Annotated in this window: 45 protein-coding genes (2 of these 45 cut by a window edge); 24 read left to right on the top strand and 21 right to left on the bottom strand. The window is 72.2% G+C overall.

Annotation, left to right across the window (positions count from 1 at the left end):
• Positions 1–465, top strand: the 3' portion of a protein-coding gene (locus WME76_RS03695) for a glutathione S-transferase family protein (protein WP_061616136.1). 156 nt of this gene lie to the left of the window's left edge; only the last 465 of its 621 coding nucleotides appear in the window; the start codon falls outside the window, past its left edge; it ends in the stop codon at positions 463–465.
• A 99-nt stretch (positions 466–564) separates the two neighbouring features.
• Here WME76_RS03695 and WME76_RS03690 read toward each other — a convergent pair whose 3' ends face one another.
• Entirely contained in the window at positions 565–1740 is a 1176-nt protein-coding gene (locus tag WME76_RS03690) for an acyl-CoA dehydrogenase family protein (protein ID WP_437958835.1), read from the bottom strand.
• A 7-nt stretch (positions 1741–1747) separates the two neighbouring features.
• Complete coding sequence (locus tag WME76_RS03685) at positions 1748–2620, bottom strand: isocitrate lyase/PEP mutase family protein (RefSeq protein ID WP_437958834.1); 873 nt, start codon at positions 2618–2620, stop codon at positions 1748–1750.
• A 198-nt stretch (positions 2621–2818) separates the two neighbouring features.
• On the opposite strand from WME76_RS03685, the gene WME76_RS03680 reads away from it, so the two are divergent.
• Positions 2819–3667 (top strand): alpha/beta fold hydrolase, encoded by an 849-nt coding sequence (locus tag WME76_RS03680; RefSeq protein WP_437958833.1) that lies wholly within the window; start codon positions 2819–2821, stop codon positions 3665–3667.
• Between the two features lie 4 nt (positions 3668–3671).
• Here the strand turns inward: WME76_RS03680 and WME76_RS03675 are convergent, their stop codons facing one another.
• The 3 genes from WME76_RS03675 to WME76_RS03665 form a co-directional block, all read right to left on the bottom strand.
• Positions 3672–5024, bottom strand: a complete 1353-nt coding sequence (locus WME76_RS03675) for an erythromycin esterase family protein (protein WP_437958832.1) — start codon at positions 5022–5024, stop codon at positions 3672–3674.
• Positions 5025–5326: 302 nt separating this feature from the next.
• On the bottom strand, positions 5327–5566 hold the full coding sequence (locus WME76_RS03670; protein WP_433933336.1) for a DUF378 domain-containing protein: 240 nt from the start codon (positions 5564–5566) through the stop codon (positions 5327–5329).
• A 121-nt stretch (positions 5567–5687) separates the two neighbouring features.
• Positions 5688–6506 carry an SIR2 family NAD-dependent protein deacylase gene (locus tag WME76_RS03665; protein WP_437958831.1) on the bottom strand — a complete coding sequence of 273 codons (819 nt, stop codon included), beginning with the start codon at positions 6504–6506 and terminating at the stop codon, positions 5688–5690.
• Between the two features lie 428 nt (positions 6507–6934).
• On the opposite strand from WME76_RS03665, the gene WME76_RS03660 reads away from it, so the two are divergent.
• The 4 genes from WME76_RS03660 (at position 6935) to WME76_RS03645 (ending at position 14518) form a co-directional block, all read left to right on the top strand.
• Positions 6935–8767 (top strand): vWA domain-containing protein, encoded by a 1833-nt coding sequence (locus tag WME76_RS03660; protein WP_437958830.1) that lies wholly within the window; start codon positions 6935–6937, stop codon positions 8765–8767.
• A gap of 210 nt (positions 8768–8977) precedes the next feature.
• Positions 8978–12094, top strand: a complete 3117-nt coding sequence (locus tag WME76_RS03655) for a TonB-dependent receptor (RefSeq protein WP_437958829.1) — start codon at positions 8978–8980, stop codon at positions 12092–12094.
• A gap of 45 nt (positions 12095–12139) precedes the next feature.
• Positions 12140–12895 (top strand): hypothetical protein, encoded by a 756-nt coding sequence (locus tag WME76_RS03650; RefSeq protein ID WP_437958828.1) that lies wholly within the window; start codon positions 12140–12142, stop codon positions 12893–12895.
• A 504-nt stretch (positions 12896–13399) separates the two neighbouring features.
• Positions 13400–14518: a glycosyl hydrolase family 18 protein gene (locus WME76_RS03645; protein WP_437958827.1), complete on the top strand. Its 1119-nt coding sequence runs from the start codon at positions 13400–13402 to the stop codon at positions 14516–14518.
• A gap of 41 nt (positions 14519–14559) precedes the next feature.
• Here the strand turns inward: WME76_RS03645 and WME76_RS03640 are convergent, their stop codons facing one another.
• Positions 14560–15693: a substrate-binding domain-containing protein gene (locus WME76_RS03640; protein ID WP_437958826.1), complete on the bottom strand. Its 1134-nt coding sequence runs from the start codon at positions 15691–15693 to the stop codon at positions 14560–14562.
• A gap of 483 nt (positions 15694–16176) precedes the next feature.
• Here WME76_RS03640 and WME76_RS03635 point away from each other — a divergent pair, with 483 nt between their 5' ends.
• A complete protein-coding gene (locus WME76_RS03635; RefSeq protein ID WP_437958825.1) occupies positions 16177–17046 on the top strand; it encodes a PfkB family carbohydrate kinase in 870 nt (289 codons plus the stop codon).
• Here WME76_RS03635 and WME76_RS03630 read toward each other — a convergent pair.
• Both WME76_RS03630 and WME76_RS03625 read right to left on the bottom strand, forming a co-directional pair.
• Positions 17000–17521, bottom strand: a complete 522-nt coding sequence (locus tag WME76_RS03630; protein ID WP_437958824.1) for a DUF2505 family protein — start codon at positions 17519–17521, stop codon at positions 17000–17002. The genes WME76_RS03635 and WME76_RS03630 overlap by 47 nt on opposite strands.
• Before the next feature lie 149 nt (positions 17522–17670).
• A complete protein-coding gene (locus tag WME76_RS03625; RefSeq protein ID WP_437958823.1) occupies positions 17671–20574 on the bottom strand; it encodes a VWD domain-containing protein in 2904 nt (967 codons plus the stop codon).
• 249 nt (positions 20575–20823) lie between these two features.
• On the opposite strand from WME76_RS03625, the gene WME76_RS03620 reads away from it, so the two are divergent.
• Both WME76_RS03620 and WME76_RS03615 read left to right on the top strand, forming a co-directional pair.
• A complete protein-coding gene (locus tag WME76_RS03620) occupies positions 20824–21843 on the top strand; it encodes a retropepsin-like aspartic protease (RefSeq protein WP_437958822.1) in 1020 nt (339 codons plus the stop codon).
• Between the two features lie 193 nt (positions 21844–22036).
• A complete protein-coding gene (locus WME76_RS03615; protein WP_437958821.1) occupies positions 22037–23494 on the top strand; it encodes a cyclic nucleotide-binding domain-containing protein in 1458 nt (485 codons plus the stop codon).
• A gap of 30 nt (positions 23495–23524) precedes the next feature.
• Here WME76_RS03615 and WME76_RS03610 read toward each other — a convergent pair whose 3' ends face one another.
• The 5 genes from WME76_RS03610 to WME76_RS03590 all read right to left on the bottom strand — a co-directional run bounded on the left by WME76_RS03610 (position 23525) and on the right by WME76_RS03590 (position 30655).
• Positions 23525–24094 carry a hypothetical protein gene (locus WME76_RS03610; protein WP_437958820.1) on the bottom strand — a complete coding sequence of 190 codons (570 nt, stop codon included), beginning with the start codon at positions 24092–24094 and terminating at the stop codon, positions 23525–23527.
• Positions 24095–24242: 148 nt separating this feature from the next.
• A complete protein-coding gene (locus WME76_RS03605) occupies positions 24243–26378 on the bottom strand; it encodes an ATP-binding protein (RefSeq protein ID WP_437958819.1) in 2136 nt (711 codons plus the stop codon).
• Positions 26379–26486: 108 nt separating this feature from the next.
• Complete coding sequence (locus tag WME76_RS03600) at positions 26487–27575, bottom strand: MaoC family dehydratase (RefSeq protein WP_437958818.1); 1089 nt, start codon at positions 27573–27575, stop codon at positions 26487–26489.
• Positions 27576–27661: 86 nt separating this feature from the next.
• The gene (locus tag WME76_RS03595; RefSeq protein ID WP_437288771.1) at positions 27662–29431 is read right to left on the bottom strand and encodes an acyl-CoA dehydrogenase family protein; all 1770 of its coding nucleotides are present in this window, start codon (positions 29429–29431) and stop codon (positions 27662–27664) included.
• A gap of 312 nt (positions 29432–29743) precedes the next feature.
• Positions 29744–30655, bottom strand: coding sequence for a polyprenyl synthetase family protein (locus tag WME76_RS03590; RefSeq protein WP_437958817.1), 912 nt, complete (start codon positions 30653–30655; stop codon positions 29744–29746).
• A gap of 99 nt (positions 30656–30754) precedes the next feature.
• Between WME76_RS03590 and crtD the strand changes: the two genes are divergently transcribed.
• Genes crtD through WME76_RS03575 form a run of 3 tightly spaced genes read left to right on the top strand, consistent with a single transcriptional unit; the run spans position 30755 to position 34496 of the window.
• The gene (gene crtD / locus WME76_RS03585; RefSeq protein ID WP_437958816.1) at positions 30755–32335 is read left to right on the top strand and encodes a 1-hydroxycarotenoid 3,4-desaturase CrtD; all 1581 of its coding nucleotides are present in this window, start codon (positions 30755–30757) and stop codon (positions 32333–32335) included.
• On the top strand, positions 32332–33216 hold the full coding sequence (locus WME76_RS03580) for a carotenoid 1,2-hydratase (protein WP_437958815.1): 885 nt from the start codon (positions 32332–32334) through the stop codon (positions 33214–33216). The genes crtD and WME76_RS03580 overlap by 4 nt, the downstream gene beginning before the upstream one ends.
• Entirely contained in the window at positions 33213–34496 is a 1284-nt protein-coding gene (locus tag WME76_RS03575; protein WP_437958814.1) for a glycosyltransferase, read from the top strand. Before WME76_RS03580 ends, WME76_RS03575 begins: the two co-directional genes overlap by 4 nt.
• Here WME76_RS03575 and WME76_RS03570 read toward each other — a convergent pair.
• Positions 34453–35334: a lysophospholipid acyltransferase family protein gene (locus tag WME76_RS03570; protein WP_437958813.1), complete on the bottom strand. Its 882-nt coding sequence runs from the start codon at positions 35332–35334 to the stop codon at positions 34453–34455. The two genes, WME76_RS03575 and WME76_RS03570, sit on opposite strands and share 44 nt — an antisense overlap.
• 66 nt (positions 35335–35400) lie before the next feature.
• On the opposite strand from WME76_RS03570, the gene WME76_RS03565 reads away from it, so the two are divergent.
• Positions 35401–35943, top strand: a complete 543-nt coding sequence (locus WME76_RS03565) for a beta-carotene hydroxylase (protein WP_437958812.1) — start codon at positions 35401–35403, stop codon at positions 35941–35943.
• Here the strand turns inward: WME76_RS03565 and WME76_RS03560 are convergent.
• Genes WME76_RS03560 through crtI form a run of 3 tightly spaced genes read right to left on the bottom strand, consistent with a single transcriptional unit; the run spans position 35928 to position 39950 of the window.
• Entirely contained in the window at positions 35928–37424 is a 1497-nt protein-coding gene (locus tag WME76_RS03560; RefSeq protein WP_437958811.1) for a lycopene cyclase, read from the bottom strand. The two genes, WME76_RS03565 and WME76_RS03560, sit on opposite strands and share 16 nt — an antisense overlap.
• On the bottom strand, positions 37421–38377 hold the full coding sequence (locus tag WME76_RS03555) for a phytoene/squalene synthase family protein (RefSeq protein WP_437958810.1): 957 nt from the start codon (positions 38375–38377) through the stop codon (positions 37421–37423). Before WME76_RS03555 ends, WME76_RS03560 begins: the two co-directional genes overlap by 4 nt.
• Positions 38358–39950 carry a phytoene desaturase family protein gene (gene crtI, locus WME76_RS03550; protein ID WP_437958809.1) on the bottom strand — a complete coding sequence of 531 codons (1593 nt, stop codon included), beginning with the start codon at positions 39948–39950 and terminating at the stop codon, positions 38358–38360. Before crtI ends, WME76_RS03555 begins: the two co-directional genes overlap by 20 nt.
• Before the next feature lie 148 nt (positions 39951–40098).
• Here crtI and WME76_RS03545 point away from each other — a divergent pair, with 148 nt between their 5' ends.
• Positions 40099–41013 carry a MerR family transcriptional regulator gene (locus tag WME76_RS03545; protein WP_437958808.1) on the top strand — a complete coding sequence of 305 codons (915 nt, stop codon included), beginning with the start codon at positions 40099–40101 and terminating at the stop codon, positions 41011–41013.
• 88 nt (positions 41014–41101) lie between these two features.
• On the opposite strand, the gene WME76_RS03540 is transcribed toward WME76_RS03545, so the two are convergent.
• Positions 41102–41677: a YtfJ family protein gene (locus tag WME76_RS03540; protein ID WP_437958807.1), complete on the bottom strand. Its 576-nt coding sequence runs from the start codon at positions 41675–41677 to the stop codon at positions 41102–41104.
• Between the two features lie 400 nt (positions 41678–42077).
• On the opposite strand from WME76_RS03540, the gene WME76_RS03535 reads away from it, so the two are divergent.
• The 4 genes from WME76_RS03535 to WME76_RS03520 all read left to right on the top strand — a co-directional run bounded on the left by WME76_RS03535 (position 42078) and on the right by WME76_RS03520 (position 46922).
• Positions 42078–42542 carry an Hsp20/alpha crystallin family protein gene (locus WME76_RS03535; RefSeq protein ID WP_437958806.1) on the top strand — a complete coding sequence of 155 codons (465 nt, stop codon included), beginning with the start codon at positions 42078–42080 and terminating at the stop codon, positions 42540–42542.
• Positions 42543–42642: 100 nt separating this feature from the next.
• Positions 42643–43029 carry an Hsp20/alpha crystallin family protein gene (locus WME76_RS03530; protein WP_437958805.1) on the top strand — a complete coding sequence of 129 codons (387 nt, stop codon included), beginning with the start codon at positions 42643–42645 and terminating at the stop codon, positions 43027–43029.
• A gap of 178 nt (positions 43030–43207) precedes the next feature.
• The gene (locus WME76_RS03525) at positions 43208–44866 is read left to right on the top strand and encodes a hypothetical protein (protein WP_437958804.1); all 1659 of its coding nucleotides are present in this window, start codon (positions 43208–43210) and stop codon (positions 44864–44866) included.
• Between the two features lie 400 nt (positions 44867–45266).
• On the top strand, positions 45267–46922 hold the full coding sequence (locus tag WME76_RS03520) for a hypothetical protein (RefSeq protein WP_437958803.1): 1656 nt from the start codon (positions 45267–45269) through the stop codon (positions 46920–46922).
• 162 nt (positions 46923–47084) lie between these two features.
• Here the strand turns inward: WME76_RS03520 and WME76_RS03515 are convergent, their stop codons facing one another.
• Complete coding sequence (locus WME76_RS03515; RefSeq protein WP_437958802.1) at positions 47085–47804, bottom strand: hypothetical protein; 720 nt, start codon at positions 47802–47804, stop codon at positions 47085–47087.
• 510 nt (positions 47805–48314) lie between these two features.
• Between WME76_RS03515 and WME76_RS03510 the strand changes: the two genes are divergently transcribed.
• The 3 genes from WME76_RS03510 to WME76_RS03500 all read left to right on the top strand — a co-directional run bounded on the left by WME76_RS03510 (position 48315) and on the right by WME76_RS03500 (position 53038).
• Positions 48315–49994, top strand: a complete 1680-nt coding sequence (locus WME76_RS03510; RefSeq protein ID WP_437958801.1) for an adenylate/guanylate cyclase domain-containing protein — start codon at positions 48315–48317, stop codon at positions 49992–49994.
• Positions 49995–50137: 143 nt separating this feature from the next.
• Entirely contained in the window at positions 50138–52009 is a 1872-nt protein-coding gene (locus tag WME76_RS03505) for a glutamate--tRNA ligase (protein ID WP_437958800.1), read from the top strand.
• 93 nt (positions 52010–52102) lie between these two features.
• Complete coding sequence (locus tag WME76_RS03500) at positions 52103–53038, top strand: glutamate--tRNA ligase family protein (RefSeq protein WP_437958799.1); 936 nt, start codon at positions 52103–52105, stop codon at positions 53036–53038.
• Positions 53039–53114: 76 nt separating this feature from the next.
• Here WME76_RS03500 and WME76_RS03495 read toward each other — a convergent pair whose 3' ends face one another.
• Positions 53115–53327, bottom strand: a complete 213-nt coding sequence (locus WME76_RS03495) for a hypothetical protein (RefSeq protein WP_437288752.1) — start codon at positions 53325–53327, stop codon at positions 53115–53117.
• Between the two features lie 207 nt (positions 53328–53534).
• Here WME76_RS03495 and WME76_RS03490 point away from each other — a divergent pair, with 207 nt between their 5' ends.
• From WME76_RS03490 to WME76_RS03480, 3 genes are all read left to right on the top strand, one after another.
• Entirely contained in the window at positions 53535–54818 is a 1284-nt protein-coding gene (locus WME76_RS03490) for an MFS transporter (RefSeq protein WP_437958798.1), read from the top strand.
• 330 nt (positions 54819–55148) lie between these two features.
• Positions 55149–55784 (top strand): hypothetical protein, encoded by a 636-nt coding sequence (locus WME76_RS03485; protein ID WP_437958797.1) that lies wholly within the window; start codon positions 55149–55151, stop codon positions 55782–55784.
• A 270-nt stretch (positions 55785–56054) separates the two neighbouring features.
• Positions 56055–56732, top strand: coding sequence for a glutathione S-transferase family protein (locus WME76_RS03480; protein WP_437958796.1), 678 nt, complete (start codon positions 56055–56057; stop codon positions 56730–56732).
• A gap of 99 nt (positions 56733–56831) precedes the next feature.
• Here the strand turns inward: WME76_RS03480 and WME76_RS03475 are convergent, their stop codons facing one another.
• Positions 56832–57671 carry the 3' end of a protein kinase domain-containing protein gene (locus WME76_RS03475; RefSeq protein ID WP_437958795.1) on the bottom strand. Its footprint extends 1053 nt past the window's final position, so the window shows 840 of its 1893 coding nt (coding positions 1054–1893); its start codon lies beyond the right edge, outside the window — the gene reads right to left on this strand; its stop codon occupies positions 56832–56834.

The following is a 57671-nucleotide window of genomic DNA, read 5'->3' as shown; positions in this document are numbered from 1 at the left end:
GTCCCGACGCTCGAGGACGGGCCCCTGGTGCTCTGGGAGTCGCACGCGATCGTGCGGTATCTGTTCACCCGCTACGGCTCGCCGCCCCTCCAGCCGAGCGACCTCGCGGACAGGGCGCGCGCCGACGCCTGGACAGACTGGCAGTTCGGGACGCTGTGGCCCCCGGTGCGGACGCTCCTCGTCCAGCTCCTGCGCACGCCGGAGGAGCGCCGCGATCAGGGCGCGATCGACGGCGCGCGCAAGGCGGCGCTCGCCGCCCTGGGGATCCTCGACAAGGAGCTGTCACGGCACCCGTGGACCGCAGGGGAGTACTTCACGCTCGCCGATATCCCCCTCGGGGTGGCGGCGCAGCGGTGGTACAACCTCCCGATCGAGCGGCCCGCGCTCCAGCACGTGGACGCATGGTACGGCCGCGTCAGGCGCCGGCCGGGCTTCGAGCGCTGGGTGGACCTCCCGCTGAAATGAAACGCGCGCGCTCATGACGTGAGGCGCGCGCCCGCGCGGGCTCATGACGGATGGCCGGTATTGCCGGCCGTCTCCTCCTCTCCGCTCGCGGACGGCCCTTCAAAACATCGGCAGCTCGGTGTCCAGCCCGAGGAGCACGCGGCCCTGGACCTCGCGCGTCTGCGGCGCGACGAGGGCGTGCTGCGTGACGGCGTGAACGTCGCGGAAGCAGCGCTGAAGAGGGCTCTCCGCGTAGAGCGCCGTGGCGCCGCCCGCCGTGAAGGCCAGATCGACGGCGCGGGCCGCGCCGAGCGCGGCGTTCGTCGCGGCGAGGCGGACGCGCGCCCGCTCCCGTAGCGAGATCGGCGCGCCCGCCAGCGCGGCATCCCAGACGGCGCCGACCGCCTCGACGAGGTACGCCCTGGCCGCGCCCAGCGTGGCCTCGGCCTCGGCCACGACGAGCGCCGTCGACGGCCGCGCGGCGAGCGACGTCATCGCGCCGGCCGGCCTCTTGGTCGCCGCGAGCCGGATGAGCTCATCGAGGGCTTCACGCGCGATCCCGAGCGCGGTCGACGCGACAGCGCTCGCGAGGAAGCCGAAGAGAGGGAACATGAAGCGAGGCCCCGGATGCGTCGGCGCGGTCATCGGGAGACGGATGCACCGGCGACTCGGCACGAAGACGTCCGCGACCTCGAAATCGTGGCTCCCGGTGCCGGCGAGGCCGGAGACGCGCCACGTATCCAGGATCTTGCACTCGGAGGCGCGGATCATCGGCACGACGGCCTCGGGCACGCCCGCCGGCGACATGCGCGGGGCTGCCCCGTCGAACACCACCGCGGTGCCGCCCAGCCAGTCGCAATGCTGACAGGCGCTCGCCATCGCCCACCTCCCCGTGATGCGATACCCTCCCTCGACCTCGACGGCGCGCCCGCTCGGCGCGAAGACGCCCGCGGTGACGGCATCGGGGATCGCGACCATCTCTTGACCCCCCTCCGCGGGGAGGTACGCCTCGAACGCGCCGGTCGTACCGCAGATCATCGCACACCACCCCGCCGCGCCGTCGGCGCGCGAGAGCTCCTCGATCACGCGCAGGGTCGTGAGGGGGTCGGCCTCGAGGCCGCCGAACGCGCGCGGACGACACATGCGGAAGATCCCCGACTCCCTGAACGCCCTCGCGACGGGATCGGGCAGACGGCGCTCGCGCTCTCCCTGCTGCGCGTGCTCCTTGACGAGCGGAACGAGGCTGCGCGCCACGTCGAGGAGCGACTGGGGCTCGGCGGAGGACATCGTGACCATGGTGAACTCACCCCTTCTCGGGCGGCGGCTGCGCGTACCGCGCCTCTTCCGCGTAATAGTCAGGGAAGCCGACGACCTCCTGGAGCGCCCCGAAGCTCATGCGAGGGTCCGGGTGCCGGCCGGCGCGCAAAGCCGCGAGCGCCTCGCGCATGGCGGCGGCGGCGACCGAGAGCAGGGTGAGCGGATAGGCCGCGATCTTGTAGCCGATCGCCTCGAGCTCCGCCGGCGGCAGCACCGGCGTCCTGCCGTGATCCACCATGTTCGCCATCGTCGGCGCGCGCACCTCGCGGCAGAACGCGCGCATCTCCTCCACGCTCTCGGGCGCCTCGAGGAACACGATGTCTGCCCCGAGGTCGGCGAACGCCCGGGCCCGCGCCAGCGCCTCGTCGAAGCCGTGCGTCTGCCGGGCGTCCGTGCGGGCCATGACGAGCACGCCGGCCCCCTCGTCGCGCGCGTCCACCGCGGCGCGGACGCGGGTGAACGCCTCGTCGCGGGGCACCACCTGCTTGCCGCGCGTGTGGCCGCAGCGCTTCGGGGCCACCTGGTCCTCGATCATCACGCAGGCGAGCCCGGCCTTCGCATAGCCGCGCACCGTGCGCTTCACGTTCATCGCGTTGCCGTAGCCTGTGTCGCCGTCGCCGATCACCGGGATCGACACAGCGCCGCAGATCGCGCGCGCCTGGTCGACCATCTCTCCGTACGAGATGAGCCCCGTGTCCGGGGCGCCGAGGCGCGCGGCGGAGACCGCGAAGCCGCTCATGAACGTCAGCGCGAAGCCGGCCTGCTCGATGAGGCGCGCCGACAGCGCGTCGAAGCAGCAAGGCATCACCAGGAGGCCGGGCGTCGCGAGGAGCTCTCGGAGCTGCTGAGCAGAGGACACGGCCGCGACGATAGCCCGACCGGCCGCCCTCCGCGCAAGCGGAAGACGCGCAGCGCGGCGTTCGTCGCGGGCGCTCCCGCGGCCTTCCATCGGCGCGCCGGGAGGCCCCGGCAGCGCGGCGCTCCCTGGGTTTCTGTTGCCGGGTCCGGCGCTCGAGAGGCAGGATGCGGCCGCGATGGATCCGCACAGGAGAGACGCATGAGCACGGTTTCATTGAGGGAAATCGCGATCGACGGCCAGCCCGCCAGCGTCCACGTCGGCGGCCGTGGAGAGCCGCTGCTGCTGGTGCACGGCGCCTGGGGCGGCGCGTCGATGTACTGGTCGTCCGTCTGGGAGCAATTCGCGGAGCGCTTCCAGGTGATCGCGCCCGACCTGCCGGGCGTGGGCCGCACGGACACCCCGGCGCTCGGCTCGATCGGCGCCTACGCGCGCTGGCTCGAGCGGCTCCTCGACGACCTCGGCGTCGCCAGCGCGTGGTGCGTCGGCAACTCCTTCGGCGCAGGGGTGGCGTCGTGCTTCGCGGCGCAGCACGCGGCCCGCTGCCGGGGGCTCGTGCTGGTCAACGGCACGCCCGTCCCCGCGCTGCCGCGGGCCGTCGGCTGGCTGCTGGCGCGGCCGCTGCCCCGGCAGATGCTGCGCGCGCTCGCGCTGAAGCACGGCTACAACCCGTCGATCCTGACCCGCGCCTTCGCCGACCCCGGCCGCGCCCCCGCCGCGCTGCGGGACGACCTGGAGCGCGGCAGCTCGCCGCAGATGGATGCGGTGCTCGACGCCGTGCTCCAAGGGGGCCCCAGGGCGCCGCTCGGCGTGACCCCGCTGATCGTCTGGGGCGAGGCGGACCGGCTCGCGGGCAGCTCCGCGCGCGCCGCGATGAAGCTCCACGCCTCGCTGCCGGGCTCGCAGCTCACGCTCATCCCGGCGACAGGGCACATGCCGCAGCTCGAGAACCCCGAGGCGTTCGTCGACGCGGTGTCGCGCTTCATCGAGGCGCGCTCGGCCGCCGCCCGCCCCCGCGGCCTCGGCGGGCGGGTCGACGCCGGCGCGTAGGCGCTCACACCCCCGTCGGGTACGTCTCCGCCTCTGGCTCGCGCCGCTCGGCCGTCCACTCCAGCGGCCTCACCGCGCTCGTCTCGTCGATGTGGATGACCGCGTCGAACTGCTCGCTGAGCCGCGCGTGGAAGTAGTGGCTCGCCCGCTCGGTCTCCGGCAGGTAGAGGACGCCGATGGCGCGCTCGAGGGAGCGCTCGCGCAGCGCCTCCACGAGCTCGCGCCGCGCGCCCGCCTCCGGCCGCAGGTCGAGCCAGAAGCGCGGCAGCTCCGTGTCGTGGAAGAGCCGCTCGTAGCTGTTCGGCAGCGACGGCCGGACGCGCTTGATCTCGGCGGGAGCGCCCCACGCCGAGGCGGCCATCACCGTCCCTGTGTGCGTGGAGAAGCCGACGAGGAACGTGTCGTCGCCGAAGCGCTCGCGCAGGAGCTGGCCGACGTTCCACTCGCCGCCCTCGCCCATCTGCGTCGCGCGCGCGTCGCCCAGGTGCGAGTTGTGGGCCCAGAGGACGGCCCTCGTCGGCGCGTGGAGCCGGTCGAGGTGCGCGACCAGCGCCGCGACGGTGTCGACCATGTACCGGTCGCGGAGGTTCCACGACGACACAGCGCCGCGGAACATCGTGCGGTAGTACTCCTCGGCGCTCTGCACGAGCCGCGCGTTCTGCTCGACCTGGAAGTACTCGTCCTCGGCGACGCGCCCGTCGCGCTTCGCGTACTCGGCCTGCTTCTTCATCAGCTCCATGAGCTGCTCGACGACCTCGCGCTCGCACGACCCGCTCAGCTCGAAGCCGGCCGCATAGCCGTACACCTGCGGATCGTCGCTGAACCGGTCGAAGCACCCGTAGCGGCGCCGCGCCCGCCGGGCGGCCTCCGGATCGACGCGGTCGAGGTAGGCGAGGACCGCCTCCATCGAGGCATGCAAGCTGTACAGATCCATGCCGTAGAAGCCCGCCTTCGGGCGCCCGCGCGCGACGCCGGCGTTGTGCTCGCGGAGCCACCGGACGAGCCCGAGGACGTCCTGGTTGCGCCACATCCACTGCGGGAACCGCTTGAAGCCGCCGAGCGCCTCGTCGGCGCTGCCGTCGTCGTCCGTCCCACGGACATAGCGGTTCACGCGGTACGCGTCCGGCCAGTCGGCCTCGACGATGACGGCGGTGAAGCCCTTCTCGGCGATGAGCCGCCGCGTGATCTGGGCGCGGGCCTCGTAGAACTCGTGCGTGCCGTGCGTGGCCTCTCCGAGCAGGACGAACCGGCGGTCGCCGATGGCGTCGAGCAGGGCGTCGTGGTCGCGCGCGGCGCCCCGCAGCGGGCGGGCGGCGTCGCGGACGAGGGCTATCGCGGGTTCTCGAGAGCTCGGCATGGTGTCACTCCTTGCGGCCGTCGCGGCTGCGGCCTCATCCACGGTATTGCCACCGTGACTGGACACGTCGCGTCCGCCGGAGATCGACGCCTCTGGCGAACGGCGAACACCCTCGTTGGCCGCTGAGCTCGCTGTTCCATGGTTCCGGATCGGGTCTCTGGACAGGCGCCAGGAGTTGCAAGACCCGCGCCGGAATACACCACGACCTCGGGAGCTGCCCTGTTCTCAGGGGCTCCGGATCGCGTGCTCCGGATCGCCTCGGCGCGCGCCGGGCGCCACGTCGAGCGATGTCGGGCACGGCATCACGGCATCGTGGTGACCCGCGTGCGCTTGCTGAGCTGGGCCGTTGCGTAGAGGAGATAGAGCCCGGCGAGCCCGACGAGCACGTAGACGATGCGGCTGATCGCGCTGTCGCGGCCGAAGATGGCGGCGACCACGTTGAACTCGAACAGCCCAACGAGCCCCCAGTTGATGGCGCCGATCACGACGAGCGCGATCGCGGCCCACGTTAGCCCTGAAATCCCACGGTTGACCTGTTCCATACCCCCCGCGGAAGCACGCGCCGCGCCGCGCGATGCGTGCACCGCGCGCCCGCTGCGGCGCGCCGCCGACGCCGCCGGCCCGCGCCGGAAGAGGCCGCTCGACGGCGCGCGCTCTCTCTTTCTACGGCGCCGGTTCCGGCGCGACGTCGAGCAGCGACGGCAAGATCTCCCCCGCGCCGCCGGTGAACACGACGTCGCAGAGGCCGGTGATCGCGCTGGGCTCGACGTTGACCTCGGCGATGAGGGCGCCGTGGCGCCTGGCCATCGGGACGAAGCCCGCGGCCGGGTACACCACGGCCGAGGTGCCGACCACGAGCAGGAGATCGCAGCCGTCGACGCCGGCGGCCGCCGCGGCGAGATCGCGCTCCTGGAGCGCCTCGCCGAACCAGACCACGTGCGGGCGCTGCACGCCGCCGCAGCGGCAGTGAGGCAGCTCTGCGGCCGTGAAGCGCCGGGCGCGGGTGTCCGGATCGGGGGAGCCGCTGCCCGCGAACGCGGGCGTGATGGGCACGTCGCGGTTCTCTGTCACGCTCCCGCACGAGAGGCAGCGCACCTGCCACAGCGAGCCGTGGAGCCGCACCGGATCCCGGGAGCCGGCCTGCTCGTGCAGCCCGTCGATGTTCTGGGTGATGAGGGTGAACGTGCGGCCGGCGCCCCGCCACCGCGCCTCCAGCTGCGCCAGCGCGCGATGGCCCGGGTTCGGCGCGCAGCCGAGGGCGCGCTCGCGGCGGTGGTTGTAGAACTCCCACACGAGGCCGGGGTCGCGCTGCCACGCCTCGGGCGAGGCGAGGCTCGTCGCCTCGTAGCGCCGCCACAGCCCGCCGGCGCCGCGGAAGGTGGGGATCCCCGACTCCGCCGAGACGCCGGCGCCGGTCAGGACGGCGATCTTCCTGGCGCGGCATAGACTGGACTGGAACCGCTCGCGGCTGGCTGCGCTCATCGCGGACCTCCTGAGGAGAGAGGGAGCAGACGGCGGGAGAGCGGAGGACGGTCGTCCCTGCGCCGTCGTCCCCACCTCCTGCGCAACGTAGCGCACCGCGCAGGGCGGCGCCTGCAGCAGGCGCCGCGCGGTCCCCCATTTCGGGTGTAAGCCCGCCGCGGCGACCACGTTTCCCTGACACCTGGACGCGCCGAGCCCGCCACCGCGGGCCCCGGCCGCGAGCGTCCCATCGCCTGCTCGCCGGAGGACCGGCGACATGCGGCCTTCGATCCGCGAGCGCGGCGAGGGGACGTGTCCTGTCCTGGAGATGCCCTTTGGGGCCGCGCGTGCGGCCCTCCCGAAGACCTGCACGGGGCCCGGCGATCAGGGCCCCTCGACAACGCACTGCGGGGATCCGCGCTCGCGATCCCCTTCAAGGAGGACACCTCATGCGCACCCTGCCGTTCGCCGTCGTCGCCCCGTCTCTCGTCGCTGCGTTGCTCCTCGGCTGCGGCGCGTCGGGCCCTGCCCCGGCCGCGCCGCAGCCGTCGATGGGCGCCGCGGCCGCGCAGCCCATGCAGCCGGAGTACGACGCGCCGGAAGGCAAAGGCCGCGCGTCGGCCGCGCACGAGAAAGCCGAGGACGCCGCGCCAGGGGCCTCGCCCGCCGCGCCCGAGGCGGCTGCCCCTGCCCCGCCCGCGCCCGCCGCGCCCCCGCCGGCGGTCGCGGTCGCGGCCCCGTCGTCCAGGGCCGCGCTGACGAGCAAGCCGGAAGCGCGCCGCGCCCAGGCGGGCGCCGCGCCCAAGAAAGCGCCCCCCCAGCCGGTGGCCGCGGCGCCGCGCCCCGCGCCCGCGCCGGTCGCCGTCGCCGCGCCCGAGCCCCAGGGCAGCGAGACGTACCGCGACTACGGCGTGAACCCGGTGGAGGACCCCGCGAAGGACCGGCTCTCCACGTTCGCGATCGACGTCGACACGGCCTCTTACGCCATCGCGCGCCGCAAGATCCTCGAGGGCGCGCTGCCGCCGTATCAGGCCGTCCGCGCCGAGGAGTTCCTCAACTACTTCGACTATGGCTATGCGCCCCCCGCGACGGGCCCGTTCGCCGTGCACCTCGCGGCCGCGCCCTCGCCGTTCACGGTGGGCCACCACCTCGTCCGCGTCGCCGTCCAGGGCAAGCGCGTGCCGGTCAAGGACCGGACGCCGGTGCACCTCGTGTACCTCGTCGACACGAGCGGTTCCATGCAGTCGCCCGACAAGATCGAGCTCGCGAAGAAGAGCCTCCGGATGCTCACCGAGTCGCTCAAGCCCGGGGACACCGTCGCCCTCTGCACCTACGCGGGCAGCGTGCGCGAGGTGCTCGCGCCGACCGGCGTCGAGAGCAAGGGGAAGATCCTCGCCGCCATCGCGGACCTCGCCGCGGGCGGCTCCACCGCCATGGCGAGCGGGATCGACCTCGCCTACGACCTGGCCGAGCGGACGCTCGTGAAGGGGCACGTCAACCGCGTCGTCGTGCTCTCCGACGGCGACGCGAACGTCGGCCCGACCTCCCACGACGAGATCCTGAAGACGATCAAGCGCGCGAGGGACAAGGGCATCACGCTGTCCACCATCGGGTTCGGCCAGGGCAACTACAAGGATCTGATGATGGAGCAGCTCGCCAACCAGGGCGACGGGAACTACGCCTACATCGACAGCGAGGCGCAGGCGCGGCGCGTCTTCTCCGAGCAGGTCGGCGGGATGCTCCAGGTCATCGCCCGCGACGTGAAGATCCAGGTCGAGTTCGATCCGGAGCTCGTCAAGACCTACCGGCTCATCGGCTACGAGAACCGCAATGTCGCCGACCGGGACTTCCGGAACGACAAGGTCGACGCCGGCGAGATCGGCGCGGGGCACAGCGTGACGGCCCTCTACGACGTCGAGCTCAAGCCCGCCGCGCTGCGGGGCGGCGGCGCGACGCCGGTCGTCGTGCGCCTCCGCCACAAGGCGCCGCTCGGCTCGAACGCGGCCGAAGAGACGGTGGTCCGGATGGCCCCGGGCGCCATCGCGCCCACCTTCGACGCGGCGCCGGCCGACCTCCGCTTCGCGTCCGCCGTGGCCGGCTTCTCCGAGATCCTGCGCCACAGCCCGCACGCGCGCTCGTGGAGGCTCTCCGACGTCGAGAAGATCGCGCGGGGCGCCGCGTCCAGCAAGGGCGATCAGCAGGAGTTCATCGGCGTCGTCCGCCGCGCCGGCGCGCTCGCCGGCGGCAGGACAGACGCCGTGGTCGCGAAGGCCGCCGACTGACCCGCGCGCGCCCCGGCGCGGGCCCCAGGGTCTCCGTCGCGCGCACCGATCCGCACACGCCGGCTCCGGCGCGCGCGGAGCGGACGACGCCAGCGCGGCGCCCCTGTCCACGTCGACGCGCTCCAAGTCGATCCGAGATCCGCGGGACCGTGTATAAGCTCTCTCACGGCAGGTCGTCATGGACAGCCTTCGAGGAGCCACGTCAATCCCATGCACATGAAGCGCGGCCGCTGGGCCGCTTCGCTGCTCGCGCTCTCCGGCGCGCTCGCGTCCACCCCGGCGTTCGCGGCCGGCTCCGCCGTCCTCACGGGGACGGTCATCGACGCGGCGACGAACAAGCCGGCTCCGGACGTCGTGGTCACCGTCACGTCCCCCGCCCTCCAGGGGGAGCAGATCGTGGTGACCGATGCCGCCGGTCAATACCGCATCCCGAACCTCCCGCCAGGCACGTACACCCTGCGGCTCGACAAGGAGGCCTACAGGCCTTATTCGCGCGGCGGCGTCGAGCTGCGGCTCGACAGCACGATCCGGGTGAACACCCAGCTCCTCCCCGAGGCCCTCCAGGCCCAGGAGATCGTCGTCGTCGGCGCCCCGCCGACGGTCGATGTCGGCTCGAGCGCGACGGGCGTCAACGTGAGCTCCGAGTTCGTGAGCCGCGTCCCGCTCAACCGACCGAGCGCGAAGGGGGCGGCCACCCGATCGTTCGAGTCCCTCGCCGAGGTCGCGCCGGGCGCGTTCGCCGACCGGTACGGCGTCTCGATCAGCGGGACGACCTCGCCGGAGAACCAGTTCGTGATCGACGGCCTCTCGGTGAACAACCCGGGGTTCGGCATCCTCGGGACGCCGCTCTCGGTCGAGTTCGTCGACGAGCTCAACGTGATCACCGGCGGCTACATGCCGGAATACGGCCGCTCGACGGGCGGCTACTACAACGTCGCCACCAAGTCCGGATCCAACGAGTACCACGGCTCGGTCTTCTTCAGCATCACGCCCGGCCTCTTCGAGGGGTCGCGCGCCGCCGTTGTCACGCAGGAGAGCGCGATCGCCACCGACGTCACGCTGTCCTCGCTGCGCGACTTCGGCGCCGAGATCGGCGGCCCGATCCTGAAGGACAGGCTGTGGTTCTACGCCGGCCTCTCGCCCTCGTTCGCGACCTACCGCCTGGAGCGCAACCTGAACATCCTCCAGCCGGGCGACCAGCCCGGCGGCGTCGCGCGGAGCCGCCTGCCGGGGTCGACGGACGTCTACTACGCCACGCAGCAGAGCCTCCAGTACCTCGGCAAGCTGACGCTGCTCATCGATCCGGACAACACCCTGGCGCTCTCCGTCCACGGCACCCCGACCCTGTCGGGCGGAGACGGCGCCTTCGGGTTGAACCCGCGCGACGGCAGGATCGAGTTCGACAACCCCTACAACGGCGGGATCATCAACGGCAGCTACGGCGCGATCGCGCACCAGTACGTGACCACCGCGACCGACGCCTCGCTGAAGTGGTCCTCTGCGTTCCAGAACAAGACCCACCTGCTCGACGTGACGCTCGGCATCCACCACGAGCTCAACGCCATCCGCGCCTCGGACGGCGAGAAGATCGGGAGCGGAAAGGGGCTGTCCGACGTCGTCCAGGTGCTCTGGCAGAGGTCCCCGCCGCGCTCCATCGGCGAGTTCGAGCCGGGGGACGCCACGCGGCGGTGCGCGGAGGAGGACGCCGCGGGCGGCGAGCCGTGCCCGGTGCCCGGCTACTACTACACGGGCGGCCCCGGGGTGCTGAGCGAGTCGGTCTTCGACCGCTACCAGGGCAAGGCCATGCTGACGAGCCTGTTCTCGGCCCTGGGCCATCACGTCGTCAAGGCCGGCGTCGACGTCGAGGTGATGCGCTACAGCAGCCAGCGCGGCGAGTCGGGCGGCACGATCCTGACCGAGTTCCCCGACGGATCGGTGGTCTACGATTACCGCCGCCACGGGTTCCTGAGCGGCCCCGACGACCCGGTTCATCTCACGAACTACGAGGCGGTGTCGACGTCGCTCACGCTCGGCGGCTTCGTGCAGGACAGCTGGAGCATCGCCGACCGCGTCACCCTGAACGCCGGCGTGCGCTACGACGCGCAGCTCCTCTACGGCTACGACGGCGCGCTCGGCCTGAGCCTGCCGAACCAGTGGTCGCCGCGCGCCGGCGTCATCTACGACATCACGCAGTCCGGCAGGTCCAAGCTCTACGCGAACTATGGCCGGTACTACGAGAGCGTCCCGCTCAACATCGCCGATCGCCTGCTCCCCGGCGAGCGCATGCTCTACTCCTTCCGCGACCCGTCGACGTGCGACCCGAGGAACGAGGAGGACACCCAGGGCGCGTGCGAGGACGACGACGGGCGCCTCACGGCCGACGGCCCCCACGCGCCGAACCAGAAATGGGGCGTCATCGGGAGCGACAAGACGCCCGTCGATCCGGACCTCGAGCCGCAGTCGTCCGACGAGATCGTCCTCGGCGGCGAGTACGAGATCGCGCCCAAGGTGCGGGTCGGCGCCGAGTACACGAAGCGCTGGCAGAACCGGATCATCGAGGACCTGAGCCGCGACGAGGCGAAGTCCTATTTCATCGCCAACCCCGGCTACGGCGCGGCCAGGGACTTCACGAAGGCGAAGCGCGATTACGACGCGTTCACCGTGTATGCAGAGAAGGTGTTCGCGGGCGGCTGGCTCGCGCAGGCGAGCTACCGCATCGCGTACCTGCGCGGCAACTGGTCCGGGCTGTTCAAGCCGGAGACGACGCAGATCGATCCCAACATGAACACGGACTTCGATCTGCAGTCGCTGCTCCCGAACCGGGAAGGCGCCTTGCCGGGGGACCACCGGCACCAGATCAAGCTCTACGGCGCGAAGGATTTCGTCTTCAAGAACGGGCTCGTGGTGAACCTCGGCGGCGCCTACCGCGCCCGCTCCGGCGCGGCGACGTCGTACCTCGGGGCCCACCTCCTCTACGGCCCCGACGAGGTCTTCATCCTGCCGCGCGGGAGCGGCGAGCGCCTGCCCTGGGTGCACGACGTCGACGTCCACGTCGGCGTCGGCGTGCAGCTCGCGAAGGACAGCGCGCTGCTCGTGGCGGTCGACTCGTTCAACCTCTTCAACTTCCAGGCCGTGACCGCGGTCGACGAGCGGTACACGTCGGCGCAGGTGCTGCCCATCTCCGGGGGCACGGAGGCGAGCCTCGCCGGGCTGCAGAACGCCGACGGGAGCGCGTTCGACCCGGTGAACAAGAACCCGAACTTCGGCAATCCGGTGGCGTACCAGGCGCCGCGCACGTTCCGGATCAGCGCCAAGGTGACCTTCTAGGGCTGCGCCGCGCGCGGCAGAGACGCCATGAAACGAACCCACGGAATGCAAGCCGGTCTGATGGTCGTCCTCGCATCGCTGGTCGCCTCCTGCGAGCAGCCGAGGATGCAGTGCATGACCGGTCACGGCGGCTTCGCCGCGACCTACACGCTGAAGCCCGGCTCGAAGCAGGGCGAAGGCGACTGCGACGCGCTGCGGGGCGAGACCATCGGCCTCGAGAAGTACAACCCCTCCCGGCCGGACAACGAGAAAGAGCAGGATCTGTCGAGGGCGCTGCTCGCCATCCGCGCGACCGAGCTCGGCGCGCTCGCCGCCGAGGCCGAGGGCGCCGGTGTCTCGATCGACGGCGGCGCGGTCACCTCGATGGGCGAGTTCGCCTCGGCGGAGCCGGACGAGAGCGACGTCTGCACGGTCGCGTCGCTCAGCGTCGCGGAGCTGGATCTCCCCGCCTTCGGCGAGCGCCCCGCGACGCGGCTCCGCTACGAGTGGAGCAACGTCCGTGTCCATGTCACACCGACGTTCCCTGGAACGCTGATGACGGCGGATCTGACCTACACGAAGGACGGTTGCACCGCGTCCTACAGCGTCGTGGGCCTGTGGCCGTCGGTCTCGTGCGCCGCGCCGGCCATGGAAGGCTCGGAGGAGATCGCGACGGACCCGGGCCTCTGCGACCCGCAGGCAGACATCGCGGCCGGCAGGCTCACCGGGTCCGGGATCAACCCCGATCTCGAGGAGCAGGTCACCTGCGATCCCGAGCTCGCGCTCTGCGTGCTCAAGGAGCCGCCGCAAGCGCTTCGCTGAGGCCGCTCAGCGGCACGCCACCCCGGCGACCGCCGCGCTTCGTACGTCCAGCGTCAACACCGCGTCACCCAGCTGGATCCCTGGTTCCACGACCACGGATGATTTCGCCGCGGCAGGAAACACCACGCCTCGGTGCATGGATGACCCGTTCGTGACCGCATCATCACGCGGCGGACGAGCGAACGGGCGAAACAGCTCCTGATCAAATAATCTGAAGGGCTGGTCCCCGTCGCGCCATCAAGTCCATGAGCTGCCCGGATCCGGGAGGCGAGCTGTCACGTGCGCTCTTAACCGATGTGCGAAAAGGGTCCTACCATGCTTTATAATTCTATCTTCACTGCCACCAGGACGTCGTTTCTCCTTGTCGCCATCGCCGCGGGCGGAACCGGATGCCTCGATTCCGGTGCGTCGCAGGGCGAGGCCGATATCGGTCACAACGAATCTGCCGCGTGCGCCGGCGCTCCGGAATGGCAGGAAGGCCAATGGTACGGCGAGGGTACCATCGTGAACTACCAGGGATCGGCCTACATCGCCGAGCACGACAATCCCGGCTACATCCCGACCGTCAGCACCTACTTCTGGGAGCCTTACTCCGCCTGCGCCGACACCCCTGCTCCCCCCGTGGACGAGTGCAGTTATCCGCCGTGGCAGGAGGGCCAGTGGTACAACGAGGGCGCCGTCGTGATCTACGAGGGGTCGGCCTACGTCGCCGAGCACGACAATCCCGGCTACATCCCGACGGTCAGCACGTACTACTGGGACCCGCACCCCGGCTGCACCGACACCCCCGACCCCGAGCCCGGCCCGGTCGGCGCGCTCCCCGCGAAGGTCGTCGCCGGCTACTACCCCAACTGGACGCCGTCGCCCGTCCGCATCCGCGACATCGACAGCAATTACAACCTCATCTACCTCTTCGCCGCGCATCCCGTGGGCGGGCCGCCCGGCACCACCGGCGCGGTCACCTGGACGCCGCCGGGCGACGGCAGGGGAGCAGCGACGCACCTCAGGGAAGACATCCAGTACGCCCGGACGACCCAGGATCGCAGGATCATCCTCTCCATCGGCGGCGCCGGCCAGGGCATGAGCTTCCCGGACCGCGGGAAGTCGCAGACGTTCGTCGACAGCGTTGTCGACATCTACAACGACCTCGGCGGGTTCGACGGCATCGACTGGAACACCTTCGAGGCCAACCAGAACCCCGACACCGAGGAGATGATCTGGATCAGCCTCGAGCTGAAGCGGCGCTTCCCCGGCTTCATCATCACCGCGCCCCCGGCGCCCTGGAACCCGCGCGACAAGAACTTCTGCAAGGCGATGGTGGACGCCGGCGCCATGGACTACGCCGCCCCGCAGTACTACGATGGCCCCGACCTCGACCAGCAGTCCTACATCGTGAACAACGTGGGTCAGTGGGTCGACCTGCTCGGTCCCACGCACGTCGTCGTGGGCTTCGGGATCGCGGACGATCAGTACTACATGTCGATCGACGAGGCGATCCCCACGTGGAACGAGGTCGAGGGCAACCACCCGGCGCTCCGCGGGGTGTTCGACTGGCAGATCCACAACGACGAGAGCCAGGGGTGGCCGTTCGCCGACCGCATCGGGCCGCTGGTCACGGACTGAAGCGACGCCGCGCGGCCCTCCCCCGGGGGGCCGCGGCGCCGCTACTGGATCGAGCCGATCGATACGAGGAAGTCGTTGTAGGCGTCGATCTTGTCCGACGGGACCACGTCGATGCCGATGTTGATCTTGCTCACGTCGTCCTCGATCAGCGGGGTGAGGATCTCCCGGGTCGCGTCGAGGCCGATGCTCTTCATGCCGTAGAGGATGTACGGCACGAGGTACCCCTCGTAATACTGCCGCTGGGTGTGCGTGGCCTTGATGCGCCCCTGGCGCATGAAGTCGACGGTCCTCGGATCGAAGTCGAACGCGACGATGGGGAGTTCCGGCATGCCCGCGGCGTCCGCGGCCAGCACCAACCGATACGAGATGTTGAACAGGCCGAGCATCCCCGCGATGGGCGGGTCCGCGGCCACCATCTGGCTTCGCATCCACTCGACGTCGAAGGCCTCGTTGGTGTCGCCGAACACGGCCTGGCTCACCAGGGGCGTGTAGCCGGCGTCCGCGAGCGCCTCCTGGGCGCCCAGCGTTCGATCGTATCCGTCGGCCCAATCTGCTGTGACGTTGCCGTGGATCAGCACCGTACCTGGCGGCGGCGGCAGCATCGCGATCAGGGTCTTCGCCGACGTGGCGCCGGCAGGCTTGTTGAGCGCTCCGACGTAGAGCGAGCGCTTCGAGTCTGGCAGGTCGCTGTCGAGCGTCACCACGGGGACCCCGTTCGCGACGGCATCGTCGACGGCGGCGGCGTTGGCGATGTCGAACGGCGAGACGCCGATCCCGTCGGCGCCGTCCGCGACCGCCTGCGCGATCTGTTCATTCTGCAGATCCTGCGATGAGGGGCCATCGGTCGTCACGACGTTTGGCCCGATCACGTTGCCGATGACCCCGAGCTCGCCCATGGCGCGGTTCGCGCCCGTGGCGATCGGGGCGAAGAAGTCGTCGAGGTTCTTCAGCAGAACCACCATCTGCGCCTCATCGAGCGGACTCTCGTTCATCACGGCGACGAGGGCGTCGACCGTCGCCTCGAGCTGCAGGGGAGTGAACTCGTTCTGTGGGGTCTCCGCTCGCTTGATGGGCGTGACCTGCTCGCCCGACTCGGAGGTCTCGCTCGAGCCGCAGGCCGCCGTCATCAGCGCGAGCCCGAAGACCGTCATCCGATATCGCCTCATCATCGTCATGAGACACCTCCTCGTCCGTGGTCAGCTCGGTCACGCGCCGTACGCGGTAAACGAACCGCGCGGCGGTTCCACGGGAGCAACGCGCAGCGGCAAGCTTCAAACAGGTCCATGCTCGATCTTCCACGCTACGCGGCCGGAGATCGCGCTGTCAAGCAGCGTTGAGGCGAACAGTGATAACTGAAATGGGGGGCCCTGGTGAAGCTCACGCCGCGGTCTGCAATGCAGTGTACAGCAGCAGCGGCTGTTGTTCGTCCGCGTCGTCCGCTTCGTCCGCGTCGTCCGCTTCGTCCGCCGATCTCTGGTCTCGCTGTTCTCGCTCTCGTTGCCGCATACCAGGATCGGTGTCCGTGGATCGAGGTCTTCAGGCCGAGATGTGGGTATCACCGCGAGAGTGGAGATAGCCCTGCCCGGGGAGCCGCGCCGCCGCCTCATCCCCGGGCGCCCGCGCGACCGCCGCGGCGCCGCCCGTGGTATGCGGCGGACATGGGGTTGCTCGCGATCTGCGGCTCGATCACCGCCGATCTCATCGGCTATGGCCCGCGGCTGCCGCGCCCGGGCGAGTCGGTGCTGGGCCGCGCCTTCCTCGTCGCGCCGGGCGGCAAGGGCGCGAACCAGGCGGTCGCCGCGGCGCGCGCCGGCGCGCGCGTGCGGCTCGCTGGCGCGCGCGGCGACGACGCCCACGGCGAGCTCTGCGCCGCGGTGCTCGCCGCCGACGGGGTGGAGCTCTCCGCCGTGGTGGTCCACCGCGGCGCGACGACGGGCGTCGCCCTGATCTGCGTCGACGCCTCCGGAGAGAACCAGATCCTCGCGATCCCCGGCGCCAACGCGCTCGTCGCGCCGCCCGCGCCGTGCGGGGCCGCGGTCTGGCTCTGTCAGGGCGAGATCCCGACCGAGGCGATCGACGGCGTGCTCTCGGCCGCGCGGGCCGACGGCGCGCTGGCGATCTGCAATCCATCGCCCGTCAACGCCATCGATCCTGCGCTCGTCGGCCGGTTCGATCTGGCGGTCGTCAACGAGCTCGAGCACGAGGCGCTGCGCGGCCACCTGCCGGAGCGCGTTGTGCTCACGCGGGGCGCGCGCGGCGCCGTCCTGCTGCCCTCGGGCGAGGAGCTCCCCGCCCTGCCCGCGCGCGCCGTCGACACGACGGGCGCGGGGGACGCCCTCGCCGGCGTGCTCGCCGGGGGCCTCGCCTCCGGGATGGCGATCGAGGACGCGCTCCGGCTCGCGATCGCGGCGGCGGGCATCTCGGTCGAGCGCGAGGGGTGTCAGCCCTCGTATCCGACGCGCGCCGAGATCGAGCGCCGCCTCAGCTCGCCGCCGCCGGCGCCGGATGCTCCGCGATCCATCGGTTGAGGAACGCCGCGCTGTCGTCCCACCCCGCGCGCATCTCCTTCTCCATCATGCCCTCGAGCATCTTGCCGAAGCCGAAGATCCTCACCTCGATCGTCGCGCTGGCCACCCGCGTCACCTGCCCCGGGCCCGACGGCTCGACCCGCAGCGCCCCCGCGTTGCGCAGCCGGTCGCCGAGCAGGCTCGGCGCCATCGTGAAGCTCCATCGCCGCGTCGTCTTGTCGAAGACGCTGTCCTCGATGTAACCGAAGTTCGGGCCGAGCATCGACTGGATGGCGCCGGGGAGCGCGTGGATGCGGGGTTGAACGGACGCCTTGCGCACCATGGTGCGCTCGTCCTCTCGCTGCTCCAGCACCTCGAACGAGGGGAACTTGAGGACGTCGCGGTAGATCTGCTCGTTGACCTCGGGGCTGAAGAAGAGCGCCCAGAAGGTGTCCTCGTCGCAGTGAATCAGGTGCCTCGCCTCGATCTGAATCATGCGCTCGCCTTCTCCTGCGCGAACCTTGCAGCCGGACGCGCCGCCTGACAACCGTCGAGGGGGGCGCGGCGGTCGGATCCGCTCCGTCGCTGCTGGAGATCGGCTGCCGGGCTGAGCCGTTGTGGGCCCGCGCCCGGCGCGGAGGACGTCTATTGCGCGACGACGTCCAGGTTGTCGATTCCCCAGCTCTCGTCGCCGATCCACTGGAGCCCGCTGCCGGAGAAGCGGAGCTCGATGTCGGAGGTGCTGTGAGGGAGCTCGTAGGAGAGCCGGTAGACCGCGTCGCCGTAGAAGTCGTATCCGAGCGAGTTCGACTCGGCCGCGCCGGTGCGCGGCGGGTGGCTGCCCGCGCCGCGCAGGTCGGGGAACGACTGGGGCGCCCAGGTCGTGTTCGTGAACGTCATCTGGAGCGTGCGCGGGCTCCCCGACGCGCCGAGCGAGAAGACGTCCCCATCTTCGCCGTCCCACGAGCGGATCACGTAGAGATCGAACGAGACCTTCACCCGGGAGTGGGGCGCGAGCCCGGCGAGCCGGAGCGTCACCGTCTCGTTGTTGAACTCGCCCAGGAACCGCCGCCCGCCGATCGGGGTCACGCTCGTCGTGCTCGACGACCACTCGGGGCCGACCGGCCCTTCGAAGTCGCTCCGGTAGAGCTCGCGCAGGCCTTCTGCCGGCGGCACGGCGCCCGCGGCGGAGTCGGCGAACGCCGGATCGCCCGAGTGGCCGACGTCGAGGACGCACGCCTCGAGGAGGAAAGGATCGGTGACCCCGGCCGCGGCGCACGCCGCGGAGGCCGCCGCGCGCGCTGCCTCGGAGAGATCCGAGACCGACGCCGATCGCGCGGGGAAGCCGGGGACGGTGAACGTGTCGACGCTCTCTCCGGGCGCGTAGTCGAAGAGCGACTCGGCGGCGGAGATCCGGTAGCTGTCGCCGAAGACGTCGTAGAGCGCGTCCCGCGAGAGCGGCGGCGCGAGGGCGACGCCCGCGCGCGGGGTGAAGTCGTCGTCCGTCGCGCCGTTGCCGTTCCCGAGCAGCCCGCGGAGCAGCCCCGCGCGCCCGGGCGCCGGATAGACGAGCACGTCCACGTGCGCGGCGCGCACGGCCACCTCCACGTGATCGCCCGCCGCCGAGGTGATCACATAGCGGCCCTCCGCGGAAGGCGCGTGGTAGACGGCGTGCCCGCCTGGCAGATCGAGCTTGCCCGCGACCTCGACCGGCGCCCCGTCGACGCGCAAGGCGGGCGAGGCGCCCGCGTAGAACGCGAGCCGCGAGGCGCCGACGCGCACCGCCACCGCGGTGTTCACCGCGATCGCGTCGCTCGCGCCGAGCGGCTGCTCGCGCACCTGGACGGCGAAGTCGCTCCCGCCGTCCACGAGCACGTACTCGCCCGCGCCCTGGAAGTCGTAGAAGACGCCGTCGAACGTCCGGAGGTGCGGATCGCCGTGCGATCCCCCGGGCGGCGTCCCCGGCGGGGCCGGCGGCGCGGCGGCGCGGCAATCGAGGCGCACCGGGAGGCTCCTCTCGCGGACACGGTAACGGTCCTTGAACGAGATCGTGAGGGCGCCCGTGGCCGTCGACGGCTCGGCGCCGCACCTGGCGCGCACCGCGAGCGCGACCGACTCGCTCGGCGCGAGCGCCCCCTCCGCGCCCGACTCGATCGTGAGCCACGGGACGCTCGACGCGATCGCGTAGCTGATCTCGCTGCCGCGGTTGATCAGCTTGATCGCGCGCAGCACGTCCTCGCCCGCCTGCCCGCCGAGCTCCGCGCCTTCCAGCGCCGGATCGCCCGGCGGGGCCCTCGTCACCGCGAGGCAGTTCGCGCCGTACTCCTGGTAGAGCGCGGTGTCCCGGAGGTCATCGAACGCCTGCTTCAGATTGCACGGCTGCGGCTGCGGCTCGGGCTCCCCGGGGAGGGGCACTCTTCCGTCTCTCGGCGGCGCCATGCACTCCCAGTCGGTCAGGTTGAGACCTGCGAACGTCGGGTTCTGGTAAGCGAACCAGATCAGCGACTGGATCCGGCAGTTGTTGTTGTCGTTGTACGCCGCGACGTCCTGGTAGGCCTTCTGGATGAAGCCGCTCTGGTACGGCTGCTCCGCGTAATGCTCTCCCTCGTGCTCGTAGAGGTCTCCGGCGTGATTGAACTCGGTGATGTGGATCGGCAGCGCCGCCCCGCCGGCGGCGTCGACGATGTCGAGCTGCAGCTTGTAGTTCTGGAAGCCGTCACGCCGGTCGTCGCTGCGCGGATCGGGGTCCCCGCCGCGCCCTCCGTAGGCGTGGAGCGCGAGGCCGTCGGCGTGGTCCTTCGTCTCGCGGACCAGGCAGTGCTGGTACTTCTTGTAGTCCATGTCGTAGGCCTCGGCGCCCGGGCAGCTCGCGGTCGTGTCGGCGTTGAGCGGGCCGACGGCGCCGACGAGCAGCTTGGCCGACACGCCCTCTTCCTTCATCAGGCGGCGGACGTCGCGGAAGCAGCTCGCGTACTGCGCGACCGTGATCCCGCCCTTCCCCTCCGGGTCCTCGCGGTTCTCGAAGGCCGCGTTCATCTCGTTGCCGAGGATGAACGTCGTGGAGCAAGGGCCCTTGCAGACCTCGTTGTCGACGATCCGCTTCATCGTGTCGACCACCTCCCCGGGCCAGGCGGGGTCGCAGGCGTCGCTGCTCGCCGGAGGGAGGGTCTGACCGTAGTTGTAGTCGAACCGCACGATCGGGCTGAACCCGGCGTCGATCATGCGCTTGTACCGCTGGTAGTCGATCTCGCCGCGGCTCGGCTTCGTGTAGTGGACGAAGACGGTCCAGCTGCTCCGCGCCGAGCCCTCGGGTGGCGTGATGAGGTTCGCGGCCGCCCGCTCGTCCGTCCTGTCCTCGATGCTGTGGACGCCGAAGAGGTAGCTGGCCTCGACCTGCACGGTCGCATCTTCCGCCGGCGGCAGCCGTGGTATCCGCATCGCGAGGTCCGCCGCCGAGGTCTCGTCCGGCGCCGGCGCGTCGGCGCCGCACCGCGGGAGAGCGAGGAGCGTCATGAGGAGGACCGAGCCGTTCACGAGTCGAGATCTCAAGGGGACTCCTTTTGCCTGAGGACCCCCGCGCTCACGCAACCGGCGTGCCCTCGCGCCGCGCCGCGATGTCGCGCGTCGCCTCGCCGGCGGCCGCGGCGAACGCGGGTATCCAGGGCGCGCCGTCCGGGCCCGGCAAAGCAACGATTGCCGACCCGGCAAAAGCTGCCTTCACGGGCGGGGCGGGTACGCAACCGTTGCTCGACCGTCGCGCTGCTTGACCGACGTTGCCCGCCAGCCAATGATGGCCCGGTGAAGCTTCTTCACGGGATCGCGGCCGTCGCGCTCGCGGCGACCGGCTGCGCCGAGCCCGCCGCGGTCCGCCCCGCGCCGGCCTCGCCGCGCGCGGCGCCGGCCGTCGCCGCCCTCGACGCGCCCTCGCCCGCCGGGATCGCGGGCGCGGGCCCGGCGGGTCCCGCGAAGCCCGCCGAGCGCCGGGCAAGCCTCCAGTTCCACGTCGGCGACCGGCCGTTCCCCTCGCCGCTCCTCGACGCCGTCGTCGCGGGCCAGCCCACCGTGCTGCTCGTCGACACCGGCGCCTCTCACCACGTCCTCGCCCGCTGGCTCGCCGACGAGCTCGCGCTCCCCCTGTCGACGGCCGGCGACGTCGCCGTCGACCACGCGGGCAGGCCGCTGCCGGTCTCCCGGATCGAGGACGCGAGCCTCGCGCTCTCCGGGTGGGGCCGCGTCGAGGCCCCCGCGCTGCTCGTCGTCCCCGTGCCCGACGTCCTCCAGCGCCTCGGCATCGGCGGCGTCATCGCGCCGCAGGCGCTCGCGGCGCCGGGCCGCGCCGTCGTGCTCGACCTGCGCGACGGCCGGATGACCGAGGCGCCCAGCGGCGAGGCCGCCCGCGCGCTCCGGGCGCGGTTCGGCGACGCCGCCGTCGCGGAGCTCGCCCGCTGCGGCGGACCGAACCAGGGCAGCGAGCTCACCGCGAAGGCGACCGTCGAGGGCATCGCCGTCACGCTGAAGATCGACTCGGGTGCGTCGCAGAGCTCGCTCTTCGCCGTCTCCCCCGCGGGCAAGCGGCTGTCGCGCCGGGCGACCGGCGACAGGAGCGCCTACGCCGCCTCAGGCAAGCACACCGTTCCCGTCCTTTCCGGCGCTCGCCTCCGGCTGGCGGGGTTCGACGCCGCCGCCGATATCGATTTCCTTCCCGGCGCGCGGCGGGCGGCCTGTCCGTCGGACGGATTTGCCGGCATGGATGTGCTCCGCACCTGTGTGCTGGTGCTCTCCGAGGACGGCGGCCTCGCCGGCTGCGCTCCGCGGTGACGCCGTCGACGCGCCGCGCGCCGCCGCGCTGAGCGGCGCGGCGCGCGGCACCGCCGGGCGGAGCGCCATGCGCCAGCGGGGGCGCGAGGCGTCGTGGTAGAAGGGGCGCACGCGTGGACGTCCCCGTCGCCGCGCCGGGGGAGGGACCCGGTTCCCCGCGACGTCGACGCGCCCGCGTGGGGTCGGAGGCATCATGACGACAGGTTTCGAGTTCTTGACCCAGGATGACGAGCGCTTGCTGCTGGAGAAGTCGACCTGCGTCACCTACCGGCCAGGCGAGCAGATCCTCGAGGAGGGCTCGCGCCGGCAGGGCATCTTCATCGTGCGCAGCGGCCTGGTCGGCGTCGAGGTCGCCCACCTCGGGCGCGGCGTCGCGCTCCGCCAGCTCGGCCCCGGCGCCATCTTCGGCGAGATGTCGTTCCTCGAGAGCGCCGCCGCGAGCGCCTCCGTCGTCGCCCGCGAGGAGTGCACGCTCGACGTCATCGAGGGCCCCTATGTGCACTCCCTCCTTGCCTCCGTCCCCGGCCTCGCCGCGCGCTTCTACCAGTCGCTCGCGATCATGCTCGCCCAGCGCCTGCGCGAGAACACCGCGATGCTCCCGCCGCTGCTCGTCGAGGACGTGCCGCAGGTCAACCGCTTTCACGCGGCGAGGACGGGTCAGGCCGGCACCAACAACATCCCTCCCAAGCTCATCGACACCGTCGAACAGTTCAAGTTCGAGATGATGATCGCCGACAGGATGGTGAAGGAGGGCAAGCACCCCGAGGCGGAGATCCAGGAGAAGGTGAGCGCCGCGTGCCAGACCATCGTGTCCGCGCTCCGCGAGCACATCGAGCGCGAGCGCCACCTCGAGAAGGGCATCGGCGCCTACGTGTTCCGCGAGACCTTCTCGCTCTTCATGCTGAGCCGCACCGTCGACCGCTGCTACACGAAGCCGCGCGGCTACGCGGGCGATTTCTACACCATCGAGATGATGTACAACGACGAGCCCGCGGGCGACGGCCGACTCGGCCGCTTCATCGACCAGTGGGGGCTCGCGCTCGAGGCCTGCCGCGCCGTCAAGAACCGGAGAGGCGTGCTGAGCCGCGCCATCCGCGACGCCTGCCGCGCGCACTCGTCCGGCCAGGTCCTCATCACGAGCCTCGCGAGCGGCCCCGCCCGGGAGCTCTTCGACCTGTTCGCGGACGGGAGCGAGCCGCCCGACGTCAAGGCGACGTGCATCGATATCGACAACCAGGCCCTCGCCTACGCCGCCGGCATCGCCGATCAGCTCGGCGTCATGGACCGATTCAGCTTCGCCCAGGACAACGTCGTGCGGCTCGCCCACGGCCGCGGCAGGACGGTGCTCAAGCCCCAGCACATGATCTACAGCATCGGGCTCACCGACTACCTGCGCGACGACCTCGTCGTGAGCCTCCTCAACTGCATGTACGACAAGCTCCTCCCCGGGGGCATCGGGCTCATCGGGAATTTCGGGGCGAACAACCCGAGCAAGGCCTTCATGGACCACGTGCTCGAGTGGGAGTTGATCCACCGCAGCGCCGACGATCTCAGGACCCTGTTCGCCCGCTCCAAGTTCGGGAACACCCCCGTGGAGGTGCGCGCCGAGGAGGCCCAGGTCAACCTGTTCGCGTTCTGCACCAGGTCGTGACGCGCGCGCGCGACGCGGCCGCCGCCGGGGTCAGCGGAGCCAGCGCACCTCGTACTCGCACGTGGGGTGTCCCTCGAAGCGGCACCTCGTGTGCAAGCTCTGCCCGCCGCGCGCGCCCGAGAGCCGGAGCGCGTTCTCCTGCCAGGCCGGCACCGCGTCCCTGCAGGTCTGGCGCCCCGGGTCGGCCTGCGGGTCGACGCCGAGATAGAGTATCAGGCGGAAGAACCGCTCGCCCTCCGCCAGGGGGGCGAGCCGGCCTCCGTTGAAATACATGCCCCACATCACGCCGGCCTGCCGCATGACGAGCGCGGGCGTGCCGAGCTTGAGGAGCACCTTGTGCGCGAGCGTCAGATCCTGCTCGGCCACGTAGGCCGCGAGATCGCGGATGACCCCCGACTTGTTGGGCCAGCGCGAGATCTCGTCCGCGATCGCGTTCCAGATCGAGACGGGATACCAGCTATGCGCCACGAGATCGGGCGACGAGAAGACCGCGCGGACGCTGGCCGGCAGCTTCGCGTCGAGGACCGAGATCGCCTGGCTCCCCCACCGCGTCAGCAGGTAGGCCCTCGTGTGCATGAGCGCTGAGCCCCGGATCTTCATCGCGAAAGCCGCTCGTCCAGGATAGAGGCTCCCCCGCCGCCGGGGCCAGCGTCGCGCGCGGCGGCCGACCGCGGCCGCCGCGCAGTCCGAGCGCTCACCCCGGCGCCGCCGCTGCCACGCGCGCGCCGTCGACCCCACACGAGCGCGCTCACTGCAGGCGCTCGGCGGCCTCGGCCGGCGGGGGCGCGTCGCCGGAGCCCTGCGCCCGCCGCGCCTGCGTCGACGCGTCGAGCACGGCGCGCACCGCCTGCGCGAGCTGCGTCGGCGTGTACGGCTTCGCGAGGAAGTGCACGGCGCCCTCGACGAGCTCGCCCGGCACGGCGGAGTCCTCGATGTAGCCGGAGGTGTAGAGGACGGGCAGCGCGGCGCGCGCGCGGGCGAGCGCCGCCACGACCTCGGGGCCGCGCGCGTCCGGGAGCACCATGTCGCTCACGAGCAGGTGGATGGCGCCGGGGTAGGCGGCCGCGAGCGCGACCGCCTCCTTGCCGCTGCGCGCCGCGAGGACCGAGTACCCGAACGAGCGCAGCGCCGCGACGCAGAGCTCGCGCACCTGCGCCTCGTCCTCCATCACGAGCACCGTCTCCGCGCCGCCGACCACGGCGGAGGTCGCGCGCGCGGGCTGCTCGCACGGCGCGCCGCGCACGCGCGGGAACCAGATCGTGAAGCGCGTCCCCTGGCCGGAGGCGCTGGAGAACCAGATGTGGCCGCCGTGCTGCTTGACGATGCCGTGGCACGTCGCGAGCCCGAGCCCCGACCCCTTGCCGGGCTCCTTCGTCGTGAAGAACGGCTCGAACACGTACTGCTGGATCGCGTCCTCCATGCCCTGCCCGGTGTCGGTGACCGTCAGCGCCACGTAGTCGCCGGGCTCGATCTCGGGCCTCTGCTCCGCGTCGTCCGGGCTGACGTGCGTGTTCGCCGTCTCGATCGTCAGCCGCCCCCCGCCGGGCATCGCGTCGCGCGCGTTCACGGCGAGGTTCATGAGGAGCTGCTCGAACTGCCCCCGATCGATGCGGATGGGCCAGATCTGGCTGCCCGGCAGCACGTCGAGCTCCACGTCCTCGCCGACGAGCGGGCGCAGGAGCGACTCCACCCCGAGGATGAGCGCGTTCGGATCGACGACGGTCGGCTGGATGATCTGCTTGCGCGCGAAGGCGAGGAGCTGCCGCGTGAGCGCCGCGGCGCGCTCCGCGGCGGTGCCGATCTGCGCGAGGTGCTCGACGACGGGCGACGGCGGCGGCGACTTGCGCGCCGCGAGCTCCTTGTGGCCGAAGATCGCGGTGAGCATGTTGTTGAAGTCGTGCGCGACGCCGCCGGCGAGGCGGCCGATCGCCTCGAGCTTCTGGCTGTGCAGGAGCGCCTCCTCGAGGCGCCGGCGCTCGGTGATGTCGAGGCTCGTGCCGACCAGCCCGGTGATCGCCCCGGACTCGTCGGTGAGGAGCTGCGCCGCCATCTGCACGTGGCGCAGCTCGCCGGTCGACGGGCGCACGACGCGGCACTCGACGGGGCCCGCGATGCCGAGCGGCGACGCGCTCTCCGCGCCGCCGAAGACCCGGTGGCGGTCCTCGGGGTGGATGACGCTCGCGAGGAGCTCGAACGTCGGGCGCGTCGACGGGGCGACGCCGAGGATCTGGTAGAGCTGCTCGGACCAGCGGACGGCGCGCGACGCGAGATCGTAGGACCAGCTCCCCACGTGCGCGATGCGCTGCGCCTCGTTCAGCATGCGCTCGCTGCGGCGGAGCTCCTGCTCGGCGCGGCGCCGCTCGGTGAGATCGACGACCACGCCGAAGAAGCGCGACGGCGGGCCCGCCCCGTCGACGATGGGCAGGCTGCTCAGCAGGCACTCCCGCACCGCGCCGTCCCGGCGGAGCACGCGGAACGCCATCGCGCCCGATCCCTCCCGGGTCTCGATCGCCCGCTGCAGGAGGGTCGTCATCCGCTCCCGGTCGTCGGGGTGGACGGCCGCGAGGAAGACCTCCGTCGACGCCGTGTCCTTCGCGGGATCGCAGCCCAGGATCCGGAAGAGCTGCCGCGACCAGGTGAGGTGGCTCTGGTCGCGGTCCCAGATCCAGTTGCCCATCTGGGCCACCTCCTCGGCCTCGTCGAGCTGCGCCTCCCATCCGGCGGTGCCGGACGTCAGCGCCGTGCCACCCGGGGCGGAGGCCGGCGCGCCCGGGCTCTGCGTGGAGGCGGGCTGCCCCGACGCGCAGACGCGGGCCAGCTCCCGCTCCAGCTCGGCGACGCGCGCGCGCAGGGCGTCCAGCTCACGGCTCGCCGCCGCGCTCATGGCCGTCCTGCTCCTCGACGTCGCGCGGCGGTGCTCATGGGGGCGCATTGTATGCTGCGGCGGGCCCCGCGGGGGGCTCCTCTTCTGCGGCGCCGGCCGCGGTCGCGCCTAGCCCCGCCGGCGCACGAGCAGCGTTCGCGTGATCTCCACGACCTTTTCCTTGACCCTGCCGTCGGTCTTGCCGAGCTCCGGGGTGAACAGGTCGGCCCCCTGATCGAGCAGCGCGCGCGGCGGGGTGTTCTTCACGCCGACGACGCGGAAGGTGACGCTCCCCGCGCCCGCGCCTGCCTCCTCGCGGGCGATCACCCTCGACGCCGCGAAGAGCGTGTCGCCCGCGAGCACGCCGCTCGGGTGCGCCCCGTCGTCGAGGCCGAGGTCCCAGACGGCGCACCCGGCCGTGTCCCTGCTCGAGAGCGCGAGCACCCAGGACAGCACGAGCCCCCCGTGGACGACGCGCGTCTTCGCGAAGGAGCTCGACCGGGAGTACTGCTCGTCGAGGTGGAGCGGGTGGGAGTTGCGCAGCAGGGTCGAGAGCTGCATGTGCTCGCTGTTGCCGACGGTCCTGCCGACCTCGTGGGTGATCACGTCGCCCACCTCGAAGTCGTCCCAGAAGCAGGAGAAGCCGCCGTGGCGCGGCGCCGCCGGCAGCGGCCCCTCGAGCTCCTTCGGCAGGCGCGCCGGCGGCGCGGCGGGCTGCACGACCGCGTGCGGCGCGTCCGCGGAGCGCTCCGCGACGCTGCCGCAGGGCACGAGCGCCTTGCGCTCGAACGAGCAGACGAGGAGCCCGTCCTGGTTCACCACCTGCGTCCGGACGTGCACGACGCCCTTGTCGCCCGTGGAGACGGGCTTCTTGCCGATCACCATCGAGCTCGCGCGCAGCGTGTCGCCCGGATAGCACGCGTCAGGGAACCGCACGTCGATGTACGCGAGGTGCGCGATCGCCTGCTCGCTGACGTCGTGGACGCTGAACGAGATCCCGAGGTTGAGGAGCAGCAGCGGGCTCACCGGCCTGTCCTTGAGCCCCGCCGATCGGGCCGCGACGCGGCTCGCGTACGTCGGGATCGCGTCCTGGAAGGAGGCCGCGAAGAGCGCGAGCATCCCCTCGTCGACGGTGACGTCCCAGGGGTGCGCGTACACCGCGCCGACCGTGAAATCATCGAGCTTGCGGCCGTAGCGAGGGGAGCGGACGCGGACCATCGGTCCGCGCGATCATGTCACAGGCGCGCTCCGCTGACGACAGCGCCCGGCGGCAGCGCCGCCCGCGCTCGCCCGCCCGCGAGCGCTCAGGGGAGCGCCCCCTCGAGCAGGGCGCGCGCGACGCCCTGCGCCAGCACCTCGCGCGTGCCCAGGTGGAAGGAGAGGCTGCGGGCGTCGAGCAGGAGCCTCGCCGGGACCGACCCCTCGGCGTAGCCGTTCGCCCCGTGGATCTGCACGCAGGCGTCGGCGGCGTCCCAGGCCGCGCGGCTCGCGAACAGCATCGCCATCGCCGAGGTGACCTCGCACGGCTTGCCGCTGTCGGCCGCCTGCGCGGCGGCGCGCGCGAGCTGGCGCGCGGCCGCGACGCGGGTGATGAGCCCGCCGATCCGGTGCGCCACGCGCGGGAAGGAGAGGAGCTGCGACCCGAACTGCACGCGCGTCTTCGCCCGCTCGAGCGCGAGTTCCAGGGCGGCCTGGGCCACCCCGACGCTGCACGCGGCCGCGTAGATGCGGCCGACCACGAGCGCCCGGTGGATCTGGCTGATCCCCTCGCCCTCGCGCTCGCCGAGGAGCGCCTCGCGGCCGACGTGGAGCCCCTCGATCCGGAGCTCGTAGTGCCCCATGCCCCGCTGTCCGAGCGCCCGCACCTCGGCCCCGGCGATCCCCGCGTCCGGGAAGTCGGCGCCCGGCGCGCCGCGCCGCTTCGCGATCGCGAACAGGCTCGGCCCGAGCGGCTGCTGCCCCTGTCCGCCCGGCGTCGTGGTCCTCGCCAGCGTGAGCACGAGGTCGGCGCGCGACGCGCCGGTGACCCACGCCTTCTTGCCGGTGATGACGTAGCTCCCGTCGGTCTGGCGCTCGGCGCGCGTGGCGATGCGGGCCAGGTCCGAGCCGTAGGCGGGCTCCGAGAGCGCGAGGGCGCAGCGCGCCTCGCCGGCGGCGATGCGCGGCAGCCAGGTCCGTCGCTGCGGCTCGGTGCCGGATCGGGCGAGGAGGTCTGCGGCGATCGAGGCGGTCGTGGTGAGCACGCCGAACCCGAGCGAGCCGCGCGCGAGCTCCTCGATCGCGGCGACCATGGCGGCCACGCCGAGCCCGTCGCCCCCGTTCTCGGGCGCGATGGCCAGCCGGAACACCCCGAACTCCCCCATGCGGCGGATGATCGACTCCGGGATGAGCCCGTTGCGCCGGTGGATCTCCGGCGCGAGCGGCTCGACGAGCCGCTCGACGAAGTCGCGCATGTTGTGCCGTATCCACCCGACGCGCTCGTCCTCTGCGCCCCCGACGCCCTGGATCCCCTGCTCCGCCGCCGCGCGCGCGAGCGACGCGACGGCCGCGCCCGATCCCGCGTCGCGCGCCCACGCCGCCACGGCGGGGTGCCCGATCGCCTTCGCGACCTCGTCCTCGCGGAGCTCGAGCTCCCCGAGCGGCGCGACCTCTCCGCCGCCCAGGTCGACGCCCCCGCGCAGCGCGAGCAGCAGCGCCCCCGTGTGCGCCTCCGCGACGGCCCTCGCCTCTCCGCCGCCCACCTCGCACGCCCACCCGGCGAGCGCGCGGCACGCCTCGATCTCCGCGTAGAGGTGGGCGAGCGCGTGGGCCGCGATCTGGTGTCGATCGAGCAGCATCCGCGACACGTGCAGCGGCACGGCGCTGCTCGCCCGGGCGAGGCTCGCGCTCCTCGGCGCGCTCCGGAGCCCCGTCGTCGCCGGCCCTCCCACGTCCACGACGCGGTCCCGCAACCGTCCTCGCGCCACCCGCGCGAGCTGCTCGACGGAGCTCAACGCCTCGCGCATCCCCCCCGGGCTATCGGCCTCGAGCTTGCGAGATACGATGGTGGAGTGCTGCTCCCGTATCGCCCTCATCCCCAGTCCCCCCGATCGGACGAAAAGCCATTCTGGCGGATGCAGGGCATAGCACCTCTGCGCTCCACGGCATCGCGCCCGCAGGCGCATCAAGCCCCGCCGAGGATGTCACCCTGAAGTGCGTTCGTCGAGCCAGGGCGCAGCCCCGCTGCCCCCGATTGACGCGCTTTTAAGGCCCTTCCCGAACCCTCATCACCGTTCCGTCCGACGACACATCAACCAGCGTGTCCCCCCGGGAAATCCCGAGTCTCGGACGGACGCTCGAGCCGTTGCCAGCAACTCACCCCCACCCGTTCACCGCAGGCCCCCGGGCTACGCGGAGCTGACCGCCGCGACCCCCGCCCCGCGCCCCCTGCAAGCCCGGAGCAGCCGCTCCCCCAGCTCGACGGCCCACGCCCGCACGTCGTCGGCCCGCGGGCATTGCGGCACCGCGTCGATCGCGTCCTGGATGAGCCGCTGCAGCAGCCGGGTCGTCCCCGAGAGCCCGAGCTCCAGCGCCGTGTTGGGTCGCCCGAGCGTCCCGTCGCGCCCCGCCGGCTTGCCCATGTCCTCCGGCTGGCCGATCAGGTCGAGCACGTCGTCCGCGACCTGGTACGCCTCGCCGATGCGCTGCCCGAGGTCGCCCCAGGCGGCCCCGTCCTGCCCCGCCGAGAGCGCGCCGAGCGCCGCCGCCGCCTCGAACAGCGCGCCCGTCTTCGCGCGCCGGTAGGTCGACAGCGGCACCTTCCCTTCCGACTCCCACGCCTGCCCGGCGATGATCCCCTGCGGCATCCCGACGCCGGCCGCGAGCACCTCGAAGAACCGCACCCCCCGCCTGGCGTCGGTCACGCCGCTCGCCACCGCGTGGAACGCGCCGCGCGCCAGCGCCTCGAACGCGAGCACGATGAGCTGGTCGCCGGTGAGCACCGCGACCGGCTCGCCGAAGGCCCGGTGGACCGACGGCTGGCCGCGCCGGATCGGCGCGTCGTCGAAGCAGGGGAGGTCGTCGTGGACCAGCGAGGCGCAGTGGATGAGCTCCACCGCCGCCGCCGCCGCGTCGGCGACCTCCGGCGCAGGATCGCCGTACGCGGAGGCGACCGCCAGGCAGAGCCGCGGCCTCACGCGGGCGCCCCCGGGGAAGACGGCGTGGTGCGTCGCGGCCAGGAGCCCGGGCGGCGACGCGGAAGAAGAGAGCGACTCGATCGCAACGAGGAGGACCCGCTCGATCCGGCGGTCGAAATCCATGGAGGGCAGTTTTGAGGACGTCCGAGGGATTGTCAATGGTTTGCACAACACTTCAACAAAGCATAGACAAAGCAGGCGCGACGAGTACACTCCGGAGCCATGGCGGACACGAGAGATCGCGTCGTGGTGATCGGCGGGGGCATCGGCGGGCTGACCGCGGCGGCGCTCCTTGCATCGAGCGGGCTCGAGGTCGTGTTACTCGAGCGGGCGGCGCGCGTCGGCGGAAAGATGCGCGAGGTGGTCATCGAGGGCCGCCGCGTCGACGTGGGCCCCACGGTGCTCACGATGCGGTGGGTCTTCGACGAGATCTTCGCGTCGGTCGGGCTCCGCTTCGAGGACCACGTGCGGCTCCGCCCGGCCGAGACGCTCGCGCGCCACGCGTGGCCGGGCGGCGCGACGCTCGACCTCTTCGCCGACGTCGAGCGCACCGCCGACGCCATCGGCGCGCTCGCGGGGCCGCGGGAGGCGGACGGGTACCGCCGGTTCTGCCGGTACGCGCGCGAGATCTTCGACGTGGTGGAGGCGCCCTTCCTGCGCGCGGAGCGGCCCACCCTGAGGACGATCCTCAGCACGGCGGGCAGCCTGGGCGTCGGCGGGCTCATGAAGATCGACGGGCACCGCACCCTCTACCGCGCGCTCTCCGACTTCTTCGCGGACGAGCGGCTGCGGCAGCTCTTCGGGCGCTACGCCACCTACTGCGGCTCGTCCCCGTACCACGCGCCGGCGACGCTGAGCGTGATCGCGCACGTGGAGCGCGAGGGCGTGTGGTTCCCCGAGGGCGGGATGTACCAGGTGGCCGAGGCGCTCGCCGCGGCCGCGACCCGCGCCGGCGCCACCCTGCGCTGCGGCGCGCACGTCGCCGCCATCGAGGACGGCCGCGGCCGCGCCCGGGGGGTGGTGCTCGAGGGGGGCGAGCGCATCGAGGCCGACGCGGTCGTGATGAACGCCGACCCGGCGGCGCTGCGGAGCGGCCTCTTCGGCCAGCGCGCCGCCCGCAAGGCGCCCGCGAGCGCGCCGCGGTCGCTCTCGGCGGTCACCTGGGCGCTCGTGGCCGAGGCGAGCGGCTTCCCGCTCCTCCGGCACAACGTCTTCTTCTCCGGCGACTACGAGGCCGAGTTCCGCGACCTCTTCGAGCGCGGCGCCCTCCCGCGCGACGCCACCGTCTACGTCTGCGCCGAGGACCGCTGGAACGCGCCCTCGCCCGAGCTCGGCGGCGCCGGGCCCGGCGCGCCCCCGGAGGCGCCCGTGCCCGTCGGCGAGCGCCTGTTCTTCATCGTCAACGCCCCTGCCACCGGTGATACCCACCCCCCCTCATCCTCGGAGATCCACGCATGCGAGCAGCGCGTCTTCCATCAACTGCAGCGGTTCGGGCTCTCGCTGAAGAGCCTCGGTCCCTCTCCGGTGGTGACCACGCCGGCGGACTTCGAGCGCCTGTTCCCGGCGACCGGGGGGGCGCTCTACGGGCCGGCGTCTCACGGATGGAACTCCCCCTTCGCGCGGGCGGCCTCGCGCTCGAAGCTCCGGGGCCTGTACTTCGCGGGCGGGAGCGTGCACCCGGGGGCGGGCGTGCCGATGGCGGCGCTGAGCGGCCGGCTCGCGGCGCAGAGCGTGATGGAGGACCTCGCTTCGACCTCGAGATCCCGCACGGCGGCTATGCCTGGTGGTACCTGGATGCGGTGAGCGACGATCGCCGGTGCGCGATCACGATCATCGCGCTGCTCGGCAGCGTCTTCTCGCCGTACTACGCCCGGGCGCGCGCGCGCGGCGCCGCGGACCCGCTCATGCACTGCTCGATGAACGTCGCGCTGTACGGGCCGCGCGCCGATCGCTGGGCCCTGACCGAGCGGCCGCGGGACGCCGTGTTCCGGTCGCCGCGCTCGCTCGCCATCGGCCCGAGCCTGATGGAGTGGTCCGGGGGCGAGCTCCGCGTCGCGTTCGACGAGATCACCGCGCCGATCCCCTCGCGGCTCTCCGGGACGGTGCGCCTCCGCCCGGCCGCGCCGGCGCCGGGCGCGCGCGGCGCGCGGGACGGGGTCGCGCTCGACCGGTCGGGGCGGCACCGGTGGGCGCCGATCGCGCCGATCGCGCGCGCCGAGGTCGAGCTCGAGCACCCGTCGCTGCGCTTCACCGGCAGCGCCTACCTCGACACGAACTCCGGCGACGAGCCGCTCGACCGCGCCTTCGAGCGCTGGACCTGGTCGCGCGCGCTCGGGGCGGACGGGGTCGCCCTCACCTACGACGTCCAGCGCCGCGACGGCACGCGGCTGCTCGTCGGGCGGGCGTTCGACGCGGCCGGCGGCGCGCGCGAGCTCCCGCCGCTCTTCCCGCGGCCGCTCGGCGGCACGCGCTGGGGCATGGATCGGAGCATCGCGGCCGACCTGGGCTCGTCGCCGCGGCTCCTGCGCACCTACGAGGACACGCCGTTCTACGCGCGCTCGCTCGCGGCGGCGACGTTCGCCGGCAAGCCGGCGACTGTCGTCCACGAGGCGCTCTCGCTCGATCGGTTCGTCAGCCCCTGGGTGCAGTTCCTCCTGCCCTTCCGCATGCGGAGGGAGGCGTGAGCGCGCTGCTCCACGCGGCCGCCTGCCTGCCCCTCGCCTGGGCGTTCGCGGTCGCGAGCGTCTCCGCCGAGGCGATCCGGCGCGCCGCGCGGCGGCGCGCGCCGGCCGCGTTGCCCTCCGGCGAGGCGCGCGCGGCTGCGTCGCCCTCCGGCGAGGCGACCGCGGCTGCGTCGCCCTCCGGCGAGGCGCCCGCGGCCGCGGCGATCGACCCGCGCGCGCCGCGCGTCCTCGTCGTGCGCCCCTGCGCCGGCCCGGAGCCGCACCTTGAACGAACCCTCGGCTCGCTCGCCGGCGCGCGCCTGTCCGCGGCGGCGCGCTGCGTCTTCGCGGTGGCGGACGCGGGCGACGGCGCGTTCCCCGTGGCGTCGGCCGCGGCCGCGGCGCTCCGCGCGGCCGGGATCCCCGCCGAGGTCGCGCTCACCGCGGCCGCCGGCCCGAACCGGAAGGCGGCCCAGCTCGCCGCGGTCGTCGCCCGGGAGACCGCCCCGTTCGACGTCGTCCTCGTCGCGGACAGCGACGTCGACCTCGCCGGCGTCGACCTCGACGCCCTCGTTCATCCCCTCCGCGACGGCGCGCGCCCCGCGCCGCTCGACGCGGTGTGGGCGCCCCCCGTCGAGGTCGCGCCGGCGGCCTCGCTCGGCGACCGCGCCTCGGCCGCGGTCCTCGGCGGGTCGCTCCACGCCTTCCCGCTGCTCGCGGGGCTCGATCCGCGCGGGCTCGTCGGCAAGCTCTTCGCCGTCCGCGCCCCCTCGCTCGCCGCCGCGGGCGGGTTCGCGGCGCTCACCGCGCACCTCGGCGAGGACATGGAGCTCTCGCGCCGCCTCCTCGCGCGGCGCGGCGCGCGCGGGTCGATCGCCGCGGCGCCGTTCGTCGCCCCCTCGCTCGCCGCGGGCCGGGCGCTCCGCGACGTCATCGCCCGCTACGCGCGCTGGATCACCGTCATCCGCGCGCAGCGCCCCGCGCTCCTCGCGAGCTACCCGGCGCTCTTCTTCGCCACGCCGCTCATCGCCGCGCTCGCCCTGCTCGCCGCCCCGATCGCGCCGGCGCCGGCGGCGGCCGCGATCGCGATCGCCGTCGCGAGCCGCGTCGCGGTCGCCGCGTTCGCCGCGCGGATGGCCGGCCGGCGCGCGTCGCTCCTCGCCGCGGCCGCCGACGCGTGCCTCGCCGACCTCGTCCTCGGCGCCGCGTTCCTCCGGGCGCTGTCGACCCGCACCGTCGTCTGGCGGAGCGGCCGGTTCACGATCGATCGCCGCGGCCTCCTCCGGGAAGCCGAGGCGTGAGCGGCTCGCGGGGGCGCGTCCAGTGAGCGAGCAGCCGCTCCGCCGCCTGCCCGACGACCGAGGGCTTCGCCCGGTGGATGTACTGGAAGCCGTCGACGTCGAGGGGCAGGTCCTTCGCCCCGGCCACCTTGCGGATCGCCCGCTGGATGCGGTCGAGCTCCGCGGTGACGGCGACCTCCTGGGCCGCGCTCGCCGCCTCGGTGTCGCGCGCCCCGCGCCCCGCCTCCGGCTCCCGCGGCCCGGGCCCCGCCTCGCCCGGCCCCCGCTCCGCCTCGCCCGGCCCGAGCGGCGCGGCCACGGGCTCGCCGATCGCCAGGTAGAGCCGCGGCCGCTCCTCGCCGGCGAACTCGTACCGCAGCGCCACGGGCAGCACCCTGGCCCGCCGCGCGACGCGCGCGATCTGGGCCGCGCCGGCGCGGAACCCGAGCGGCCGCTCGTCCGAGGGCCGCTCCCGCCCCTGGGCGAAGATCCACACGGCGCGGCCGGGGCGATCGAGGAGCCGGGCCGCGTACCGGATCGCGGCCGTGCCGTCCGAGGGCAGGTCGAGGTCGACCCCGAACGCCCCGACCAGCGCGAAGAACGGCAGCCGGCGGAGGTTGTCCGCGTCCATCATCGCGTGGCCGTCGACGCCGAGCAGGTGCTGCGACGCGTGCAGGACGACCAGCGGATCCCACCACGAGCAGTGGTTCACGACGAGCAGGAGCGGCGCCTCGGCCGCGAGGGCGCGCGCCGCGTCGACCCCCCGCGCGAGGACCGCGCCGAACGTGCCGTGGATCCGCGCGCGCGCGTGCGCCGCGAACCAGGCGTTGAACCACCGATGTTTGCGCGCTGGAATCATCCGGGCTCCCGGCGCGGAGCCTACACCGCCCCTGCCCGCGCTTTCGCTTCTTGAGGAGACCGCGCGATGACGCTTTCGCTCGCCATCTGGATCGTCACGGCCCTCGCCGCCTTCGCTGCCATGGAGGGGTGGGCCGCTTTCCTCCACGGCAAGGTCTGGCACCACGCCCTCTGGAGCGTCCACCGCTCCCACCACGCGAAGCGGCGCGGCCTGTTCGAGCGGAACGACGCGCTCTCGTTCCTCCACGCCCCGGTCGCCACCGGGCTCATCCTGTACGGCTGCATGGGCGCGCCGGGCCCGCTGCGCGAGGCCGCCTTCGGCTTCGGCCTCGGCATGACCGCCTTCGGCGTCGCCTACGTCCTCGTCCACGACGGGCTCGTCCACCGGCGGCTCCCGGTCTCCGGCCTCGCGCGCATCCCCTACCTCGCGCGCGTCCGCGACGCGCACCGCGTCCACCACAGCACCGGCGGCCCGCCGTACGGCCTGTTCCTCGGGCCCCTCGTCCTCGCGCGCCGCGCGGCCGGCGCGGAGCCCGCCGCCTCGCTCGACGCCGCGCCCGCCTCGCCCGCCCGCGCGGCGACCGCCGCGGCCCGTCAGCGGGCCCGGTAGAGCTCCCGCGCGAGCCCCGCTCCCCAGCGGCCGATGGCCCGGAGCGGCAGCGCGCTCACGACCTCGCGGTACACCTCGGGCCGCCGCGCCGCCGTCTCCCTCAGGAACCTCACGAAATCGGCCGGCTGCATCTCGTCGCGCAGCAGCGCCGCGTAGGCGTCGTTGCCCATCGCGTGGAGCACGGCGAACGCCGTGTTGAGCAGCGCGTTCATCTCCCCTGCCCTCGCCCCGCCCGCGGGCCTCGCCATGAGCGCCGCGAGCGCGCCCGTGCCCGAGTGCACCGGCGCGTCGTGCGCCGCGCTCGGCGCGCCCGGGTCCTCGACCGCCCGCGCCAGGTCCGCGGCCGTCGCCGCGAGCTCGCGCACGTTCGCGCCGAAGCCGCAGAACGTCAGCGGCGAGTGCCGCGCCGCCGCGTCCCCCACGAGCCGCACCCGCCGCCCCGGCGCGCGCGGCGCCGCCGACAGCCGCGACCAGCCCGGGATGAACCCGAACGTCGGCCGGACGAGCCGCGCGTCGCCGTCCTTGTACCGCGAGAGCAGCCGGAAGAACCGCGCGTAGAGCGACAGGAGCGCGCCCGGCCCGACGTCCCCGGAGCGCGCGTAATAGAAGAGGTAGACCGTCGTCTCGCCCCGCCGCCCCGGGAACGCCTCCCAGAGGTGCTGCCTGCCCTCCTCGACGTCCTCCGTTGTCGCGAGGATCTCGCCGACGTCCGGCCGGATCTGCCGCTCGCCGTCGCCCTCCTCGAGCCCCGTGAGCACGCCGCCGACCGTGGGGCAGACGAGGTCCGCTGTCGCGTACGGGCTCGCCGCGCCCCGCGCGTCGACGAGGATCCGCGCGGACAGCGCGCGCGGCGCGGCGCCCGGCCGCGCCTCGGCCACGGCGAGCCCGACAGCGTCCGGCCCCTCCGCGTGCCCGACGAGCGCGTGCCCGTCGAGCAGCGCGACCCCGAGCGCCTCGGCCCGGGCCCGCGCCGCCGCGAGCAGCGCGCCCGCGTCGATCGCGTGATCGAGCACGCCGCGCACCGGGTACGTCCCGCCGCCGTGCCAGCGGCACAGCCCCTCGGTGTAGCGGGCGACGACGAGCCGCTCGACCTCGTCCCGCGCGAAGAGCCCCGACGCCGACAGCGCGTCCACCTCGGCCGTCCCGGCGTTCCACTCGCGGTGCGCCGCGCCGATCCGCGCCCGGTCGAGCACCGCGACCCGCAGCCCCGTCGACGCGAGCAGCGGCGCGAGCAGCAGCGACAGCCCGCCGCCCGCGATCACCACGTCGTGGTCGACGGCCGCTCCACGATCGGGCGCATCGGGCGCCCGCACCGCCGCGCCCTGCGGCGGCGCGCTCGGCCCGAGCGGCGCGGCCCGCGCCGCGTCGAGGTGCTCCAGCCGCGCGAGCAGCGCCTCGCCGCCCGCCTCGCGCACGCGCGCGCGCGCCGCGTCGAGCTCCCGCGCCGAGGCGGCCTGCGGGCTGACGGCCCCGGCCCTCATCGCGCCGCCTCCAGGAGGAAGCGGACCTCGTCGAGCGGCGGCGCCGCGCCGTGCTCGCGCTCCTCCGCCGGCGCCGCGGGCCTGCCGATGAGCGCCCGCAGCACGAGCCACGCCTTGCGGCCGGGCGACACCACCGCGCGCGTCGACACGGAGTCGAAGCCGCGGCGCGCGATCACGCGCCCGATGTCCGCGTAGATGAGCCGCGCCGCCTGGATCGCGGCGCGGCAGTCGCGCGGCAGCATCGGGATGCCGGCGCCCGCGCGGCGGTAGAGCACCTCCGCCTCGGCGAGCAGCCGCGCCACGATCCGCCCCAGCCGGTCGTCGAACACCGGCCGCTCGAGCCAGCGGTCCGGATCGATCCCCGCCTCGCGCATCCACGCGAGCGGCAGGTAGACCCGCCCGCGCCGCGCGTCCTCCCCGATGTCGCGCGCGATGTTCGTGAGCTGCATGGCGACGCCCAGGTCGCACGCCCGCGCGAGCGCCTCGGGCCCCCGCGCGCCCATGAGCGCCGACATCGTCGCGCCGACGGCGCCCGCGACGCGCGCCGCGTAGGCGTTCAGCTCCGGGAGCGTCTCGTAGCGGCGCCCCTCCGCGTCCCACGCGAACCCCTCGAGCAGCGCCTCGATGAACGCGCGCGGCAGCGCGTGCTCCGCCATGACGTGCGCGAGCGCCCGGTCGACGGGGCTGTCGTCCGGGGTGCCCGCCGCCGCGCGCGCGAGCCGCTCGCGCAGCGCCGCGACCGCCGCCTCGGCCGCGGCCGGCGGGGCGTGCTCGCCGAGCTCGTCGACAGCGTCGTCGGCGACCCGGCAGAACGCGTAGAACGCCGACGCCGGCTCCCGCACGCGCGCCGGCAAGAGGAGCGCCGCGGCGGCGAAGCTCTTCGACCCCTTGCGCAGGAGGGCCTTGCACGCGGCGATGTCCGCCGCCGACACCTCAGAGGAACTTCGATGCATCCGGGACCACCTGATCCAGCACGCGGGCCGACGAGAGCACGCCGGGCAGACCGGCCCCCGGGTGCGTCCCGGCCCCCACGAGGTAGAGGTGCTCGACGTCCTCGCTCGCGTTGTGCGGCCGGAAGAAGGCGCTCTGCGTGAGCACCGGCTCCGGCCCGAACGCCGCGCCGCGGAACGACAGCAGCCGGTCCTGGAAGTCCTGCGGCGTGAGCAGCCGCGAGCTCGCCAGCGCGCCCTCGAGCCCCGGCAGGAGCGTCGCCTCGAGCAGCGCCGAGATCGAGCGCCGGTAGCGCTCCTGGGTCGCGGGCCAGTCCGTGCCGCTGAGGAGGTTCGGCACCGGCGACAGCACGTAGAACGCGTCGCAGCCGGGCGGCGCGAGGGCCGGATCGGTCGCGGTCGGGCGGTGCAGGTACAGGCTGAAGTCGTCCGCGAGCACGTGCCTCTGGAAGATGTCCTCGAGCAGCGCCTTGTACCGCGGGCCGAGGAGGATCGTGTGGTGCGCGACGTCCGGGTACTGCCGGCGCGTCCCGAAGTACCACACGAAGAGGCTCATCGAGTAGCGCTGCCGCTCGATGCGCCTGTCGGTCCAGCGCTTGCGCGCCTCCGGCGGCACGAGGTGCCGGTACGTCCACGCCGAGTCCGCGTTCGACACGACGACGTCCGCCGCGAGCCGCTCCCCCGACGCGAGCTCCACGCCGCGGGCGCGGCCGCCCTCGACGGCGATGCGCCGCACCTCGGCGCCGCACCGGACCGATCCGCCGAGCCCCTCGATGAGCGACACCAGCCCGCGCACAAGGGCGCCCGTGCCGCCGATCGGGAAGTGCACGCCCCAGTTGCGCTCGAGGAACGCGATCAGGCTGTAGATCGAGGTGGTCGAGAACGGGTTCCCGCCCACGAGCAGCGGGTGGAAGCTCAGCACCTGGCGCAGGCGGTCGTCTTTCACGTGCTTCGCGACGAGCCCGTACACGGTCCGGTAGCTCTCGAGCCGCACCATGTCCGGCACGATGCGCGCCATGTCCGTCCACGACCCGAACGGCACGTGCGCGAGCTCCTCGAACCCCACGCGGAAGATCGCCTCGCTCGTCTTGACGAAGCGCTCGTAGCCCTCGACGTCGCCGGGTGACAGGCGCGCGACCTCGGCGCGCATCGCGGCGGCGTCCCCCGTGTAGTCGAAGGTCGCGCCGTCGTGGAAGCGGATCCGGTAGAACGGCGTCACCGGCCGCAGGTCGACGTCGTCGGCCAGGCTGCGCCCGCAGAGCTGCCAGAGCTCCTCGAAGAGGAACGGCGCCGTGATCACGGTCGGCCCCGCGTCGAAGGTGAAGCCGTCCTGGCGGTGCACGTACGCGCGCCCGCCCGGCTCATCGAGCTTCTCGACGACGGTGACCTCGTAGCCCCGCACCCCGAGCCGCACGGCCGCCGCGAGCCCCCCGAAGCCGCTGCCGATCACGACGGCGCGCGGCCTCCCCTGGCGACCGCCCGCCGCCCGCCGCGCGGGCAGGGAAGCGGCCCCGTCGCCTCCCGCCGGAGATCCGGGCCGCTCTGGATGCGCCGAAGAAGCGCTGGTGTTCTGCATGGCGCCGAGTATAATGTTTGTCCCAGCCTTTGACAAAGGCGAAAATGTCGTCCCAAGCTGGTCTACCTGGGCCTCGCTGCCCGTCGGTTCGGCGCTTCGATCCGGCGGGGTCGGCTGGGGCTCGGCGACCTCTACCAAGGTTGTCCAGTTGAGCCGCTACAGAATCCATGCCGTCTCGAAGATGTGTGGCGTCTCGTCGGCGACGCTGCGCGCCTGGGAGCGCCGTTACGGCGTGCCGTCTCCGGCGCGCACGGCGTCGGCGTACCGCCTCTACAGCGAGGAGGACGTCGCGCTGATCAAGAAGATGCGCGACTACGTGAACGGCGGCATGGCGGCCGCCGAGGCGGCGCGCATGGTGATCGAGACGGCGGCGCCTCAGCCGCCGGTGTACACGAACGGCGGCGACGCCTTCGCGGGCGCGAGCGAGCGCATCGTCGACGCCGCGCTCCGGTTCGATCCGGACGGCCTCGAGGCCGAGGTGAACCGCGCGCTCTCGCTGGGCCCTGCGGTGACGATCTTCGAGCGCACGCTCGGCCCGGCGCTCGAGCGCATCGGCGATCTCTGGCACGAGGGGAAGATCACGGTCGCGCAGGAGCACCTCGCGTCGCAGGTGCTCGGCGCCACGCTGCTGCACCTGCTGCGGCTGGCGCAGCCGGGCGAGAGCGGGCGGCGCGTCCTGCTCGCCGCCTTCGCCGACGAGGACCACGTGCTCGGGCTGTTCGGCATCGGCCTGCGCTTCTGCGCGTGGGGTTTCCGCTCGGTCGTGCTCGGCCCGCGGACCCCGCCGGCGGCGATCGCGCGCGCGGTCGAGTCGCTGTCGCCGGACATCGTCGCGTTGACGGTGGCGATCCCGCCGCCGCCGCCGACCGCGCGCGAGCTGGTCGACGCGTACGCGGACGCGTGCCGGGACGCCGCGTGGATCGTGGGCGGCGCGGGCGCGGAGGCGCTCCGGCCGTTCATCGAGGCGCGCGGCGGCCTGGTGGCGTCCACCGACGTCTCCGAGGTGCGCGCGCAGGTCGAGTCCGCGCTGCTCTCGCGCCGGCGCCGCAAGGACGCGAGCTGAGCGCGGGCGCGCGCGGCGCCGACCGCGCGTGGCGCCGACCGCGCGCCGGGGGAGCGCGCCCGGCGCCGTCAGGCCGCGGGCGTGGCGGTCAGCCCTCGACTTCCTTGCGGAGCAGCTCGAGCACCCGGCTCTGCGCCTCGGGCTTGAGCTTGCCCTCGGCCGCGAAGAGCACCTGGCCGTTCTTGCCGACGAGGATGATGTTGCTGATGCCGCGGCGGAGCCGGTAGGCCTGGCGGAAGGCGCCGTCCCAGTCGCAGTAGATGGTCGCGCCGACCTTCCTCGACTCCTCGCGGATGGCGTCCTTCACGAACCCCTTCACCGGCCAGAAGTCGTACGAGCTCACGTCGGCGACCGCCGCGAGGGCGATGGTCTTGCGGTAGCGGTCGCCCTTCGCGAGCTTGGCGAGCGCGTCCTTGAACGCCTGGTTCTGCGTCGCCGAGTCCTTGTCCTCGTACACGATGAGGATCGGCTTGCCCCGGAGGGCCTTGAGCTGGAGCTCGCGGCCGTCGGCGTCCTCGAGGCGCGCGTTCGGCGCCCGGTCGCCCTCGGACGGCAGCGCCAGCGCGGCCCCCGAGATCAGCGCCACGGACAGCGCTGCGGCGGAGGCGGCCGAGAGGAGGCGGGCGGGCCACGAGCGGCGGGAGACGGACGGACGGTTCTGCATGTCCATGGTTTGTACCATATTTAAGAAAATCATCCCAGGGTTGTTCAACGTGGATCGTACCATCCGGCGGGCGCGGCTGTAGAGCTCGTTGGGCGCTCCTGTGGCGGGGGTGTCCCTGGGAGCTCTCGGGGTGTCGTCGGGGGCTCTCCGGATGAGGTCGCCGGGGCTGCCTTGGCGGCACACCCGGGGGGGTGTTTCCGGCCGGTCTGCCGCGTGGGGAGGCGGCTGGCCCGGCTCTTGACACCCCGGGCGCCGTGCAAAGATTGGGCGGTGCGAAGAGACCGGCTCCCGGAGCCAAGGTCCCGTAACGCTACAACAAATCGGCCGTCGCGAGCAGGTTGACGGCGCCGTGGGCGAGGCCCCGGCGCGCGCCGCGCGCGGGGGTCACGGAGGAGTCGCCATGCTGAACCGTTACACGGATTTCGATCGCACGTTCGCCATGATGGATGAGCTTCGCCGGCGCATGGACCGGGTGTTCGAGGACTACGACGCCCCGCGCGCGTCGCTCCGCGGCGAGTTCGACCAGTCGCCCCGGTACACGCCTGGCCCGCGGATTCACCTGTACGACACGGGCAGCGCCCTTGTCATCAAGGCCGATCTCCCTGGCCTGACGGAGAAGGATGTCCAGATCTCGCTCAACCAGGACGTCCTGACGGTGAGCGGCGAGCGCAGGTCGGACGCGCCGGAGGGTTACCTCGTTCACCGCAAGGAGCGGGGCGCGGTGCGCTTCAGCCGGAGCTTCACGTTGCCGAGCAAGGTCGACCCCGAGAAGACCTCTGCGGTGCTCAAGAATGGCGTGCTGACGCTCACGCTGAGCAAGGCCGCCGAGGCGCAGCCGCGGCAGATCACGGTAAGTGCTCGCTGAGGGGTCGAGGGTTCGACGGAGTCCTGAGGAGAAGAGAAGCGTAGCGATACCGCGAGAAGCGGATCTGGAATGTACCGAGGAACGTACCGAGGAAGGAGCGATGAAGATGAGCACCGATCGCAACTTGACCAACCGTGCAGAGAGCAACCCTGAGAAGATCCAGCAGCGCCCTGCGGTGCCCCCGGCGGTCGACATCTACGAGAACGCCGAGGAGCTCCTGGTCGTGGCGGATCTCCCGGGTGTGACGCAGGATCGCCTGGCGATCCGGCTGGAGAAGGGTGAGCTGAGCTTCGAGGGCCGGCGCACCGACGCGGCCGAGCGCGAGCAGGGCGCGGACAACCTGCCTGACTTTCGTCGGAGCTTCGTGGTCCCGCAGGGCATCGACTCGGACAAGATCTCCGCGGAGCTCCAGGCTGGCGTCCTGCGGATCCACCTGCCGAAGAGCGCCTCGCTCAAGCCCCGTCAGATCCCGATCAGCGCGGGCTGATGTGGCGGGCCAGAGACCGAGGCACCGCGTCGCGGGCGACCGACGGCCCTCCGCCCGGCGCAGCGCGCGGTGCCTGACGCGTGATCGACGAGCCCTCTGGGCTCGAGGGGCCGGCTTCGGCTACCGTTGCTGCGTGCCTCTCCTGCGTCGTCCTCTCCCCTCCATCCCATCCATCGCCATGACCGCGCTGCTCGTCTCCGGGTGCGGCACGCTGCTCGGCCTCGACGAGTTCACCGATGCCCCGCCCACGGGCTCCGGGGAGGCCGGGGGCGGCGACGCGGCGCCTTGCGAGCGGGGCGACACGCGGCCGTGCTACGAGGGCGAGAGCGAGACCGAGGGCGTAGGCCTCTGCGCGCCCGGCACGCAGACCTGCGACGCGGATGGGAGCTGGGGGGCCTGCGAGAAGCAGGTGCTCCCGGGCGAGGAGGACTGCAACCAGCGGGGCGACGAGGACTGCGACGGCGTGGGGTGCAGCGACGTCCTGTGGGCGCGGATCTTCGGCGGGGGGTCCTTCCAGATGGCCATGTCGGTGGCGATCAGCCCGAGGGGCGATCGCATCGCGATGGCCGGCGTTTATCGAGGCGAGCTCAACTTCGGCCCGGATGCGATGACGGCCCTGCCCGAACAGCCTCGTGGCGGCGCCTTCCTCGCCGTGTTCGATGGCGAAGGCAACCATGTGTACAGTCGCGGGGTGCCGACCGGAGGGGACAGCGCTGCCATGGTGGCGCTGGATGCGGAGAGCAATGTGCTGTTCGCGACCAGGTACGCGGGCACCGTGAACCTCGGCGGCGACGATCTCCCGGCCGAGGGTACGAGTGACATGCTGATCGCCAAGCTCGACGCGGACGGCAGGCACGTTTGGAGCAGGCAGTTCGGCGACCCGGAGGGCTCCATAACACCGGTCGACGTGACCGTGACACCGGACGGCGACGCCGTGATTGCCGGGATCTTCCGCGGCGCCGTGACCTTCGGCGGCACGACGCTCGAGACCGCCGAGGACCCGGATATGGATGGCTTTCTGGTGCGATTGAGCCGTGAGGACGGCGACCCTGTATACAGCATTCGTATCGGGGACCGCGCGGGCGATCCTCCAGGCCAACAGTGGTGTAAAGGTGTGGGGGTTGATGCGATGGGTCGTGTGGTGGTCGCCGGCACATTCGTGAGCTCGGTCGACTTCGGCGCTGGCCATGCCCATGAGTCGTCCAGCTTGGGACCGTCCGGCTGGGTGGCCCAGTACGACGCGGAGGGAGCATTGGTCTGGAACACGGCCTTCATCCACGGTGATGACGGTACGGTCGAGATCGGTGGCGTCGACGTGGATCCTTCTGGCAATGCCGGTGTTGTCGGACTCTTCTCCGGCACGGTCCGATTCCTGGGCGCGAACGGCTCAGTGGATGTGACGCGCGCGACGACCCGCGCTGACGATATCGATCTGTTCGTCGTCCGCCTGACAGCAACCGGTGCCCACTCGTGGTCGAAACAGCTCGGAGACGCCACCGATCAGAGCTGGAATATGCCGTTTCATGGCATCGCGCTCGACACCGAGGGCGAGATCGTCTTCGCCGGTGGTTTCCGCGGCAAGGTGGATTTCGGCGGCGGGGAGCTGACCGCCAACGACACCGACTGGTTCGTCGCGAAGTTCGATGCATCGGGAACTCACCGGTGGAGTCACCGTTACGGAAGCGGTGCAGCGTTCCAAGGGGCGATGTCCGCGGCGATCCATCCGAAAACGCGCGAGATCGTCGTCGCAGGCACGAGCGACGGCGCGATCGACATGGTGGACCCCCCACTGATGGCCGACCGTACCAGCGTGGTATTGGCGCGGATGTCCCCCTGAGCGTCGCCCGGACGCCGATGGGATTCCAGCAGCGCGCCGATCCGTCCAAGAGCAGCCCCGGGCAGATCATTGTTGGCATTTCCGCCGCAGTTCCGCGGTCCTGCAGGGCATCGGCTTGGACGAGAGCGCTGCGGAGCTCCAGGCTGGCGTCCTGCGGATCCACCTGCCGAAGAGCGCCTCGCTCAAGCCCCGTCAGATTCCGATCAGCGGGGGCTGATGTGGCGGGCCGGCGACCGAGGCACCGCGTCGCGGGCGACCGACGGCCCCTCCGAAGGGGCTCGGTGCGGCGCGCGGCCAGACGCGTGATCGACGAGCCCTCTGGGCTGGAGGGGCCGGCATCGGTTACCGTTGCCGCGTGCCTCTCCTGCGTCATCCTCTCCCCTCCATCCCATCCATCGCCATGGCCGCGCTGCTCGTCTCCGGCTGCGGCGCGCTGCTCGGCCTCGACGAGTTCACCGACGCCCGGCCGACGGGCTCCGGGGGGACCGGGGGCGACGACGCGGCGCCTTGCGAGCGGGGCGAGACGCGACCGTGTTACGAGGGCGAGAGCGAGACCGAGGGCGTCGGCGTCTGCGCCCCCGGCACGCAGACCTGCGACGCGGATGGGACGTGGGGCGCGTGCGAGAAGCAGGTGCTCCCGAGCGAGGAGGACTGCAACCAGCGGGGCGACGAGGACTGCGACGGCGTGGGGTGCAGCGACGTCCTGTGGGCGAGGATGTCCAGCGCTGGGGCCGATCGGTTTGCATCGTCGGTGGCGATCAGCCCGAAGGGAGATCGCATCGCGATGGCGGGCATCTACCGAGGCGAGATCAACTTCGGCCCGGATGCCATGACAGTCTTGCCGGAGCATCCTCACGGTGGCGCTTTCCTCGCCGTGTTCGACGGCGAGGGCAACCATGTGTACAGCCGGGCAGTGCCGCTCCCGGGGGAGAGCCATGCCGTGGTGGCGCTTGACGCCGAGAGCAACGTGCTGTTCGCGGCGAAGTACGCCGGGACCGTGAACCTCGGCGGCGACGATCTCCCGGCCAGCGGTAGCAGCGACCTGCTGGTCGCCAAGCTCGACGCGGACGGCGGGTACGTGTGGAGCAAGCGGTTCGGCGGCTTGGAGAGCGAGATCACGCCGTGGGACATGGCCGTGGCGCCGGACGGCGACGCCGTCATTACAGGGAGCTTCAACCAGGCGGTGGACTTCGGCGGCTCGACGCTCGAGACCTCAGAGACGTCGGACAGGGACGGCTTTCTGGTGCGCTTACGCGGAGAGGACGGCGGCCACGTCTACAGCGTCCAGATCGGGGATAGCGAGGGCTCCACCCCGGGCGACCAATACGGGAAAGGTGTCGGGGTGGATGCGATGGGACGTGCCGTCGTCGCCGGCACGTTCGTGACCTCGGTCGACTTCGGTGCTGGCCATACCCGTCATTCCGACAGCATGGAGAAGTCTGGCTGGGTGGCTCAGTACGATCCGGAGGGAGCGCTGCTCTGGAATACGTATTTCCACCATCGAGACGGCAGCACGTTCGAGATCGGCGGCGTCGGCGTCGACGCTGCGGGCAATGCTGGCATTGTCGGGCTCTTCTCCGGCAGGGTCACGTTCCACGGCACGAGCTCGGTGGACGTGATACGCGAGACGACCGGCGCAGACGATGACGACCTGTTCGTGGTCCGCCTCTCCGCGACCGGTACCCACTCGTGGTCGAAGCAGCTCGGAGACGCGAACAAGCAGAACTGGATCTTACCGGTTCAGGGCGTGGCGCTCGACAACGAGGGTGAGCTCGTCTTCACCGGCAGCTTTCTCGGGAAGGTCGATTTCGGCGGCGGGGAGCTGATCGCAAATGACGCCGATTGGTTCGTCGCCAAGTTCGACGCTGCGGGGACACATCGGTGGAGTCATCGCTACGGCAGCGGCGCGGCCGCCCAGGCGGCGACCGCCGCGGCAATTCATCCGGAGACGCGCGAGATCGTCGTGGCGGGCGTGAGCGACGGCGCGCTGGACCTGGTGGACCCGCCGCTGATGATGGACAACTTCAGCGTGATAATGGCACGGATGTCGCCCTGAGCGCGGCGTAGCGACATCGAGGAGCGTTTCGTTTGTGGCGCACCGGCTCGGACAAGCTCTTTGCGGAGCTCCAGAACAGCATGCTGCGTCTACACCTCACGACGAGCTCGTAGCTCAAGTCCATCGGACACCAAGGGGGCGGGCTGCCATGGCAACGGCTGTTCAGTCGACATTGCCCTTAACCTCCAGCTCCCATCTCGCATCCTCGCCGCACATGGTGCCATCGACGTGCCGCACCTCGATCACGAACCAGAGGTCGTCAGACGGCCCCCCCCGGTCATCCCAGATGGCCGTGAACGACTCAGGCGTGCCTTGCCCCCTCACACCGGACCGGAAGCAGTCGGGCGCATTAATTTCGAGATCTCCTTGATAGACGATCAGATCGAAGTTCATCCCCGGCGGGGAGGTGAGCGTGGCCCTGAAGCTCTCGGTGCTGGTAAACAAGAACTGTTCGTCGTCGACGACATACACTTTGAACCACTCCGACGTGGTTCCCGTCACCGTCCACGAATCGGCGCCCTCGTCGCCCGATACCGAACCGAGATCCTCCGCGCCAGCGCAGGTGTTCGGCGCTGCATAGTCGCATTCGGCCACCGCTCCCCCGCCGCCGCCCTCGCCGCCAAGGCCTTCGCCGCTCCCGTCCTCGCCACCCTCGCCCCCGGCCCCGGACGAGCTCGCGCTCGAGCTGGAACTCGAGCTCGCGCTGGAGCTCGAGCTCGCCGACGCGTCCCTCCCTCCGGCGCCGCCCTCTCCCCCACCGGCGCTTCCGCCTCCGCCGGCCTGCTCCTCGTACCCGGGCAGCAGATCGTCGGTGCCGTTGGCGCACGCAGCGAGCGTGAGCAGGAGCGCGGGAACGAGAAGGTGCCGTCCGGGCGTGTGCATTGACAGGATTCTATCTGGTCTCGCGAGAGCGGTCCAAGGAAGCCACGTGGGCTGCGTGCGATGTCGTGGCGATCTACATCACGACCACGTAATGCCCAGGCCAGCCGAGTTTTGCCCATTACGATAAGCCTGGATTTCCGAAGAGGCGACCGGACACAGCGCTGCCCAGCGCGACCGACGGCAACGTCATCGACACACGTCTGGAACTCGGTGCCTCCCGCTCCCGGCGATCGACATGCCGTCTCGCCTCCAGGCTCACGTCAGCCCGCCCGGCGAGCACCGGCTTCCCGCGGCCCATCCTGCACCGCGTCGCCGCCCCCTCCCCCTGCCCCGCGCGCCGCCTCGCCCGCCGCACCAGCCCGCTCCGGCGCTTCCGCGCCGTGCCGCATTCCGATAGGCTCGCCGTCGCTGACGCTCAAGCCCGCCCTCGACGCCCTGCTCTCGCTGCGCGCGAAGACGCTGCTGGCGATCGCCGCCACGCTGCTCGGGCTCAGCTTTGCCCTGTACGGCGTGTCCTCGCGAGCGCTCCTCGCCAACTCGATGGCCGCCGAGGCCCAGGACACGCGCCGCACCGCGCAGGTCGCGCTCAACCTCTTCCACCAGGCCAGCCGCGACTTCAACGCCCGCTGGACCGACTGGAGCCAGTGGGACGACGCGTACGCGTTCGTGCAGGACGGTAATCAGGACTTCGTCCGCTCGAACCTCGTCGCCGAGCTCTTCGATATCACCCGCATCGACCTCGCCATCTTCGCGGACGCGGACGGAACGCCCGTGTACAGCACGGGGTACGATCACGCCCAGAAGCGCTGGGCGCCGGTCCCGCGGGGCGTCGCGGAGCGCCTCCGCATCGGCGATCTCCTGTTCGCGCGGGACGCGCCGGCCAGCGCCGTCCGCGGCGGCATCGTCCTCCTGCCGGACGGGCCGATGCTCCTCTGCTCCCAGCCGAGCGTCGGCAGCGCCGGGCGCGGCCCGGTCGCCGGGACGGTCACGTTCGGTCGCTTCCTCACCGACGCCGAGATCCAGCGGCTCGCCGAGCCGGCCGGCCTCTCGCTCGCCGTGCGCCGCCTCGACGACCCCGACCTGCCCGCCGACTTCCGCGAGGCGCGCGCCGCCCTGTCCGGCAGCGACCCCACGGTCGTCCGGCCCCTCAGCGAGGACCGGATCGCCGGCTACACCCTCCTTGGCGATCTCGACGGCCAACCGGCGCTGATCGTGCGCGTCGACAACGACCGGGCGATCCTCAGGATGGGCAACGACACGCTGCGCTATCTCGTCCTCGTGACGGTGCTCGTCGGCCTTGTCTTCGGCGGCGTCACGCTGCTGCTCCTCGAGAAGCTGGTCCTCTACCGGCTCGCCCGCCTCAGCAGGGAGGTCACGGCGATCGGCGGGGTCGGCGACCTCTCCGCGCGGGTCGCCATGCCGGGGAACGACGAGCTGTCGCGCCTCACCGGGTCGATCAACGGCATGCTCACTGCGCTCGAGGTGAACGCCCGTCGGCAGAGCCAGCAGAAGGCGGCGCTCGAGCAGGCGAAGGCGGCGGCGGAGCAGGCCCACGAGCGCTCGGACCGGCTCCTCCTCAACATCCTGCCGAGATCGATCGCCGAGCAGCTCAAGGAGCACGAGCGGCTCATCGCCGAGCACTTCGAGGAGGTGACCATCCTCTTCGCGGACATCGCGAACTTCACCCCGCTCGCCGCGCGGCTCAACCCGACGGAGCTCGTCGGCCTGCTCAACCGGATGTTCTCGTCGTTCGATCAGCTCGCGGAGCAGCACGGCCTCGAGAAGATCAAGACCATCGGAGACGCCTACATGGTCGTCGGCGGGCTGCCGGTGCAGCGCGCCGACCACGCGCGGGCGATCGCGCAGATGGCCCTCGCGATGACGGACACCGTGCGCCGGTTCCTGGCCGACGACGGCGCGCCTTTCCGGCTCAGGATCGGCATCAACACCGGGCCTGTCATCGCCGGCGTGATCGGCAAGAAGAAGTTCAGCTACGATCTCTGGGGCGACGCGGTGAACGTGGCGAGCCGCATGGAGTCGAGCGGAGAGCCGGGGCGCATCCAGGTGAGCGAGGCGAGCTATGCCCTGCTCGAGCGGGACTTCGTCCTCGAGGAGCGAGGCCTCGTGGCGATCAAGGGCAAGGGCGCGATGAAGACCTATTGGCTCATCGGCGAGAAGACACCGCAGTAGCGCGGCCCGGCGCGGCGTCAGCGCGGCGCGGCGTCAGCGCGGCTAGGCGCCCGGCCCGCGCCCGAGGCCATGATTGACAAGGCCAGGCGGGCGTGCAATGGCTGCGCCCCCGCCCGATGTCAGACCAGGAGCGACGCGCCCTCATGGACAAGCAGGCCTCGACCGAGACGACGCTTCTTCCCGTCACCGTCCGCGAACCGGGGCCCGGAGAGGACCGCGACGAGCTCGTGCGCCTCCTGTTCGGCGACGCCGCCGCGTCGGCCAGGCGGCCCGAGGAGTACGAGGCGCGCTATCCCCGGCGCGCGCTGCCCAAGGGCGCGATGGTCACCCGGTTCGCGCCGAGCCCCACCGGGTTCATGCACATCGGCGGCGTCTTCGTGTCGCTCATCAACAAGCGGCTCGCCGTCCAGAGCGAGGGCGTCTTCTTCCTCCGCCTCGAGGACACCGACGTGAAGCGCGCCATCCCCGGCGCCATCGACACCATCGTCGACTCGCTCGCTCGCTACGACCTCTCCCCGCACGAGGGCGTGCTCCGCGCACCGGCGAAGGGTGGAGAGCGCGGAGACGGGTCGCGGGGCGAGTTCGTGCAGCAGGGCGACTACGGCCCTTATATCCAGACGGAGCGGGTCGCCATCTACCGGGATTACGCGATCGACCTCATCCGCCGCGGCTTCGCCTACCCCTGCTTCTGCACGGTCGAGGAGCTCGACGCCATCCGGCAGGAGCAGGAAGCGCTCCAGAAGAAGGCCGTCCAGGAGCAGAAGGCGCTCCAGGAGAAGGGCGTACAGGACCAGAGGGCAGTCGCGATCAAGACCGGTTACTACGGCCGCTGGGCGAAGTGGCGCGACGCGCCGCTCGCCCGGGTGAAGGAGGCGCTCGCGGGCGGCACCCCGTTCGTGCTCCGCCTGCGCGCCCCGGACGACGTCTCCGGCCGGGTCGAGTGGAAGGACGGCGTGAAGGGCGTCATCTCGATGCCCGTCAACGATCTCGACACCATCCTCCTCAAGTCGGACGGCATCCCGACCTACCACTTCGCCCACGCCGTCGACGATCACCTGATGCGGACGACGCACGTCATCCGCGGCGACGAGTGGATCTCGTCGATGCCCCTCCACCTGCAGCTCTTCCGCGTGCTCGGCTTCAGGCCGGTCGAGTACGCCCACGTCCCGCCGATCCAGAAGCTCGATCGCGTGGAGGAGGCGGACCCGGAGACGGGCGAGACGAAGGTCTCGGACGCGCGGCGCAAGCTGAGCAAGCGCAAGGACCCCGAGGCGAACATCGAGTATTACCGGGAGATCGGCGTCCCGGAGACGGCCACGATCGAGTACCTGCTCAACATCGCCAACTCCGCGTTCGAGGACTGGCGCAAGGCGAACCCCGACAAGCCCTATACCGCCTTCCCCCTCAAGCTGAACAAGCTCGCCCCCGGGGGCGCCCTGAGCGACCTGGTCAAGCTGAAGAGCGTCAGCCAGGCGGTCGTGAGCCGGATGAGCGCCGAGGACGTCTACGCCCAGGGCCTCGAGTGGGCGAGGGCGTACGACGCCGAGCTCGCCGCGCTGATGGAGCGAGATCCGGAGTACACGAAGCGCGCGCTCGGCATCGAGCGGGGCGGCAAGAAGTCGAACAAGCGCATCGTCACGTGGCCCGACCTGCGCCCCCAGCTCTTCTTCTTCTTCGACGAGCTCTATGGCCACGTCGAGACGTTCGATTTCCCCGAGAACGTCCCGGAGGGCGACCGCAAGCCGCTGCTCCGGCAGATGCTCGACACCTTCGATCCGGCCGACGCGAAGGAGGCGTGGTTCGAGAAGATCCGGCAGGTCGCCGTGGCCTCCGGCTACGCCGGCGAGGTGAAGCAGTACAAGGCGTCTCCCGAGGCCTTCAAGGGCCATGTCGGCGACGTCTCGATGCTGCTCCGGGTCGCTGTCTGCGGGACGCGCAACAGCCCCGATCTGACCGAGGTCATGGCGGTGCTCGGTGAACCGCGCGTGCGGGCGCGCATCGCGCGCTTCCTCTGAGCCGGGGCGCGGCGTGACGGGCCCGGAGGCCGCGCGCCCAGGGCGCTGGCCGCGGCGGCTCCCCGGCCCGCGGCGACGGCGGCAGGAGGCGCGATGACCGAGGTGTGCCGGTTCGCGCCCTCGACGACGGGGCCTGCCCACCTCGGCACGCTCGCCGCGGCGCTGCTCTGCTGGCTCGACGCGCGGTCGCGCGGCGCGCGGCTCGTCCTGCGGCTGGAGGACCTCGACCCCGACCGTTGCCGGCCCGAGTTCGCGCGCGCCATCGAGGAGGATCTCGCGTGGCTGGGGCTCGATTTCGACGAGCGCGTCGAGCAGCACGCCCGGCGGGCGCACCACGAGGCGGCCATGGACCGGCTGGAGGCGCTCGGCGCGCTGTACCCCTGCGCCGCGACGCGCGAGGAGGTGCGCGCGATCGGCCGGCGCGCGCCCGACGGCGGCTGGGCGTACGACAACCGCGGCCGCGGCCGCGCGCTGCCGCCCGGCGGGTGGCGCGCGAGCGTCGAGCCGATCCGGGCGCGGCTGCCCGGCGGCGTGTTCCGGCCCGTGGACGAGGGCGGGCTCGACCTCTCGCAGGATCCGGCGCTCGCGATGGGCGACCCCGTGGTGCGCCGGCGCGACGGGGCGTTCTCGTACCAGCTCGCGGTCGTGGTCGACGACGGCGCGGCCGGCGTCACGCGCGTCGTCCGGGGGCGCGACATCGCGCCGAGCACCGCGACGCAGGCGGCGCTCCAGGCGCTGCTCGGGCTGCCTGCGCCGGTCTACCGGCACCACCTGCTCCTCCTGGAAGAGCGCGGCGGCAAGCTCGCAAAGACGCACGGGTCGGCGCGCGGGGCGGCGCTCGCCCGGAGCGCGGAGGCGCTCTGCGGGGCGCTCGCGTGCTGCGTCGGCCTGCGGGATCGGCCGGAGCCGTGCACGCCGGCGGAGCTGCTCCGGGAGTTCGGGTGGGCGAAGGTCGCGACGGCGGACCGGGTCGTGCGATGGGACGTGCAACGGAGCGACGGGGCGCTCGCGGTGACGCCGGTCCCCTGAGACGAGGAACCGAAGAGGAATCGAAGAGGAACAGCGAGGAGCCGAGACGCCAGCTCCGCCCCGCGCGGGGCGCGGATCAGGCGAGGAGCGGCGAGGTGCCGAGTCCCAGCAGCGGAAACAGCGTCACGATCGCGCTCGGCCGCGGCAGATCGTCGTCATCGTCATCGTCGTCGCGCCGACCGTCACGCCCGCGGCGGGAGCGGGCTCCGAACATCGTCCAGGCGCGCCGCGCCTGCTCGGCGAGCTCGCGCGCTCGTCCCGGAGTGGTGTCGCTTCCAAGGGGCATCATGTGGGGCCGCCGCTTACCACGAGAGCGGGCCGGCGCGCCAGCATTCTGCGCGAGGCCGCGCGAACATCACGGCTCGGAAGCACCGTTCGCCGCGAAACGCTCTTCCCATGGATCGAAACAGTCCCACTGATTTCAAACACACCAGGTGGAACTGCGTCCCTGGCGGCCCGCGCTGGAATGCGCCATGAACGGTCCCCGGACTTGTTCATGGTGAACGCCCCCAGCGCTCTGGAACCGTCGTCGCCCATCGTCGCCTTCAAGTCCCGCGACTTTCGCGTCTACGCTGCGGCCCGCCTGCTCGCCACGACGGCGTACCAGATGCAGTCGGTCGCGGTGGGGTTCCAGGTCTACGACCTCACGCGCGATCCGCTCGCGCTCGGCTACGTGGGGCTCGCGCAGTTCCTCCCGATCGCGGGGCTGTCCCTCGCCGCGGGGCACACGGCCGATCGCTTCGATCGGCGCGGGATCCTCGCCATCTGCTATCTCACCTCGTCCCTCGCGGCGCTGGCGCTCTTCCTCCTCGCGCGCTCGCCGACCCCGGACCTGCCGGCCATCTATGCCGTCCTCGTGCTCCTCGGCACGGTGCGCGCCTTCCAGGGGCCGGCGGGCGCGTCGCTCCTGCCCGCGCTCGTGCCGGCGGCGCACTTCCAGAACGCGGCGACGTGGCAGTCGACGCTCTGGCAGGTCGGGGCGATCGGCGGGCCGAGCCTGGGCGGGCTGCTCTACGGCGTCTGGCGAGCGCCCGCGCCCGTCTACCTGGCCGCGAGCCTCGCGCTCGCCGCCGCGTGCGCCAGCCTCCTGGCCGTGCAGGCGCGCACCGGCCGCATGGAGAAGCGGCCGCCGTCGCTCTCCACGGCGCTCGCCGGGCTGCGCTACGTCTACCGGAAGAAGATCCTCCTCGCGTCGATCTCGCTCGATTTCGTGGCCGTCTTCCTGGGCGGCGCGGTCGCCCTGCTGCCCATCTACGCGACCGACGTGCTGCGCGTCGGCCCGCAGGGGTTCGGCCTGCTGCGCGCCGCGCCCGCCGCGGGGGCGGGGCTCATGGCCGTGCTCCTCGCGTTCCGGCCGATCCGGCGCCGCGCCGGGCGGAAGATGCTCTTCTGCGTCGGGCTGTTCGGGCTCGCCACGGTCGTGTTCGGCCTCTCGCACAGCTTCCCGCTCTCGCTCATCGCCCTCACCGTGATCGGCGCCACCGACATGGTGAGCGTCGTCGTGCGAATGACCCTGGAGCAGCTCGCCACCCCGCCGGAGATGCGCGGCCGCGTGAGCGCCGTCAACATGGTGTTCGTCGGCGCCTCGAACGAGCTCGGAGAGCTCGAGTCAGGCACCCTCGCAAGGCTCGTCGGGACTGTCCCTACCGTGGTCATCGGCGGCCTGGGGACGATGGCCGTCGTGCTGCTCTGGGGGTGGCTGTTCCCCGAGCTGCGCGAGGTGGACCGGCTCGAGGACACGCGCGCGACCACCGAGGAAGACGCCGCCGAGAAGGCGTGATGAGCGCGGCGCCGGGGCGGCCCGCCTGTCCGGAGCGCGCAGCGACCGCTCCGAGCGCGATGACCGCGAGTCGCCCCGGGAGCTCCGAGGCAACGAATCCATGTGCGATCCCTCGCAAAGAGCGCGCGAGACGACTCGAGCGCGAACTCGAGTGCGAACTCGAGTGCGAAAATGATTGCGCACCGCGTACCATCGTCCGCACGATTGGCAGTTTGACGAGGACGTTATAATGCACGCTGGGCGTGCGCACATCGCACAATGCACGACGATAATCCAGTCAAGCTGTCTGAATCGCTTGACGCAGGGAGAGACCGGGACCTTCCATAAGCCATGGATTCACTCATCGCGTGGGCTGTCGGCATCATGGTTACATGGGCCCCGCCCGGAACGAGCCTAATCAAGGACGCGATCGAGACGCCCGAAGCCGGCCGCGCGCGCTATCAGGAGATCGCGAGCGCGGCGGCGAAGGTGGCGTATGATCCCGAGTCGAAGCCGCTCTTCGGCGGCCCGCGCGGGCGAGCAGAGACGATGGCGCTGCTCCTGTCGATCGCCTATTACGAGAGCGGCTACCGGCGCGACGTCGATCTCGGCCTCGGCAAGCTCTCGCGCGGCTCGGGGGTCGACTCCTGCCTGCTCCAGGTGCGCGTCGGCGCCGGCAAGACCCGGGAGGGTTGGTCGCACGAAGACCTCGTCGGGGACCGCGAGAAATGCTTCCGCGCCGGGCTCGCGCTGATCAGGAAATCGTTCGGGGCGTGCCGCAAGCAGGACGCGCGCGACCGGCTCAGCGCATACACGCGCGGCAGGTGTATCGTCAACGACAAGCACTCGAGAGCACGCATTGGACGCGCCCTGAACGTCCCCCGCGCGCCGATGACGGACGAGGAGGTGCACGCCTCGATGGTCAAACGCGCCCCCGCCCCCGCCGCTCCGCAGCGCGCGCCCTCGTCAGCAGGAAACGACAGCTAGGACACCAGACAGGCTGAAACCCCGAGAAAACGAACCACAGAGGCACAGAGGGCACAGAGTTTTTTGTTGTTCCTCTGTGCCCTCTGTGCCTCTGTGGTTCAACTCTCTTCATTCCTGGGTGTTTCAACCAGATCGGCGCTGTAGCACTGCTGCGGGAAGTTGCCCCGGATCAGCGGAAGAACCGTCAACGCGCCAAGTCCGCCAAGAGGATCGTCGGTTGGACATGGAGGCGAGTTGCTGTAGAGTCCGCGCGACCACCGGAGGACGAGGATGAAGCTCATCTATTTTGCAGTGCGCGGGAGAGCGGAGATCGCCAGGCTCATGATGGAGCTCTGCGGCGTGCCCTATGAGGACGAGCGCGTGGCTCTGGAGAGCTGGGTTCGGCCGGACACCCAGGAGCGCTTCCTGCACTGTACGCCGTTCGGGCAGCTCCCCGTGCTGCACGACGGGAAGTTCACCCTCTGCCAGTCGCAGGCGATCAACCGCTACCTGGCCCGCAAGCTGAAGCTCGACGGCGACACGCCCGAGGAGGCCGCGCGCATCGACGAGGTCGTCGAGACCGCGTCCGAGCTGATCATGGACGTCGGCGCGCTCTTCTGGAACCCGCGTTTCCACGAGATCCGCGCCGACCACCGCGCCGCCACGGTGAAGAAGCTGGACCGGCTGGAGGCCTATTTCGTCCGGACGCGCGCCGACGACGAGCACTGGATCGCCCCGGGGCGCTACACCCTGGCCGACGTCACCATGGCCTTCGCCCTCGAGACCATCCTGCCCGTGCACACCGGCCTCGTGAAGGAGTTCCCGGAGCTCTACCGCGCGATGACCGCGTTCTTCGGGGCCGGCCGCGTGCGCGAGTACGTGCGCAGCGCCCGACGCCCCCCCACGTGGACCATCGCCATGGCCACGTTCGGCGGGAAGCCGGAAGAGACGCACCAGTGGACCGACTGACGACCGGCGAGCCGCGCAGGAGAGCGCGCAGGAGAGGCCCCGGGAGCGCGCCCGGGGCTCACCGCCTGCCCGACAGGCCGGCTGGCGAAGGGGCGCGGCTCAGCCGCGGATGAGGGTCATGGCCGCCTCGGCGGTGAGATAGCTCTTGTTCTTCATCCCGAGGCGGATGGATGAAAGGCTGACCTCGCTCTCGCCCTGGATCGCGGCGATCGTCAGCGCGTTGTGACAGAAGATGTTGATGAGCTTCGGGCTGCCGCCGCTCCTCGCGTGCAGGAGCTGCTGTGACGCGATGTCGAGGTTGATCCCCCGCCCGCTCCCCCCGACCGAACGCATCCTGAAGTCGATGTACTCGATCATCTCCTGCTGCGTCATGCCGGGGAGCAAGAGAGATTGCGCGCCCGAGTAGAGCTCGCGCGGCACGCCGTTCGACGCGAGGACCGCCGGCAGATCGGGGGCGCCCACCAGGATCATCGACAGCCTGCCCGGGGGGGCGGTGCGCAGGATGTCATGGAGCTCCATCAGGAGATCGTGATCGTCCGGGTCGACGCCGTCGACGACGAGGACGGCGATCGCGTCCAGCCCGGCGCGCTGGAGCACCTGCCCGAGGAACGTGTCGAGGAGCTCCTGCTGGGTCATGGTGGGCGACACGTTCCCCACCCCGAGCTGCCGGCACAGCGCGACGAGCGGCCGCGTCCCGAAGAGGAGCTGCGGCTCGATCGAGGAGACCTGGATGCGAGGCACCTTGTTCTTGATCATCTCGCACACGAACGTCCGGCCGCTCCCCGGCTCGCCCACGAGGATCGCCGGGCGCTGCCCGGCCACGATCTGCGACGCCAGCGTCCGGAGCACCCAGGCATACGGGCCCGCGTCCCAGAAGAAGCTCGGCTGCCGGATGTCGCTGAACGGATACCCGGTCAGCCCGAAGTGGTTGCGGTAGCT

The sequence above is a fragment of the Sorangium sp. So ce119 genome (genome assembly GCF_051524405.1).
Taxonomy (GTDB): Bacteria; Myxococcota_A; Polyangia; order Polyangiales; family Polyangiaceae; genus Sorangium; species Sorangium cellulosum_G.
This window is presented reverse-complemented; position numbering and strand designations above follow the sequence as displayed.

Bases quoted from the DNA above. Each gene is read 5' to 3' on its own strand.
- WME76_RS03565 (WP_437958812.1), top strand. From the start codon at position 35,401: ATGACGCTTTCGCTCGCCATCTGGATCGTCACGGCCCTCGCCGCCTTC.
- WME76_RS03570 (WP_437958813.1), bottom strand. From the start codon at position 35,334: ATGATTCCAGCGCGCAAACATCGGTGGTTCAACGCCTGGTTCGCGGCG.
- WME76_RS03655 (WP_437958829.1), top strand. From the start codon at position 8,978: ATGCACATGAAGCGCGGCCGCTGGGCCGCTTCGCTGCTCGCGCTCTCC.
- WME76_RS03615 (WP_437958821.1), top strand. From the start codon at position 22,037: ATGACGACAGGTTTCGAGTTCTTGACCCAGGATGACGAGCGCTTGCTG.
- crtD (WP_437958816.1), top strand. From the start codon at position 30,755: ATGGCGGACACGAGAGATCGCGTCGTGGTGATCGGCGGGGGCATCGGC.
- WME76_RS03505 (WP_437958800.1), top strand. From the start codon at position 50,138: ATGGACAAGCAGGCCTCGACCGAGACGACGCTTCTTCCCGTCACCGTC.
- WME76_RS03595 (WP_437288771.1), bottom strand. From the start codon at position 29,431: ATGAGGGCGATACGGGAGCAGCACTCCACCATCGTATCTCGCAAGCTC.
- WME76_RS03490 (WP_437958798.1), top strand. From the start codon at position 53,535: ATGGTGAACGCCCCCAGCGCTCTGGAACCGTCGTCGCCCATCGTCGCC.
- WME76_RS03535 (WP_437958806.1), top strand. From the start codon at position 42,078: ATGCTGAACCGTTACACGGATTTCGATCGCACGTTCGCCATGATGGAT.
- WME76_RS03610 (WP_437958820.1), bottom strand. From the start codon at position 24,094: ATGAAGATCCGGGGCTCAGCGCTCATGCACACGAGGGCCTACCTGCTG.
- WME76_RS03665 (WP_437958831.1), bottom strand. From the start codon at position 6,506: ATGAGCGCAGCCAGCCGCGAGCGGTTCCAGTCCAGTCTATGCCGCGCC.
- WME76_RS03690 (WP_437958835.1), bottom strand. From the start codon at position 1,740: ATGGTCACGATGTCCTCCGCCGAGCCCCAGTCGCTCCTCGACGTGGCG.
- WME76_RS03650 (WP_437958828.1), top strand. From the start codon at position 12,140: ATGCAAGCCGGTCTGATGGTCGTCCTCGCATCGCTGGTCGCCTCCTGC.
- WME76_RS03530 (WP_437958805.1), top strand. From the start codon at position 42,643: ATGAAGATGAGCACCGATCGCAACTTGACCAACCGTGCAGAGAGCAAC.
- WME76_RS03605 (WP_437958819.1), bottom strand. From the start codon at position 26,378: ATGAGCGCGGCGGCGAGCCGTGAGCTGGACGCCCTGCGCGCGCGCGTC.
- WME76_RS03560 (WP_437958811.1), bottom strand. From the start codon at position 37,424: ATGAGGGCCGGGGCCGTCAGCCCGCAGGCCGCCTCGGCGCGGGAGCTC.
- WME76_RS03600 (WP_437958818.1), bottom strand. From the start codon at position 27,575: ATGGTCCGCGTCCGCTCCCCTCGCTACGGCCGCAAGCTCGATGATTTC.
- WME76_RS03630 (WP_437958824.1), bottom strand. From the start codon at position 17,521: ATGATTCAGATCGAGGCGAGGCACCTGATTCACTGCGACGAGGACACC.
- WME76_RS03635 (WP_437958825.1), top strand. From the start codon at position 16,177: ATGGGGTTGCTCGCGATCTGCGGCTCGATCACCGCCGATCTCATCGGC.
- WME76_RS03540 (WP_437958807.1), bottom strand. From the start codon at position 41,677: ATGCAGAACCGTCCGTCCGTCTCCCGCCGCTCGTGGCCCGCCCGCCTC.
- WME76_RS03485 (WP_437958797.1), top strand. From the start codon at position 55,149: ATGGATTCACTCATCGCGTGGGCTGTCGGCATCATGGTTACATGGGCC.
- WME76_RS03500 (WP_437958799.1), top strand. From the start codon at position 52,103: ATGACCGAGGTGTGCCGGTTCGCGCCCTCGACGACGGGGCCTGCCCAC.
- WME76_RS03515 (WP_437958802.1), bottom strand. From the start codon at position 47,804: ATGCACACGCCCGGACGGCACCTTCTCGTTCCCGCGCTCCTGCTCACG.
- WME76_RS03675 (WP_437958832.1), bottom strand. From the start codon at position 5,024: ATGCCGAGCTCTCGAGAACCCGCGATAGCCCTCGTCCGCGACGCCGCC.
- WME76_RS03555 (WP_437958810.1), bottom strand. From the start codon at position 38,377: ATGCATCGAAGTTCCTCTGAGGTGTCGGCGGCGGACATCGCCGCGTGC.
- WME76_RS03520 (WP_437958803.1), top strand. From the start codon at position 45,267: ATGGCCGCGCTGCTCGTCTCCGGCTGCGGCGCGCTGCTCGGCCTCGAC.
- WME76_RS03495 (WP_437288752.1), bottom strand. From the start codon at position 53,327: ATGATGCCCCTTGGAAGCGACACCACTCCGGGACGAGCGCGCGAGCTC.
- WME76_RS03640 (WP_437958826.1), bottom strand. From the start codon at position 15,693: ATGACGATGATGAGGCGATATCGGATGACGGTCTTCGGGCTCGCGCTG.
- WME76_RS03680 (WP_437958833.1), top strand. From the start codon at position 2,819: ATGAGCACGGTTTCATTGAGGGAAATCGCGATCGACGGCCAGCCCGCC.
- WME76_RS03525 (WP_437958804.1), top strand. From the start codon at position 43,208: ATGACCGCGCTGCTCGTCTCCGGGTGCGGCACGCTGCTCGGCCTCGAC.
- WME76_RS03480 (WP_437958796.1), top strand. From the start codon at position 56,055: ATGAAGCTCATCTATTTTGCAGTGCGCGGGAGAGCGGAGATCGCCAGG.
- crtI (WP_437958809.1), bottom strand. From the start codon at position 39,950: ATGCAGAACACCAGCGCTTCTTCGGCGCATCCAGAGCGGCCCGGATCT.
- WME76_RS03660 (WP_437958830.1), top strand. From the start codon at position 6,935: ATGCGCACCCTGCCGTTCGCCGTCGTCGCCCCGTCTCTCGTCGCTGCG.
- WME76_RS03590 (WP_437958817.1), bottom strand. From the start codon at position 30,655: ATGGATTTCGACCGCCGGATCGAGCGGGTCCTCCTCGTTGCGATCGAG.
- WME76_RS03670 (WP_433933336.1), bottom strand. From the start codon at position 5,566: ATGGAACAGGTCAACCGTGGGATTTCAGGGCTAACGTGGGCCGCGATC.